Below are 41,292 nucleotides of genomic sequence, written 5' to 3'. Positions count from 1 at the left end.
ACCGGGATGGACGCACCGCTGGTGCACCAGTTGTTCCGCCAGGAGCACAGCTGGGTAGCTAAGTGCGGACGGGATAAGCGCTGAAAGCATCTAAGCGTGAAGCCCCCCTCAAGATGAGATTTCCCAACTAGTAAGACCCCTTGAAGACGACGAGGTTGATAGGCCTGAGGTGGAAGTGCAGCAATGTATGGAGCTGACAGGTACTAATCGGTCGAGGGCTTATCCAAAATAACTAATTCGCAAATTTGTTTCGTATCCAGTTTTCAAGGATTAACGCCTTGAATTATGGCTTTGGAGAGATACCCAAGTGGCTATAAGGGGACCCTCTGCTAAGGGGTTAGACTGCGTAAGCGGTGCGAGGGTTCGAATCCCTCTCTCTCCGCCATTTGAATAAATTTAATATGGCGGCGTAGCTCAGCTGGCTAGAGCGTACGGTTCATACCCGTGAGGTCGGGGGTTCGATCCCCTCCGCCGCTACCATATTTCCGGAGGCTTAGCTCAGCTGGGAGAGCATCTGCCTTACAAGCAGAGGGTCGGGGGTTCGATCCCCTCAGCCTCCACCATGATTGATTCACAACTTGATATGCCGGTGTAGCTCAATTGGTAGAGCAACTGACTTGTAATCAGTAGGTTGGGGGTTCAAGTCCTCTCGCCGGCACCATTTTCACCAGCGCGGAGCCGTGGTGTAGAGGCCTAACATGCCTGCCTGTCACGCAGGAGACCGCGGGTTCGAATCCCGTCGGCTCCGCCATTTATTACAACTTCTATATTTCCACAGCAAAGTGGGAAAGTTACCAACTTAACCGCTTTATTTTTTTGCCAATTTCATATGGCTCGGTAGCTCAGTCGGTAGAGCAGAGGACTGAAAATCCTCGTGTCGGCGGTTCGATTCCGTCCCGAGCCACCTTTTTAACCTGGAGGCTTAGCGAAGTGGCCAAACGCAGCAGACTGTAAATCTGTTCTCTTACGAGTTCGGTGGTTCGAATCCATCAGCCTCCACCAGTTTTTGAGCCATTAGCTCAGTTGGTAGAGCACCTGACTTTTAATCAGGGTGTCGAAGGTTCGAGTCCTTCATGGCTCATGCCGAAAGATCGTCAATCGAAAGATTGGCGGTCTTTTTTTATGTTTTGAGGTCATTTATTTTGTTGTGATACAATGATATAAAATCTTTAAATTGGACAGGAAAGGCACTCCATGACAAATACCAACTGGCTGAAGCAACAAATAGAGCAGATTCTTGAGGCTCCCCTCTTAATAACGGAAATGGAGCTCGGTGCGTGGAATGAAATGACGAAGACGTCGGTTCAACCCGATTCGGCTGTAGTACGGGAGGATGGGAAGCTGCTGGGCTTATGGAAAAGCGGCACATCCACCGTGCAACTGCTTGAAGTGGAGACTGCGGCGCTTTCGGAGCGGGAACTGCGGCTGATCGAACTATTGTTGTCATACGCACGGGATGGACGTGAGCCAAAATCTTCAGGGCCATCCAGACGAGAGGATGAAGCTCGTAGTGTGGAAATGGGAGATTGGCTCCAAAATCAAATCGATCGCGGGGACTTGGATTGTCCGGTTCCGGATAACATGGGCTTAAAATCGCGCCTGCAAGGGACGATGCTCCCTTTTTTGCTAAGCGCGGAGAGCAGTTCGGGAGGCGGTATCCAGTTCGCTAAACTGAATAAGCTGCTTCGCAGTTATTTTGGCGGGGAGATCGTGCTTCTTCCGCTTAAAGAGGATTGGCTGATCCTGGTTGATGAAGGTATTCTACAGGACTTTCGCGAGGAAAGCGAACCAGGACAGGAAGCGGAACGGGACATGCTGGATGCGTTGTGCCAAGGGCTGTATGAACTGATTACGAATGAATGGGTTGGCGGAGGCCTTCAATTGGCTGCGGGCGAGCCGTTTACCGGAGACCGGCATATGGCTGCAGTGGCGGTGTCTTTGCGCGAAACCCTTCAGCTTGGCCGGGTGTTTTACGTCACGGAGCATATCTATTTTCCCTGGAAGCTTCGCTTGGAGCGGCTGATTTACAGCATTCCCGACAACCAGCGTTCGAAATTTGTAGAGGAGATCGGACGTCACTCGGAACTTTTAAAAGATGAAGAGACGAGAACGACGCTGCAGACCTTTTTTCAAATGGATTGCAATGTCAGTGAAACGGCGAAACGGTTATATATCCACCGTAATACGCTTTTGTATCGGATCGATAAGTTCAAACAAGAGACCGGGCTTGACGTACGGAGCTTTCAGGACGCGGTTTTGGTCAAGCTGGGTTTGTTATTGTACAAATTGACAAAAAGGGCGTAGGATTTTTGTGCAGTTTGTGTATAGCGCTTTCTTGCCCAGGGAGGTAAGATAGAAACATGAATTGAATCCGATTTCATTTTTGCATATCTCTTTAATATTCATTTTATTAGGAGGCTAACAATATGGCAGGCGTACGCTTAGAACACATTTACAAGAAATACCCGGGTGCTGATAAAGCAACTGTAATCGACGTTAACTTGGATATCGCGGATAAGGAGTTCCTCGTACTGGTAGGTCCATCCGGTTGCGGTAAGTCGACAACGCTTCGGATGATTGCAGGTCTGGAAGAAATCTCCGAAGGTAAATTGTACATCGGGGACCGCGTCGTGAACGACGTAGCTCCGAAAGACCGCGATATCGCGATGGTATTCCAATCCTACGCTTTGTATCCGCATATGAACGTATACCAAAACATGGCGTTCGGTCTGAAATTGCGCAAAGTGAAGAAGGAAGAAATCGATCAACGCGTTCGTGAAGCCGCTAAGATTCTCGATATCGAGCACTTGCTTGATCGTAAACCAAAGGCGCTTTCCGGTGGTCAGCGTCAACGGGTTGCCTTGGGCCGCGCGATCGTCCGCGATCCTCAAGTCTTCCTCATGGACGAACCGCTCTCGAACTTGGATGCCAAGCTGCGCGGTCAAATGCGCGCCGAAATCACGAAGCTGGTTAAACGTCTTGAAACGACTTGTATCTACGTAACGCATGATCAAACCGAGGCCATGACGATGGGTGACCGGATCGTCGTTATGCAAGACGGTATCATTCAACAAGCGGCTTCTCCGGAAGAACTGTACAACCAACCGCAAAATATTTTCGTTGCCGGATTCATCGGATCCCCGACGATGAACTTTATCAACGGTAAGATCGTTGAGCAAAACGGTGCCGTATACTTCCAAGCCGACAACATGAAGGTGGAAGTACCGCAAGGGAAAGCCGTAACTCTGAAAGAAAAAGGCTATGTGAACGGGAAGGAAGTCATCATGGGCGTGCGTCCGGAAGACATTCATGAAGAGCCGATTTTCCTGGAAGGTTCCCCGAACACGGTATTTAACGCTACGGTAGACGTAACCGAGAACCTCGGTCACGAAATGCTGTTGTACTTGAACAGCTCCTCTCCGTTGATCGCTCGCGTAGACGGACGTTCCAATACGCGTGAAGGCGACAACGTGAAATTGGCAATCGATATGAACAAAATTCATATCTTTGATAAGGAATCCGAATTGAACGTATTCTTCTCTTAATTGATAAGAGTTACGAACGGTACAGAGCCGCCCCGAATTGGGGCGGTTTTTTTATGCGGGTGCGGAGCCGCGATTGATTTACGGAGGAATTTCCTTTACGATGAATACAATGACAGCGAGAAGTAAAAGGTTGCGGTTTTTCTTTACATATTATTGCAGGCCGACTTCGGAAAAGAGCTGACTTCTCGGAAGTTAGCTATGGACTACCGTAGGCCGTTTGGGAAAGGAAGAGCAGCATGGCTAAAAAAGTAAAAGTATCCGAATTGGTAAATCAATTCGGCCTGGAGGTTGTGTCCGGCGAACAGGGGCTGAAACGGTCCATTACGGTTGACGACCTCTATCGTCCGGGATTGGAGATGGCCGGTTATTTCGAATATCATCCGCCGGAGCGGGTACAGATTCTGGGGAAAACCGAGCTGGCGTTCTATGAGATGCTTCCGCTGGCGGAACGAAAGGACCGGATGGAGCGCCTTTGCAGCAGTGAGGAGACGCCCTGCATTATCGTGACGAGATCCTGGGAGGTTCCGCAAGAGTTGGTCGATATCAGCTCGGAGAAGAATATCCCGGTATTGCGCAGCAGCATGGCGACCACGATCCTGTCCAGCCGGATTACCAGCTTCCTGGAGCGGAAGCTGGCGCCGACCGCAACGATCCATGGGGTACTCGTGGACGTGTACGGCGTCGGCATGCTGATTACCGGCAGCAGCGGGATCGGAAAGAGCGAGACGGCGCTGGAGCTGGTAAAACGCGGCCATCGCCTCATTGCCGACGATGCGGTGGAAATCCGCCAGACGTCCGATAACCAGCTCCATGGGACAGCGCCGGAATTAATCCGGCATCTGCTGGAAATCCGCGGCGTCGGCATCATCAACGTCATGACGTTGTTCGGGGCGGGCGCCATACGAAACAATAAGCGAATCACGCTCGTGGTACGCCTGGAAGCCTGGCAGCAAGAGAAGCAATACGACCGGCTGGGCCTTGATGAGGAGACTACGCGGATTATCGATACCGACGTACCGCTGGTAACGATCCCTGTCCGCCCGGGACGTAACTTGGCCGTCATTATTGAAGTTGCCGCCATGAACTTCCGCTTGAAGCGGATGGGTTATAACGCCGCGCTGCAGTTTACGACAAAGCTGACGGAGACGATTGCGGAAGATATGGACGATTTGGATTAGGAGCGTGAATGATGGGCACCTTGCTATTAAACCCGATTGCTTTTTCGATCGGTGGATTGGACGTACATTGGTATGGTTTGATTTTGGGAGCCGGCGCCCTGATGGGGCTGCTGCTCGCGATCCGGGAAGGGAAGCGGTTCAACATTCCGCAGGAGTTCTTTATGGACTTGCTGCTGCTGGGCGTTCCTTCGGCCATTATCGGTGCAAGAATTTATTTCGTCGCGTTTAAGTGGGAAGACTATAAAAATAATCTGCTGGATATTTTCAAGATCTGGAACGGAGGTATCGCCATTTATGGCGCTTTAATCGGGGCCATCATTTGCGCGGTGATCTTCGTACGGAGGCGTGGCTACAACTTCTGGCGGATTGCCGACATCTGTGCGCCTGGGCTCATCATCGGCCAAATGATCGGACGTTGGGGCAACTTTGTCAATCAGGAGGCCTATGGCGGGCCGACGACGGAAGCCTTTTTAAGGGATCATCTTCATCTCCCTTCGTTTATCGTGAATCAGATGAACGTGGCGGGCACGTTCCATCATCCGACGTTTTTGTACGAATCGCTATGGAATCTGGTCGGCTTGCTCCTTCTCTTCGTGCTGCGGAGACAGAAGTTTTTGCGAGCTGGGGAATTGTTCTTTTCCTACTTCATCTGGTATTCCATCGGCCGTTTCTTTATCGAAGCGCTCAGAACGGACAGCCTGGCGTTCCAGGGGGCGTCCTGGCTCGCTTCTTTCATCAACGGGCTGTGGGCACCGATGACCTGGCTTGGATTTGAACAAGGGTATCTTGCTCCGACCTACGGAAACGTAAGAATTTCGCAGTTGCTGGCCCTTTTGATTATCGCAGCCGCCATCGTGCTGATTATTGTACGTCGCAGAACGGTGAAAGACCTCCCGCGATACGGTGATCCCATCGTATCGACGCGCAGCCGCGAGGTAGAGAGTCTGGCGTCGGCTGCGCCTTCGGAGCAATCCGCGGAGGGATTAAACGCGAAAGAAGAGCACACCCCGAACGAACCGGAGAAGTCTCAGGCACCCAAGGAGTAGATAAAGGAGAAACCACCGCATGATAAACACCATACTATTCGATCTTGACGGGACGATCATCGATACTAATGATCTAATCATAAACACGTTTTTGCACGTACTGGAACAGCACTTCCCTCAGCAGAAATATACGAGAGAACAGATCATTCCCCACATGGGATTGACACTGGAGCAGCAGATGCAGACCTTCTCCGGCAGGGAGGAGGTCACGGACCTGGTGGCGGACTACCGTACGTATAACAACCTGCATCACGATACGCTGATCCGGGAATTTCCCCGGGTCAAGGAAGTGATTGCCGAGCTGCACGAGCGCGGCATCACCATGGGGATCGTGACGACGAAAATCAAGCCGACCACGATTCGGGCACTGGACTACTTCGATCTCAAAGAATATATGTCCACCATCGTCACCGTGCAGGACGTAACACATCCCAAGCCACATCCGGAGCCGGTCTTAACCGCGCTTCGCAACCTGGGCGCCGATCCGGACAAGACGCTGATGGTGGGCGACAGTGCCGCCGATATTCAGTCCGCGAAAGCGGCGGGCGTGAAAGCCGCCGGGGTGGCCTGGTCACTGAAGGGCGTGGACGTGCTTAAGCAATACAATCCCGATTATATCCTCGAGGATATGATGGACCTGTACGGCGTATTGGGATGGGAGCCTGTGAACAAGTGAGGAAGGTCACGCGGTATCCGGTGGAAGGGCCGAATGCATTGTGGCAGTTGTACCGGACAGTAAGCCCGTGGAAGGGCGTTAAAAACTTTATTTTTATCCAGATTAGCCGATATTGTCCGGTCCTCTCCTGGAAAAACTGGATCTACCGCCGCATGCTTGGCATGAAGGTAGGGGAGCATACCGCCTTCGGCCTGATGGTGATGGTGGATGTGTTTTTTCCGGAGCTGATCACGATTGGGCGGAATTCGGTCATCGGGTACAACACGACCATTCTCGCGCATGAGTACTTGATCAAGGAGTACCGGCTGGGCGAGGTGCGGATCGGCGATGAGGTGCTCATCGGAGCGAATACAACGATCCTGCCCGGAGTTACGATTGGGGACGGAGCGGTGGTCGCCGCCGGTTCGGTGGTCCACAAAGATGTGGCCCCCGGTACGTTTGTGGGGGGAAATCCATTGCGGGTGATTGAACGCAAGAGCCCGGAAGGCGGAAGCCAAGGGAATGGCGAGGAAACCTAGCATGTCAAAAAGAAGGGGCTGTCTCCCCGGTAGATGATCTACCGGTTGGAGGCAGCCCTTTTTGCGTATTATTTGAGCTTGATGCGGAATTCTATGGGTTGTTGAGTGATATGGTCAGTATAGATAGTATAGGGAAAAGTTAAAGGCTGGGAATACTCTTGCGAACTTATTGTAATCGAGCTGTCTTCTTTCGAAAAAGAGCCTTCTTGTATGCTATATTCTTTGCCGCTTTGGTCCGTGAAATTGCCCTTGAAGGAAATTGAAGACTCCGGATTCTGCTTGGTGATCGGGTGTTGTATATGCAATTCGGTTTTATCTTTGGTGCGTTTGATTTCTTTTAGCCGCATCGGGGAGTCGGGACCGAGTGTTTGTTTTTCGGTATCGATGATCAGTTTCCCTTTTTCCGCGGTATTGCCAGTAATCCCCGTAGCCCGCAGCGTTACCTCGGAGTAATCTTTATAGTAAAGAGTATCAAAACGTATAGCCGACAGCGAGCGGGCTTCACTACTTAACAGTTCTGATTTGCTATCGCGGGGGACTAGAAAGTATTGAAACTGATCTTTCCTAGTCTCGCCCAGGTATAACTTGGCATTTTTCAGGTTAGCTACACCCTCTTTTTTAAGCTTCGAAGTTGCTTTAAACTCCAGGGTGGTGCTAAGCGGATTTAGAACCGCTCGGGTTAGCTTGAGTTGATGCTCCCCGATTTGTACGACTTGATTGACAGGTACGGATTTCTCTAAATTTGTGAACTTTTCTTTGTCCAATTGGAGAGGTATGCTCAGATCCAGTTTTTTTGAGGAAGAACCGAAATCCAACTCCACCTCCTCCGAAAACATCATTTGACCCGGCGTATCCTGAAACTGCAAGGTGTAATAGTAGGATTTGCTCGGTTTATTTCGATTCTCATAACTCAAGTTAGAGTCAAATGAGGAAAGGCCGTATTTTTTCGCTTCGGCCAATGTATCTTCGTTTGCATTGAAAAAATTCCCCTGAATTTCCTTTACTGCGGTGTTATTCAGATTCTCGGCGTTCACGAAAATAATCATCGTTCGGTTATCCGCCAACACCCCGTCCACCGTCAGACGATACCCGTCCTTTTCGGTGGCTTTATTAATGGGCTGATACAGGCCGTTTTCCGCAGCCTTTTTCATAGCCTCGGACATCATCGACAGCACGCGCTCCGGAATGGAGGACGATGGCGAATTCCCCATGACCGTCATTGTGCCCGAATCAGCCGGCGGCCAAAGCTGCCATCCGAACAAAACGGCCAGACCGCAGGCCAGCACACCGGCTGCGAAGGTGACACGCCGTCGCAGGCCGACATTACGTCTTCTCGCCTTGCCCAGCTCCAGTCCCTGACGGATCGCCGTCTCCAGTCTCTGATCGCTGATCCGCTCTTCCGCCTGGCGGACATTTTCCAACATTTGCGGCAAATCCCACTCCTCTTTTTGATGCTCAGCCATAATACACCTCACCTCCCCAAGTCATTTGCCCCCGGAGCTGCTTCAGTCCTTTGTGCAGCCAGGTTTTCACGGTTCCTTCCGGTCGGTCGAGAATCCGCGCAATCTCCGTAAGGGTCATGTCTTGATAATATTTTAAAGTCAGCACATGCCTGTATTTCGGCTTTAGCCGCTCCAGAGCGATCTCCAGGTCCAGCTTATGAACGCTGACCATTTCTCCCGAGGACGGCAGCGTCAATGCCGTTAACGGCAGCGTGCGCTTTCTCCGCTTCTGTTCGTCGATGCACACGTGGATCAAAATGCGGATCAACCAGGGGATAAAGGCGTCCGGTTCCTTAAGCTGCCGGTATTTTAGCCAGGCTTTGCAGACCGTCTCCTGGACGGCGTCCAAAGCATCGGACTCGTTCCTCAAGTAGCTGAACGCGATGCCGTAAAGTTTTCTTTTTTGCGAGGATACCAGATAGTAAAAGGCGGTTTCATCGCCCTGGCATGCGGCAGCGGCCCATTCTCGTTCTTCCATGCCTGCGGGCTCCTTCCCGTAAGTAAATAATAATACAGCTCAAGCTCAGGGAATTTACCGGCCGGTAATTGTCATCCCTAACTATAAAGACGCCTGGTACTCCAGAACGGTTTTACTTAAATAGATTTCCTTATTTGGGGATCAAAGGTATGATGGAAGAGAGCAATCTGGCAAAATTGTGGAAGCGTGGCTGTTTTCAGGTTCAATTCAGCTTGAAAGGGTAACTTAATGATATTCACTTATGTCTTTTTGTGCGTTCGGCGCGAAGTGGAGAAGGTCATATCAGGAAACCTATGCAGACTGGAGTTGATCACGTGCAACTGCAAGCGAAAGAAAGGCTGCCTCAGCTCGATCTCTTTCGGGCCTTTGCGATTTTCAGTGTCATTCAGGTCCACGCCACTTCCTATGCCGCGGGGTGGCAGGCGCTGGAGGCGCCGGGTTTTTACTTCTATAACTGGATGAACATATTTTTTAGAATCGGTACCAGCTCGTTTATCTTCTTGAGCAGCTTCGTCCTCTTCTACAACTATTATGATAAACCGGTGAACCAAAGCTTGATCGGGCGTTTTTACAAAAAGCGGTTGACCTATATTATCCTACCTTATATTCTTGTATCCTTCTGTTATTTTCTCGTGGTTGTCTGGATTCAAAGGGACTTCCTGAACCAGTCCGTTGCGCAGCTACTGCAATCTTTAGTTGTGAAACTGCTGACGGGGACGGCTTATACGCACTTGTATTTTATTTTTATCAGCATTCAGTTTTATATCTTATTTCCGTTATTGCTGGGATTGGTGCAGTGGATGAGGAACAGGAATTGGCCGGCATTCTGGATCTTTCCGGCGGGTCTGGCGGTTCAGTGGGCCTTTTTCTTCTGGAACAAATATCACCTCGAACTGCCGAACAAAGGAAGCTATGCGCCGTCCTATATGTCGTTCTACATGCTAGGGGCTGTAGTGGCGATCTATTTCGAGCCGATCAAAGCCTGGCTGACAACGGCATGGAATCAGGCTACCTCCCGGCAAAAAATCGGAACCGTCCTGTTATGGGGCGGTTGGCTTGTCCTGTCCATTGTCGATGTTCAGCTGTACTACGCGTTCAGAACCGGAGCGTACGTGGCGGGAACGACCACGTTCGAACTGGTGTGGAACGCACACCTGCTGCTCTCGGCGCTGGTGCTGATGAAGGCCGCATTTCTGGTGCACCGCAAGGGCACGAAGTTCTGGGTCAGAGCTTTGACCCGGCTGGGCGAACTGTCTTTCGCCATCTACCTGTTTCATCCGGTGGTGCTGCTGGTCTATCGGATGTTCCGCAATCGGCTCGCGGGGGACCAAATCGCGGTCGCTTATTTCTTTTTTATCCTGGGCGGTTCGGCCTGCGCGTTGTTCCTCTCCTGGATTTTCGTTCAGGTCTGTTTTAAAAGACTGCCTTTCGCTTCGGTGTTTCTGGGCAGCGTCCCCGGTTCCTTGAAGCGGAGGAAGGAACAACCGCTTCAGGACACCGCTTCTTCCGCATCCGTAAATGTGAATATGTAGGCTCATTCCAATAACAAAGGGGTGCTGATTAAACCGTTACGCACGGTTCGATCGGCACCCCTGTTACTTGCGGTTACACTTTAAACTTGCTTACGGTTTCCTGCAGCTCTTCCGCCATTTTGCTTAATAAAGCGGAAGATGCGCTGATCTCCTGCATGGAAGCCAGCTGCTCTTCCGTGCTGGCGGCGACTTGTTCGATGCTGGCCGCGGTATCCTCGGAAATCATGGCTACCGCTTCCACGGATTTCAGCACTTTCACCGAATCGGCAACCATCGCTTCCGCCGCTTGGGAAACCTGCTCGATTTCGCGGGTGACTTCGGTGATGGAATCCAGGATGTGCCCGAAAGCCACTCCCGCGGAATCCGCCATGTTGACGCCCCGCAATACCTCTTGAATCACCTGTTCCATGCTGGCGGCCGTCACCTGGGTGTCCCGCTGAATCGCGGCCACCGATTCGGTAATATGGCTGGCGGAGCTGCCGGATTGGTCGGCGAGCTTTTTGATTTCGGAGGCGACCACGGCAAATCCTTTGCCCTGTTCGCCGGCGCGCGCCGCTTCAATGGACGCGTTCAGTGCCAGCAGATGAGTCTGGTTGGCAATTTCCGTAATCATTTGCGTGAAGCTGTCGATTTCTTTGGACCGTTCACCCAGACTGGATACTTCCTGAGCCAGCTTTCTCACGGTTTCGCCGATCGCTTTCATCTGATCGACAACGGATTGCACACTGCCGTTTCCTTCCTCGGCGGTCTGCTGCGTGTGCTCCACGGATTGGACGACCTCATGCGTACTATTGGAGATTTCCTGCATTTGAGCAGCCATACGATTAATGTCATCCCGGGTGCTGCCGATTTCCGTCACCTGCTGGCCGGTGCCGATCGCGACCATTTGCGCGGTCTCCGCCACCTGCTTGCCGGAGGCCGTGATTTGGTCGGAGCTGGCGGTCAGCTCTTCCGCGGAGGCCGCAAGCTGCATGGAATTATTGTTAACCTTGTAGAGCAGAGAGCGTAGTGAAGCGGCCATGGTATTAAAATTATGACCCAAAATCCCCAGCTCATCGTTCCGTTTGATCTGAATATCCTGCGTGAGATCCCCTTCGCTGATCGCCAGGGAAGCCCGGCTGATTTGACGGAGAGGCTTCAAGATGGAAAAGATGATTAAGAAGATAAACAAGGCACCCACAAGGATAGAAACGACAAGGACGAGAACCGTCGATTTAAGGATTGGGGACGCTTGCGCCGCAACCTCGGACTGATACAGGGTCCCGACGATTTTCCATCCGGTCGACGCGTTGGTGGAGAAAATCATCCTTTTCTCTTCTTTGTCTGCTTTATAATCGAGGCGTCCGCTTTCATTTTTGTAAATGTTCTCAATAATGGGGCTGTTGTCTGCGGAAGAACCGACCTCACTAGTGGGGTGATAGACGAATTTCTTATCCTGATCGAGCAGGAAGATGTAGCCTTCGGACCCGATCTTCACGCTTTTCGTCACTAATGACAGTTTCTCGATGGCGACGGACATGGCCACTACACCTTGCCCGTCCGGGATAGCTTTAGCCAAAGTAACGACCTGATTTCCCGTTGCCGCGGAAGGATAAGGGGAGGTGACGATAACCTTACCTTTCTCCGCTAAAGCCTGCTTATACCAGCCCCGTTCGGTGGGTTTATAGTCCGCCGCCATTTTGGTGGCGTCCGAAGAGTCCATATATAAACCCTGGCTCGTTCCGACAAACACCATCTCCGTGTCGGTGTCGGCGTTTTTGGTGATTTGCAGCTGTTTTTTTACACTGTCGCTAGCGCCCAGGTTTGATTGGGTTCCCTGCTCGATCGTGGACAAGTCCACATTATGCGACAGAACCTCGACTTCTTTCTTCTTCGAATCAAAATATTCATTCAGCAGCGCGTCCAGGAGCCGTACATTCTCCTCAGCGGTCTGGGCCATCTGCTCATCCACGTTCTGCTTGGCCGTATTGTAGGAAACCGTGGACAGCAGGATGGTAGGAACGATAAGGAGGACCGCGAAAGCTCCAATCAGCTTGTTTTTGATGGAGAAAAAAACGACTTTGGTAGCGGATGTTGTCTGACTTTCCGTGATGCGCTTGTTCCGTAGTGTTGTCATCGCTCGCGAGCACTCCTCTAAAAAGATATAATTACGGATATAATCGACAAAAGTCGACATTTTTTTTATAGTTTTTAAATTTTTTCAGATGAAAATTTTGTTTCATGAACCATAGCTCGCAGGAACTAATCCTTCACCAGAGTGCCTCGATCTTCTGAGTGCGTTGTCCATGTTGCTCAGTTCCGTCGTCCTCTCGCATTGTCCTCTCGCATTAACGGGAATTTCTCCCGTTAATTTCGACCCAGGGGTGGGGCCTCTCCCAATTAGCTGGATTTTCTCCCGCTAATTCAGCCCATTTTGGCCGATCCGGCCCGATCGCGGCAAATTAGCGGGACTATTTCCAGGTAATTTTCGCTCCTGGCCATTTGCGCGTCATTTAACGGGAGGTTTTCCCGTTAATCTGTCGCCTGGGCGCCTAACCATTGCTAATCATGGGCCCAAGTGGGGCCAACCATGCCAACTATGGCCCAATCATGGCCGTGTCCGACCGCAAGGTTAGGTCCAGGTCCTCGCCGAGACAAACACTGTCAAAGCTCAAACTTGCCGCTTTCTTCTACCGTAACTACACACCGCAGGCAGATCATATTACTCAACTAACTCCGATGCGGAACATGTAATTCCTACTAAAGGAAGGGTAAAATAAGAAGTAATGATGAACGAGATTCGGCCGGGGAGAGCGTTGACGGTTCGGGAACAAATATGTTACGATATGGCATAATCTTTAGTTTGGTAGTATGGTAGCACTTTAATATATTAAAGTAATCATCCGAGCCATTACATGAATTGAGCCATTATAGATGAGGTGAGCGTGTTGTCGAAACCGAAAGGCTTTGAAAAACCGGCAGGTGTCCGCGACTATTTGCCCTTTGCGGCCGAGAAGCTGCGAGCGATCGAGCGGAGCGTCCTGGATTGCATGGCCGGGTGGGGGTATCGTCAAATCATGACGCCGACCATGGAGTATTACGATACGGTGGGCGTGGCCAGTTCCACCTCCGACCGGAAGCTGTTCAAGCTGTTGAACAATAGAGGGACGACTATAGTCCTTCGCTCGGATATGACCGCCCCGATCGCCCGGGTGGTCTCCTCCATGCTGAAGGAAGAGCCGCTGCCCTTGCGCCTGTCTTACCACGCCAATGTGTTTCGGGCGATTGAGGAAGAGGCGGGCAGGGAAGCCGAGTTTTTTCAGACCGGCGTCGAGCTGGTGGGGGACGATTCCCCGGAAGCGGATGCCGAGGTCGTCGCTTTGGCCGTGGCTTCCCTCAAAGCGGCCGGCGTCAAGTCGTTTAAGATCGCGCTGGGCCATGTCGGCTTTCTGAACGGGCTGCTGGAAGAAGCGATTCCGGGACGGGAAGAAGACCGGGAAATCCTGAAAGAGGGGCTGCTGCACCGCGACTACGTCGGCTATCGGGAAACGCTGGCCGGCTTGGCTTTATCGGGGCGGCAGCGCGAGGAGCTCGAGGGCATTCTCCGCCTGCGCGGCGGCAAGGAGATCTGCAAGCAGGCGCTCGAGCTCAGCGGCAACGCGCTGGCCCGGGAAGCGGTGCAGCATCTCAGCGCGGTGTGGGACGCGCTGGAGGATTACGGTGTAGCGCGGCATGTCATGATCGATCTGACGATGATCGGCGACTTTTCCTACTACACCGGGATGACGTTTGAGGGGTATGCCGCCGAGCTCGGCTTCCCCGTCTGCAGCGGCGGACGCTACGATAATCTGCTGCAGCAGTTCGGGCGACCGGCTCCGGCGACCGGCTTCGCGCTCAAGACGAGCCGGATTCTCGACGGCGTTGAAGGGATCGACGTCGTTCGCGAGCTGCCGCTGCTGCTGCAGTACGACGCGGCCAACCGGAAGCGGGCTTTCGCCGAAGCGGAGCGGCTGCGTGACGAGGGACGCAGCGTGATCCTGCGCCGCGTGGAAGAGCCGGCCGAGAAGCTTGGCGAAACGGTCGCCAAGGAGATCAAGAGCGGACCGCTGGGCCCGGCATACGGGGAAATCCGAACGTATACGAGTTTTTAGGCAGCCGAACTCCATTCGTCAAATAACGGGAAAACCTCCTGTTATTTTGTCTTTGAGTAGGCGTGGCGTAACAATAACGGGAAAACTTCCAGCTAATTCTTCCGTTCAAAGCGATTATCCCGACGGAAGGGCAAATTAGCGGCAGGTGTTCCTGCTAAATATGGCGTGCGGGGGATTTTAGCCGGAATTAACGGGAGTTATTCCCGTTAAGAGAGAGGCTCGCTCACTCAGAAGCGGGTCCAAACGGGCGATCGGCCCCGTTGCAGCCGGAGGGAGGCTCATGTCAGGAGATGAGCGAAATTATCAAAGTGGCGATGCCCAAGGGGCGTATCTATAAAAAAGCGTCGGCCCTGTTTCGCGAGGCCGGGATTCAGATTCCGACCGATGTGGACGAGTCGCGCAAGCTGGTGGTTCCGCTGCCGGAAATCGGCATGGAGTTTATTTTGGCGAAGCCGGTGGATGTGCCGACTTACGTGGAGTACGGTGTGGCGGACATCGGCATCGTCGGCAAGGACGTGCTGATGGAGGAGAACCGGGACGTTTACGAACTGCTGGATCTTGGCATTGCCCGCTGCCGGATGTCGATCATCGCGCTGCCGGATTGGAAGCCGGGGATCCACCAGCGCGTGGCCACCAAGTACCCGAACGTGGCTTCGCAGTATTTTCGCGAGCGGGGACAGCAGGTGGAGGTCATCAAGCTGAATGGTTCCATTGAACTGGCGCCGTTGATCGGCTTGGCCGACCGGATCGTCGATATGGTGGAGACCGGGCAGACGCTTCGCGAGAACGGACTGGTGGAGTTGGAGAGCATGTTCGAGATCACGAGCCGACTGGTCGCCAACCGGGTCAGTTACCGGATGAAAAACGCGGAGATTCAAGCGGTTTGCGATGCGCTGGCCAAAGCGATCACCGCTAAGAACGTTTAAGGTTCAGGGACGGATTGAAAGCCGGGGAGGACTTTAGAATGAAAATAGTGAAAGCACAGGATTTTGATCTTCGTCGTGAGGTGGAGTATGGAACGGCGGAGCAGAACGAGGCGGTCCGGGCCATCGTACGGGATGTGAAAAAAGAAGGCGACGCCGCGCTGCTCCGTTACACGGAGAAGTTCGACGGGGTGCGTCTGGAGGCCTCCGGGCTTCGGGTGACGCAGGAGGAGCTTCAAGCCGCTTACGAACAGGTGGGGGCTGCTTTTGTCGAGGCGATCCGGGCCGCGGCGGTGAATATCCGGGCGTTTCATAACAGGCAGAAGCGCAACTCGTGGATGGATTTACAGCCGGACGGCAGCCTGCTCGGCCAAATACTCCGCCCGCTTAAACGGGTCGGCGTGTACGTGCCCGGCGGCAAGGCGGCGTATCCTTCCTCGGTGCTCATGAACGTGATCCCGGCGCAGGTGGCCGGCGTGCCGGAGATCGTGATGGTCACGCCGCCGGCGACCGGCGGACGGGAAGGGATCGACCCGTACATTCTCGTCGCCGCGGCGGAAGCCGGCGTCCACGAAATCTACCGGGTCGGCGGGGCCCAGGCCATCGCGGCTCTGGCCTATGGCACGGCCACGATCGCCCCGGTCGATAAAATCTGCGGACCGGGGAACATCTTCGTCGCGCTGGCGAAACGCGAGGTGTACGGCGCCGTCGACATCGACAGCATCGCCGGGCCGAGCGAAATCGCCGTGCTGGCGGACGACAGCGCCGATCCCGCCTACGTCGCGGCGGACCTGCTCTCGCAGGCCGAGCACGACGAGATGGCGTCGGCGATTCTCGTAACGCCGTCCGAGGCGTTTGCGCAGGCCTGCCGCGCGGAGGTGGAGCGCCAGTTGGCGGAGCTGCCGCGGCGGGACATCGCGGCCGCGTCCGTGCGCGACTATGGCGCGGTTATTCTCGTCGATTCCATCAGGGAGGGAATCGACGTTATTAACCGGCTGGCGCCGGAGCATTTTGAGCTGATCGTGGAGGACCCGATGGCTTATCTCGGCTTGATCGAGAACGCCGGGGCGATTTTCCTCGGACCGTACAGCTCGGAGCCGGTGGGGGATTATTTTGCCGGTCCGAATCACATTATTCCGACGAACGGCACGGCGCGGTTCTCCTCGCCGGTCGATGTGGACGATTTTATCAAAAAATCGAGCCTGATCTACTACAGCAAGGAAGCGCTGCTGCAAAACGGCGCCACGATCATGGAACTCGCCCGGCGCGAAGGGCTGGAAGGGCACGCCCGGGCGATAGAAATCCGGCTGCTTAAAGAAGGAAAGGCGGGGGTAAACGATGACAACCAATAACGGGAACAGCATCAACCAGGCGGGAGCCGGGGAGCGCCGCGCGGAAATTAGCCGCAAAACGAACGAGACGGATATCCAGCTGCAATTCGCCGTAGACGGCACGGGGAAATCCGAGCTGGAAACGGATGTGCCGTTCTTGAATCATATGCTGGACTTGTTCACGAAGCATGGCCATTTTGATCTGGCCGTGCAGGCGCGAGGCGACATTGAGATCGACGATCATCACACGGTCGAGGATATCGGCATCTGCCTCGGGCAGTGCCTGCGGGAAGCGCTCGGCGACAAGCGGGGCATCAAGCGCTATGCGAGCGTGTTTATCCCGATGGACGAAGCGCTCGCGCAGGTCGTCATCGATGTCAGCAACCGGCCGCATTTCGAATACCGCGCCGAGTATCCCTCGGACCGGGTCGGCAGCTTCGATGTGCAGCTCGTCCATGAGTTCCTCTGGAAGCTGGCGCTGGAAGCGCGGATCACGCTGCACGTCATCGTCCATTACGGACAGAACACGCATCATATGATCGAAGCCGTGTTCAAGGCGCTCGGACGGGCTATCGACGAGGCGACAAGCCTGGATTCCCGCGTGACGGGTGTGCCGTCGACGAAGGGAGTGCTGTAGGTGACGATCGCCATTGTCGACTACGGGATGGGCAATTTGCACAGCGTCAGCAAGGCGGTGGAGCGCCTCGGTTTTGAGGGGCTCGTTACGGGCGACGCGGACGCCATCCTCGGCGCGGACGGCGTAGTGCTGCCGGGCGTCGGCGCCTTCGGCGACGCCATGGAGCACCTGCGCGCCTCGGGCCTGGACGGCGTGGTGCGGCAGGCGGCCGACGGCGGTACGCCGCTGCTCGGCATCTGCCTCGGCATGCAGCTGCTCTTCGGCGAGAGCGAAGAGCATGGGCGCAACGCAGGCCTCGGCCTACTGCCGGGCCGGGCGGTGCGCTTTGCCGGCGGCAGTGCCGGCGCCGACGCCGAAGGCGGCGTTCGCGGCAGCCTGAAGGTGCCGCACATGGGCTGGAACCGGCTGGAGTTCCTGCAGCCGGACAATCCGCTCCTGGCGGGCCTGGAGGAGGGACACGTGTACTTCGTCCACTCCTACCACGTGCTCCCGGAGCGGAAGGAAGACCTGCTCGCCGTAACGGATTACGGTCACCCGGTCACGGCCATCGTGGGCCGGGGTAACGTGTACGGCATGCAGTTCCACCCCGAGAAGAGCGGTGAGCTCGGGATGGGACTGCTGCGCAACTTCCTGGCGCTGGCGGAACGTGCGGGGGTGGAAGGCGACCGGCGGTTAGGCTAATAGACATCAGGAGATGAAAATTAACGGGACTACTTCCCGTTAATTTGACGCTGCCAGAGTTGCAAAGGCGATTACCTGGAAAAGTTCCCGCTAATCGGCCTGAATTTAGGGTTTTCCAAGCTTGGGTCGCGAAATAGATGGAGTTTCTCCAGCTAATCGGTATGAAAGGGACTTAGGCGATCATTTTAACGGGAGGTTTTCCTGTTAAATCAGTTTTAGCTACATCAGCTACATCAGCTACATCAGTTGTATTAGTTTCGATTAGTTGCATCAATTTGCACTATAACTTATAGATGTATATTTACTAGATAGCGGGAGGAACCGACATGTCTTCATTCGTGATATATCCGGCCATCGACATCCGGGGCGGGAAATGCGTACGCTTAGTACAGGGGGATTATGCCCGCGAGACGGTATACAATGAAAATCCGGTTGAGGTGGCCCGTTCCTGGGAGGCGCAGGGCGGCTCCTTTATTCACCTGGTCGATCTGGACGGGGCCAAAGCGGGGCATCCGGTGAACGACGCGTTGATCGGCGAGATCGCCCGCCGTGTGCAGGTGCCGGTACAGGTCGGCGGCGGCCTGCGGACGCTGGCCGATGTCGAGCGGCTGTTGAGGCTCGGCGTCAGCCGGGTCATTATCGGCACCGCGGCGATCGAGGACCGCACGTTTACCGAAGCGGTGCTCGGCACATACGGCGACAAGGTCGCCATCGGAATCGACGCGCGGAACGGTTTTGTGGCGACGCGCGGCTGGCTGGAGACGTCCGAGGTTCAGGCCGAGGTGTTGGCCAAGGAGCTGGCGGCCAAAGGGGCGGAGACGTTTATTTTTACCGACATCTCCCGGGACGGCATGATGCAGGGACCGAACGTGGAAGCGATCCGTTCGTTGGCGCAGGCTTCCGGACGTACCGTGATCGCCTCCGGCGGCGTGACCGTCCAGGATGATTTGTTGAAGCTGGCGGCTTATGCGGATCAGGGGATCGGCGGCGCGATTGTCGGCAAGGCGCTCTACACGGGCAGCATCGATCTGGCTGAGGCCATCGCCGCGATTTCGGGCGGCGCGAACTAGAAAAAGGAGTGGAAAGCTATGCTGGCAAAGCGAATTATCCCGTGCCTGGACGTCAAGGACGGGCGGGTCGTCAAAGGCGTGAACTTCGTCAATCTCCGCGATGCCGGCGATCCGGTCGAACTGGCCGCGCTGTATGACCGGGAGGGAGCCGACGAAATCGTGTTCCTCGATATCTCGGCTTCCAATGAAGGCCGGGCTACGATGATCGAGGTCGTCCGGCAGACCGCCGGTGAAATCGCCATTCCGTTTACGGTCGGCGGCGGGATCTCCCAGGTGGACGACATGAAGCGCATCCTGCGGGCCGGAGCCGACAAAATCGGCATTAACACAGCGGCGGTGCTGAATCCGCAGCTGATCTCGGACGGGGCCCGGCGCTTCGGTTCCCAGTGCATCGTCGTGGCGGTGGACGCCAAGTTCAACCCGGAGTGGGGAGAATGGGAAGTCTACACGCACGGCGGGCGGAAGGCGTCCGGCATCAAAGCGCTGGAATGGGTCAAGGAAGCCGAGTCGCGGGGCGCGGGCGAGATCCTGCTGACCAGCATGGATGCCGACGGGACGAAGGACGGCTTCGATCTGCCGCTGACGCGGGAGGTCAGCCGGTCCGTGACGATTCCGGTGATCGCCTCGGGCGGGGCCGGGAAGCCGGACGATTTTTACGAGGTATTTACGGAAGGACTGGCGGATGCGGCGCTGGCGGCGACGATTTTTCACTATAAGGAGATCGCGGTGCCGGATTTGAAGCGGGATTTGAAGTCCAGAGGGGTGGAAATACGATGACGGAACAACAAGGATTGCGGCTGATGGTGCCGTTGGAGGAGCTGGAGCAAGCGATCAAGTGGGACGCGGACGGACTCGTGCCGGCGATCGTACAGGATGCGGAGAGCCGGGACGTGCTGATGATGGCCTATATGAACCGGGAGTCGCTGCGAAAGTCGGTGGAAACGGGGCAAACCTGGTTCTGGAGCCGCTCCCGCTCCGAGCTGTGGAACAAAGGAGCTACGTCGGGAAACACCCAGCACATCCGCGCGTTGCGGTTTGACTGCGACGGGGATACGCTGCTTGTTGAAGTGGACCGGAGAGGCCCGGCGTGCCATACCGGGGAGGACAACTGCTTCTACCGCACGGCGGCGGTTGGAGAGGCATACCGGGGGACGACGGGCTACACGATATTCGAACCGGCGGCTCCACAAACGGAGCGCGGCGGGGATGATAGTGCCCGGTTCACGGTGTTGGCCGAACTGGAACGCCTGATCGCCGAGCGGTACGAGGAGCGGCCGGAAGGTGCGTACACGACGTATTTGTTCGAGAAGGGCCTGGATAAAATTTTGAAAAAAGTCGGCGAAGAGACCGCCGAATCGATCATCGCCGCGAAGAACGGAGACAATGACGAGCTGCGGTACGAGGTCAGCGACTTGATCTATCACCTGCTCGTGCTGCTGCGCCAGCGCCAATTGCCGTTGGACGACATCATGCGGGAACTGGAGCGCCGCCATGAACGGCCGCGCCGGGATTAGGCGGGTGATGGGCGCATGCTGATCGACTACCATACGCACCACGCCCGCTGCGGGCATGCCGTCGGCTCGCTTGAGGAGTACGTGCGGCGGGGGATCGAGATCGGACTTTCGCAGATCGGGTTGTCCGACCACATGCCGCTGCTGCATGTCGATCCGGCGGCTTACTACCCGGAAATGGCCATGCCGATGGAAGAACTTCCCCGCTATGTGGAGGAGGCTTTCGCTCTGAAAGAGAAGTACCAGGGTCAAATCGACGTCCGGGTCGGCCTGGAAGGCGACTACATTGAAGGCTGGGAAAAACAGATCGAGTCCATCGTCCGTGCGTATCCTTGGGATTACGTGATCGGATCGGTGCACTTTCTCGGCGAGTGGGACGTATCCGACTTCCGTCAGGTTCACCACTGGGAAGGGCAGGATGTGTTCGCCGTTTACGAGCGGTACTATGACGCGGTGGCGAAGGCCGCCGCGACAGGGTTCTATGACATCATGGGCCACCTGGATGTCATCAAGCGCTTCGGCCACCGGCCGGACGCCGCCCGTCAGGCGGAGACGGAGGCGCTGGAGCGCCGGGCTCTGGAAGCGGTACGGGCGGCCGGTGTGGCGATGGAGCTGAACGCCTCCGGGCTGTCGAAGCCGGTGGCGGAGATGTTCCCGAGCCGCCGGGTGCTGGCGGCCGCGATCGAGATGGGCATCCCGCTCACGGTAGGGTCGGACGCGCACGATCCGATGAAGCTGAGCGAGCATCTGGACAAGGCCAGAGCGCTTCTTCACGAACTCGGCGTACGAGAGCTGGCCACGTTTGAGAAGCGCAGCCGCAAAATGATTCCATTGACGCTGTAGACCTACCGGCGGTACGCTCAAATAACTCGGCGCCTCATGTTAGATGAAGGGCGGTTCACCCGTCCCTAACGTGGGGCGTTTCTTTTTAGGGTTTGGGCCTGCTCGAACAGGGCCCGGTGCCGAGAATAGCCTGCCTGGTCTCCGACTTAGCGGTCTTTAGGGGCGCTATTATGTCGAATTTGGCTCTTCGGTGTGAAATAGAGGTCATTTGGGTCCTTATTTTTAGAGAAAGTCCGGCAAAAACCGGATTTTTGAGCTCGCACCAGGGAAATAGGGCCCTTTTTAGCCGCTATTCTTCCCGAAAAAGCGAATCTGGGCGAAATAGCAGCCCAAAACGCCGCTATTATAGCGGACGGCCAAAGAAAGTTGCGGACCGTCGCACTATGTCAGGTTTAAGTGCAACGCCAGTGCTGATTTGGGGTCCGCCCAAGGGAAATAAGGACCTTTTTGACCCCTATTATGCCCGTGGTTTCCGGTCCGGTTCACCTACCCTCTTTTACCTCCGTCTAAAGATACGTTTAATCACCCAAATGGCGAAGGCGGCCAAGGCTACCAGGAACCCTAGGGAGATCAGCGTATTTTCCCAAACAAACGACATGGTTAAAAAAAACCCTCTTCTTTAGTGCAATACCCATATTATACCACCTCTTCCTTCCGGTATCTTCTCCCACATTCCCGAACTGGCTGCTTATCCTGCAAAAACCGTTATTTTCTCCCCGTTTTTTCCGTGGGAGGACAGCTTTCACTATGGTATACTGTGAGTTGAAAAGAAGAATTGAAGTAAGAATAGGGAGGTGCCTTGTTTGAAAGAAAATAGAGAGCTGAAGGGGAAGCGGGATAATGTACTGCCGATCTCGATGGATGCGGGCTTTTTCTTCGAGCGGGCTGTCTCTTCATTGGACCGTTACCACTACGACAAGGCATTAAAGTATTTTCGCAAAGCTGTAGAGTATGAACCGAACAATCCGGTAAACCATTGCAATATGGCGGGGATTTTGTCGGAAATGGGGGACTATGAGGCATCCAACGCCGCACTGTCCGTCGTTCTGGAGGAAATCGACCCGAGTATGACGGAATGTTATTTTTATATGGCAAATAACTATGCGAATATGGAAATGTTTGAAGCGGCGGAAGAAGCGCTGGTTACGTATTTGGAGAAAGACGCCAGCGGGCAGTTTTTGACGGAGGCGGAAGAGATGATGGAGCTGCTCCAGTATGAGCTGGAGCGTCCGACGAAGCTGAAGAGCATCAAGGCGATGGAGGGCGTCGTCGAGCATGACCGGGCCCGCGAGCTGCTGGAGGAGGGCAAATTCGCCCAGGCGGTGAAGCTGCTGGAGGAGATCGTCCGGAAGCATCCGGATTTCCATGCGGCCCATAACAATCTCGCTCTGGGCTACTACTATCTCGGCCGGTTTCAAAAGGCGATGGATACCATTGAAGAGGTGCTGGACAAAGAGCCAGGGAATCTGCACGGACTTTGCAATCTGGCGATTTTTTATCAGCACGCCGGGGAAATGGGCGCGATGCTGGAGCTGGGAGAGCGCCTGCGCAAAATCGTCCCGTTTCACCAGGAACATGTGTTTAAACTGGCGACAACGATGGGGATTTTGGGCCAGCACGAGGCGGCTTATACGCACTTCAAACGGCTGCTGCGGGATGAAACGATGGAGCGTGATCCTTCGTTGTACCATTACGCGGCGGTCGCGGCGTACCAAATCGGACGCATTGACGAAGCCAAGCGGCTGTGGCGGCAGGTCCATAAGCTGGATCCGGCCAGCGGCGTTGCCGATTATTATTTAAAAGCGATGGAATTCCAAGACGAAGCGGGTCAAGGCCCCGAGTCCGATCCCTCGGAGAATCGGCAATCCGGGCCCCTTACGGTTAGCTATCATTATCATCTTCCTTTTGAAGAGCAGTTTAAGCAATGGGACACTTCACCGGAGAGCTTGGCGGCCGAAATTACGGAAAATCCGCTGGTGCGGTCCTCCTTTTTCTGGGCGCTGCGGCACGGCGACTACAAAACGAAGCTGCAGGTCATTCAGGCGTTCAGCCTGATTGCGGACCGGGAAGTGGAGGAGGCGTTAAAGGCCTTCTTACTCGAGCCGGAGGAGGACTCCTATTTGAAGGAGATCGCCTTGTTCGTCCTTCGCAATCTGGGCGTCGATAACCCGCTGCCGGTCATCTCCGGGGAGCAGACGAAACTGGTCGATCCCAGTCGGGTAGCTTCAAATCTGCCCGTATGGAAGAGCGAATGGCAGGCCGTCGTCGATCTGGCGATGGGGCACATGAAACGCCGCTTCGATCTCCAGCAGCAGCATGATCTGGAGACGTTGTGGGCGGAGTTTCTAACTCTAGTCTACCCGGAAACCCCGGCGATTACGCATATCGAGGGATGGGCCGCGGCGCTGGAATATTTGACGGCCAAAATCCATCGCCGACCGGTAACTTATGAAGCGGTGGCGGAACGCTACGGTATTTCGGCCTCGACGGCGCGCCGTTATACCCGGCGGATCGATGAGGTTTGCGGGGTCAAGAAGAAGATGGAGTCGATTTTCCCCTCCGTTCAATAGATACGGGCCCGGCAAGCGGGTAAAGGGGGGCCAACTTGGGTAAAACTTAGTATAAGTGTGGGTTCTTGCAGCAGAGTTTAGACTTAAGCGGAACAGCTAATATGCTAGTTACATATTCAAGGAGGAGGCAATCATGTACAAATCGATTGTGATCGGAACCGGCCCCGCGGGGCTTACGGCGGCCATCTATCTGGCCCGCGCGAATCTGAAGCCGCTGGTCATCGAAGGAATTCAGCCGGGCGGTCAATTGACGACAACGACGGAAGTGGAGAATTTTCCGGGATTCACCGATGGTATTCAAGGCCCGGTTCTGATGGATAACATGCGCAAGCAAGCCGAGCGTTTCGGTGCGGAGTTTCGGAGCGGCTGGGTGGAGCAGGTGGACTTTTCGAACCGCCCGTTTAAAATCCGGATGGAGGGCGGCGATACGCTGGAGGCCGAAACTATTATTATCTCGACCGGGGCGTCGGCCAAGTATCTGGGTATCCCGGGCGAGCAAGAGAATGTGGGCCGCGGAGTAAGTACTTGCGCCACATGCGACGGCTTTTTCTTCCGCGGGAAAAAAATCGTCGTGGTCGGGGGCGGCGATTCGGCGATGGAGGAAGCGAGCTTCCTGACGCGCTTTGCTTCCAGCGTTACGCTGGTGCATCGGCGCGAGGAGCTGCGGGCCTCCAAGATCATGCAGGACCGCGCCCGCGGCAACGAGAAGGTCCAGTGGGCGCTCAACCGCACGCCGATCGCCGTCGTCACGGACGAGAACGGGACGGTCAAAGGCCTGCAGGTCCGCAACAACGTTACGAACCAGGAGGAACTGGTGGAAGGGGACGGGGTGTTCGTGGCCATCGGGCATACGCCGAACACGAAGTTCCTGGGGGATGCGATCCGGACCGACGAACAGGGCTACATCGTCGTAAAGCCGGGGACGACGGAAACGAACATCCCCGGGGTGTTTGCCTGCGGCGACGTTCAGGACACCCGCTATCGCCAAGCGATCACGGCCGCAGGTTCGGGCTGTATGGCGGCGATGGATTGCGAGAAGTACCTGGAAGGCAGCATGGTTCATGACTGGAGCGAAACGCTGAACAAGTAAGACCCTATAGAACGAATAAAGCCTCCTTCCGGTTGCCCGGAACGGAGGCTTTATTCGTTATGCTCAAATCCACCCTTTCTCCTCCGCCAGCCGGACGGCTTCGATCCGGCTTTTGACATCCAGTTTGTTCAATGTTTCGGAGATATAGTTGCGGACGGTCCCGTAGGACAGGTGGAGCTGGAGGGCGATTTCCCCGGCGCTGCGCCCTTCGGCGGCGAGCCGGAGGATGTCCTGCTCCCGCGGAGTGAGCGGATTCTCCTCTCGCAGGCTGCCGAACACGAGCTCGGGCGACACTTCCAGATGCCCCGCCATCACCCGGCGAATCGCTTCGGCCAGCTTGTCGCTGGACTCGTCCTTGAGCAGATAGCCGTTTACTCCCGCTTTGGCCGCACGCTCAAAATACCCCGGCCGGGCAAACGTGGTCAGTATAATGATGCGGCATGGCGAGCCCGCGGCCTTCAGCCGCTCGGCGACATCCAGCCCGCTCATTCGCGGCATTTCGATGTCCATCAGGCAGACATCGGGCCGCAGCCGCTCGATCAGCTCCCAGGCTTCGGCCCCGTCGGCCGCCTGTCCGATGACCTCCAGGTCGTCCTCGAGATCGAGCAGGGACGCGAGCGCCCCCCGCAGCAGGCGCTGATCTTCCGCGATGACGATACGGATCATACGGTTTCACCTTCCTTCCGGTCTTTCACAATAAGCGGCACGCTAATACGCAGCAGGGTCCCTCGGGAAGGCCCCGACTCCACCGTCAGCGAGCCTTCGATCAGGGAAAGTCGCTCCGCCATGCCCTTCAAGCCATTCCCCGGGCGCAGAGCTCCGGTCAGGGCACTCTCCCGTTCGGATGGCAGCCCGATCCCGTCATCCTCGACGGAGAGCAGCACCACCGCGTCGGTGATGTCGATCGTCACGAGGCAGCGGCTGGCTTTGCTATGCTTCACGATATTGGTCACCGCTTCCTTAAGACACATGGCGAGGATGTTCTGCGTCAAATCGGACAGGCCCTCAAGCCCGGCGTCCCCTTCCACCCGTAGGGAGATATCGGCCGAACGCAGCATTTCCTGCGCCTCCGCTATCCCTTCCGCCACCGAGATGGCGCGCATATCGGAGACCAGCTCCCTGACCTGGCGCAGCGCCGCGCGGGAGGTCCGTTGAATTTCAAGGGCTTCCGTCTGGGCTCGTTCCGGGTCCTTGACCACAAGCTTCTCAACAAGTTGGCTCTTCAACGTAATGAGCGACAGCGTATGGCCGAGCGTATCGTGCAGGTCCCGGGCGATACGCATCCGTTCCTCGCGTTTGACCAGCTCTTTGATTTGCAGGTTGGCCTCTGCCAGCTCGCGTTCCAGACTCTGCTTGCGGGCCATGGAACGGATGCCGAACGGCGAGGCCAGCATTAGAGTGAAGAACGGCACCGTCATTATGAAATCGTCCGCCGTCATCCCACGAGCCGAAATCAGCATCGGTACGATCTCAACGACCGCAAACGCCCCCATAGCGACATTGAACTGCCGGTGATCGGTGTACCATCCGATAAAATTGGCCGTAAAGAAACCCATGTACAAATTATAGGGCGTATAGAACAAGGACAGCGCGGCGATTAAAGCCAGCTGCAGAGCGAGCCAGAGGGAGAAGGCTTTTCCGGTGACCGTATAAAGCTGGCGGTAAGTCACGATAAACAGGGCGATCATGGCGTAGCCGAGGACCAATTTCAAGCCGGTCTCATGCCGGATGTTGAAAAGGGGCAGCGCAATATAAATCAGCCACATGTAAGGAAACAGGCCGTATTTTCTCGGAAACAGCTGAAACTTCCCGACAGGGTTATTTTGCAAAACTATACCACTTCCTGTTTTTTTCGAATATACGTGGATAGTACCATAAACAGGAGAAAATAGCCCAGCAAAATCAGCACATTCCTCCACTCCGGCGCCTGTCCGCGAATGATTTCCCAGGCTCCGTTGCCGTAGTGGTACGAAGGAAGCCATTTGCCGATCAGCTGCATAAACTTGGGGAGGATCTCGATCGGCATCCACATGCCGCCCAGCACGGCCAATGCCAGATAGACCCCATTGCTGACGCCGCTGGCCGTATCGGCCCGCTTCATCGTTCCGATCAGCGTCCCGATCGCCAGGAACGGCAGCGAACCGGCGAGAATCCACAGTCCGCAGGAAATCCAGGTCAGCGCGGGCAGCGAGACGCCGTTAATCAGGCAGCCGGCCGCAAAAATAAAAAGAATGGACATCAAATGCATACAAGTTTGGCCGATCATTTTGCCGAGAAAATAAATCCATCCCGGGAGCGGAGTCACCCGCATGAACGTCGTCCATCCTTGGGACCGCTCCTGCACCAGCCGGATGCCCAGCGTCATGATCGCCGAACCCATTACGCTGAAGGTCGTCATCGACATGAGATAGTGCGCCGCCCATTCCGCGGGCTCCCCGTTTCCGGCATTCACCACCCGGGTGAAAATGAAATAAAACATCACGGGCATCAGCAGGGACCAGAAAATATAGTAGGGGTTGCGAAATACGCGCAGCAACTCGGCTTTGCATTGGCTTAAAAGCAGCTTCATCGTTATTTGGCCTCCTTCAGGTTTAATGTCAATTGTTCAAAAGCCTCGTCCAGACGCCCCTGCTCGGTTCGAATATCCCGTACTCCGAGGTTCTGAGCGAATAGAGCCGCCAGCGTCACATCCGTATCCTCTGTGGCCAGATAAATCCGCCCGTCCTTGTCGTAGCACTCCGATACCATCGGCAGCCGGCGAAGTTTCTCCCGGAGATCGGGCCCTTCGTCCCGCGGCAAAACCGATACGGCCCGCTTGACGATCCGGGACTTGATTTCTTCCGGCGTGCCGTCCGCCACGATACTTCCCTGGTGGAACAGCAGGATCCGATCGGCATTATCGTCGGCTTCCTGAAGGTAATGCGTCGTAAAAATCACCGTTTTTCCCAGAGCGGCGAGTTCCCGTACCCGGTCCCAGAAACGGCGGCGGGCCGAGATGTCCAGCCCCACGGTGGGCTCATCGAAAAAGAGCAAATCCGGGTTGCCGGCCATGGCGAGGGCGAAGCCGAGATTGCGTTTCTGGCCGCCGGAGAGCTTCTCCGCAAACCGCTTCAAATCGCCTTCCGCAAGCCCGGTGAGCCGCACCAAAGTTTCCATATCAAGCGGGTTCGGGTAATAGCTGCGCACGAGTTCCAATACTTCCTTCACCCGGAGCCGGTCCATGACGCTGACCTCCTGCAGCATGGCCCCGGTTCTTTCGCGGACCGTCCGGTCTTTCGGCGGTTTGCCGAACAGCCGGATAGTGCCCTCCGTGGGCTCCAGCAGGCCGAGCATCATGGAGATGGCCGTGGTTTTTCCGGCGCCGTTTGGCCCCAATATGGCGATGATGTCGCCTTTATCGATGCGGAAGGAGATGCGGTTGACCGCTTTTTTGTCTTTAAACGTCTTGCTGACCTGGTTTACTTCTAGTATCGATTCCATGGGTACGCCTCCGTTGATTGTTCTTGATTCCCTTGATTTCAATGTACAGGACGGAGGAGGTAAGCGTTAGTTAGGAGTGTCAGGTTAGGAGGGTGACAATTGTCACGAAAAAAACCGTTCGTCTCCGCAGCCTTTTCGGGGCTTATCGGTACGAACGGTTTTGATCTTTCCGGCGGTCCTAGATCGCTAAATCTCTTTGCGGCGGAAATAAATCAGGCCGGCGGCAAAGAAGAGGATGAAACTGCCGAGCACGGTGATCATCAGATTTTCCAGCGGCAGGTTGAATGCCCCGTAGCTCTCCATGCCTTTCGGCATCATGGCGAGAACGGGCTGGGCCCAGGGATAGTACGGGCCGTAGGTGCTGGAGTTGACGATCAGCATGTTCGGAATCGTCAGGGACACGTTGATGGCCAGCGGAGCCGCGAAGCTTGCCCAGGTCAACGAGACGCCAAGCTGCAGCGCGACCAGCGGCAGGCAGGCGATCCAGCCGCCGAGCTGACTGCCGATCAGCATGCTCCAAGGAATCGGGGCGTCAAAGCCCTGAATCTTGCCCGCCACCAGGATCGCGGCCAGGAAGATCAATTGGCAGACGGCCAGCAGGCCGGCCACGACGGAGAACTTGGCCAGATAGACAGAAGTGCGGGAAACCGGAAGAACGAGAAGCTGTTTCCAGCCGCCTCCGGTATGCTCGTAACGGCACAAGAAAGCCGGGAGCAGACCGGAGATTATAGGCAGGAACAACATACCGTGGAGGATGGACATCGTTCCGGCGATCACCGTCCACGGATCGGTTCCCTCCGGCGGATTGGAGAGCACGCCGATCAGGATCGAGAGGACGGGACTCGCCAGCAGAACCAGCCAAATCCGCGATTTCGACATTTTTAGGCGTTCCGACGACAGGACGCGAAAAAAGGTGACCATCTAATCCACATCCTTTCGGTTAAAATGCATCAGACCCATGAACATGATCAGGAAGCCGGTGACGACTCCCGCTCCGATAAACCATTCCGCATGGGGTCCTTCGTAACTAAAGCGCGGCCAATTGAGCGGAAAGAATTCCGACAGCTGGGAGGCGAAGGGCGAGATCAGCGCCAGGGCGACGCCGAGCGAGACCGGCAGCGATTGATTGCGGAACGTCAAGGACAGCCACAGCTGGAGCGCCAATAATGGCAGGGCGCCCAGAAAGGGAAGAAAGCCGACTTTCACCAAAGTTTCGACGGGGATGTCCGTGCCGAAGCCGAGCGCTAAACCGAGGAGCGCGGTACCGATCGGCAGTAGCAGGCACGAAACCGTCAGCAGCAAAAAGCAAAGCGTAAACTTGGCGCTGAACACCGCTGTCCGCGAGATCGGCAGCGCGAGCAGCTGCTTCCAGGAGCTAGTCTGATGCTCGACGTTGGCGACGAGCGAACTGATCAGCGTGACGCCCAGGTAGAGGGCGATGGGGACGAAGTCAGCCACATTATCGATCAGCCCTTCCCAAAGGTGACCCGCATACTGTCCTTTCAGATAATCCAGCCGCAGCCCGAAGTTCAGCGCCTGCATCGCCACCAGCCCGATCGGGGCCAGGAAAATCAAAAACCAGATCCCCTTGCGCCGGATTTTCAGAAAGTCGGAGGACAACGAGCGCAACATCATGGCCGGCTCCCCTCCCCGATCACCTGCATAAAGATGTCTTCCAGCGATTTCTTGTTCTGCTCGACCCGGTAAATGTCATGCCCGTTTTCGACAAGCCTTTTCACGAGCAGGGCGACCTGCGGATCCTTCATCCCCGGGAAGACGAGCGTGCCCTCCTTCAGGGTCCCGGAGGCTCCCATATCGCGGGCCAGCCACAGCGCCGAATCCGGCTCCGAAACCACAAGTTCCATATCGTGCGAGGCCTGAAGCTTGAGGTTGTGGATTGTGTCCTGGAACACCATGCGCCCTTCGCGGATGATGCCGACCCGGTTGGCCATTTGCTCGACTTCGCCGAGCAGGTGGCTCGAGACGAGGACGGTAATGCCGTATTGACTCGGCATACTTTTGATCAGCTCGCGGATCTCATGAATTCCGGCGGGATCCAGTCCGTTGGTCGGCTCGTCAAGAATGAGCAGATCCGGGCTGCCGAGCAGGGAGGCCGCGATGCCGAGCCGCTGCTTCATACCGAGCGAGTAGCCTTTCACCGGGCGGCGGGCTTCGCTGGTCAGCGAGACGATCTCCAGCACCTCGTCGATGCGGGACTTCGGCGTCCCCAGGATCCGGCGGATCGCTTCCAGATTGTCGATGGCGTTCAGATGGCCGTAGTAGGACGGATATTCTACCAGGGAGCCGATGCGGCGCAGGATCTCCAGCTTCTCCTTGCGGAGGTCGCGGCCGAATATCCGAATCGAGCCCTCACTGGGCTGGATCAAGCCGAGCAGCATGCGGATGGTCGTGGTTTTCCCCGCGCCGTTCGGGCCGAGAAACCCGTAGATGTCGCCCTTGGCGATCTCCAGGTTCAGATGATCGACGGCATAACGCCCTTTGTATTTTTTCGATAAGTCTTCCGTTTGAATAATCATTTCACTCACGTGGTATCACCTCGGTAACTATCATAGCTGCCGAAGGTTAAGAGTGAAGGGGGGCCGAGTTTAAGTTTTGGTTAAGATTCGAGGGACAGGCGCTCCATCAGCCAATCTTGATAATAGCGATCAAATTCCTGCAAATCTGCATGCTTTTTTCTAGTTCGGGGCCGAAAATTCAAAATCCCTGCGATTCTGCAGGAATTTTCGACGAAACCGACTCGCTTCTCTAAAATCGCTAGAAATAGCTGCAGATTTGCATCTTTTTTCGCATTCGCGCGGAGATCGGCCTAAATACCTGCAGATTTGCATCTTTTTGAGTTGGAAGGTGGGTGGAAGTGCGGCACGGGAAAAAAGCCTGCGAATTCTCGCAGGCTTTTACTCGCCAGGCATTTACTTTACGAGCGGGCTTGGGGCCGCCGTAAAGATATAGGTTCGCGTGCCGCGCTCCGCCGTTGACTCCGTTTCCCGGCACAGATTCATCTCCCGCAGCAGCAGATCGACGATCTGCAGGCCGAGGCCGGCTCCCTTGGAGGGGGAGACGGCGCCAAGGCCGGGGCCGCGGTCGGCGATGACCAGCGCGGGCTTGCCGTGCCGCTCCGCCAGCGAGATGCCGACGTACCCGCCGGAGCGGGCGTGCCGGACCAGGTTCTGGAACAGGTTGTCGAGCACGCGGCGAAAGCCCTGCTCGTCAACGTTCCAGATCAGCGGTTCGTCCGGCAGGTCGATGTCGGCTTCGATGCCCGCCTTTTCCCACAGCGGGTACCAGGCGGCGGCGCTGACGCGGACGATGCGGAGGACGTCCCGATCCTCCGGGTTCAGAGCATACCTGCCGCTGGAGAGCAGGTTGTAGGAGAGAAGATGGTCGATCAGCGTGCCGAGATCCTTGATTTTGACTTCCATCAGCGCCAGGACTTCGCGGCCCTGCTCGGACAGCGGTTCCTTGCGGAACGAGTAAAGCTGTCCGCCAAGCACCGTCAGCGGAGTACGCAAATCATGCGACAGGTTGCCGATCAGGTTCTTGCGGAGCTCCTCCTCCTCCCGCTCCCGCTGCCGGCTCTGGCCAAGCTCGTCGACCATCCGGTTAAACGCCTGTTCCAGGCGGCCGATCTCATCCGGGCGGCCCTCGGCGATCCGTACCGGCAGCCCGTTAGGTCCCGTCCGGGCCATCCCCGTTTCAAGGCGAAGCAGACGGGTCCGGATATCCCGGAAGAACAAGTAGGAAATCAGGATGAAAAACGCAAACATCATGAACATAAACAACCCGTAAAAGCGGGAGTCCCCGTTTCGCTCGGTCGACGATTTGTACATATGGGCCCGAGGGAGCTCAAAGACCATAAAGCCTTGGTTCCCCGGACTTTTCTTGGAACCGATAAAAGCCACGATTGTAAAAGGATCGCCGTTGACGGCCCTTTTCATATAAGCTATCGCGTCCTCCGCCGACCACTTGGCCGGCAGACCGCTCCGTTCAGGCAGCTGGAGGCGGGTCTGACCCGCGCTGTCGACCCAGAACAGGGAGGCGTCGGGGTATTCCCGCTTCAGCTGCCGGAGCCTTTCATCAATCGCTTGCGGGGCTTTTCCCCCTAGAGCCTGGGCTTCTCCGTGCCACATGGTTTCCAGATCCAGCCCCGACCCGTAATCGCGCACCGTTTCCGCGGTCCCGGGAGCCGGAGGGAAAAGCAGCCGATTAACGCCCCAGGAAGCCGCAAAGCTGACGGGAATCAGGATCGGGACGAGAACGAGGGCAAACCCGATGATGATCAGATAACGGGACAGCAGGGAGTTCCGGAACTTGGTTTTGACGTAAGGCTTCATGCCCGCACCCGGTACCCGATCCCCCGGATCGTCTCAATGATTTCCGGCGACGCCGGGTCCCGTTCCAGCTTCTCCCGCAGATGGCGGATGTGGACCATCAGGGTTTTGTCGCCGTCCAGATAAGGTTCTCCCCAGACCGACTCGAAGATTTGCTCCTTGGTCATGATCTGGCCGAGATGGCGCAGCAAGTATTGAAAAATGTGAAACTGCTTGCCGGTCAGCACGATTTCCTCGCCGCTCTCCCGGTTCTTGATGATGTTCTCCTTCTCGTAGATCAGCAGATGGCCGAGCTGGAGCGGTTCGGCGGAAGGGGCCCCGCTGCGCCGCAGCAGTACCTCGACCCGGGCGGCCAGCTCGTCCGGATGAAACGGCTTCGTGAGGTAGTCATCGGCGAACTGCAGTCCCTGCAGCTTGTCGTCGATGGAGGTCCGGGCGGAGAGCATCAGGATCGGGAGGCCGGGATATTGTTTCTTCAGCCGCTGACCGACCGTGAACCCGTCCAGACCGGGCAGCATGACATCCAAGATGGCCAACTGGCATGAGGCGGCCTCGTCGACTGCCCGATCCCCGTTGGTCAGCCAGATGACGCCGTACCCGCGTTCCCGCAGGTCTTGATGCACCCAGTCCCCGATTTCTTTTTCATCTTCAATATATAGAATCGTCTTCTCATGGATCATCCGAGATCATTCCTTTCCGACTCTATTGTGGCAAATTCATAGAAAAAAAGAAACTCCGACGACTATATAAATTGAACGAGGAGTCCGCGTAGGCAGCGGCTGAATTAAATGAATATCTCCCGTTAATTCGGTGTCTATCCGGAAGTAGAGGTCATTTAGCTGGAATATTTCCCGCTAATTTCTTCTGAAAAGCGTGTCTCAGCGGTTGGACCGCAAAATAAATGGAGTTTTTCCATCTAAATCGGACTCAAGGACCAAGTTTGAAAAATTAGCGGGAGGTTTTCCCGTTAATGCATACATAGCAACCCGGCAAAAACCAAGTGATTCTAATCACAAGCCGAGCGGTTCGGCTGTGCTATTTTCGTAGTGAGAATTGTTATCAGTTAATTGAATCAGGCCCGTAACTGTCGGGTGGATCTGGCCATATGGATTTTAAATCACGAGGAGGATGAACGATGAGCGAGCTGATCAACAACCGGGAGCACGCTGTGCCGGAGCAGACCCGGCGCCAGGCTTTGTTGAAGGAAATAATCAAGGAGCTGCACGGGGGCAAGAGCGTGGACGAAGTGAAGGCCCGTTTCGAAGAAGCGGTGGGCGATGTCACGGTGGCGGAAATATCCGCCATGGAGCATGCGCTGATGGAGGAGGAGGGCATTCCGGTGGAGGAGGTTCAGCGGCTGTGCTCCGTGCATACGGCCATTTTTAAAGGCTCGATTGAAGAGATCCACCGTTCGTCCAGACCGGAGGAGCAGCCGGGACACCCGGTGCACACCTTCAAGCTGGAAAACCGCGAAATTGAGAAACTGGTGAATTTCAAACTGAGTTTGCATCTGGACAAATTCCGCAAAGAGGACGGCGAGGAGATCGTCTTCAAGTTGATCGAGGACCTGAACCTCCTGTTGGACTTGGATAAGCATTACAGCCGGAAGGAGAATCTTCTTTTTCCCTATCTCGAAAAGTATGGAATCTACGGGCCGACCAAGGTCATGTGGGGCGTGGATGACGCGATCCGGGCCATGATCAAGGAAGTTAAGGCCAACCTGATGTCCTACAACGGAGACAAGGAGATGATGTGTACCGATGTGGAGCGGATCATTCAGGAAGTCAACGCGATGATCTTCAAGGAAGAGAACATTCTGCTGCCGATGGCCCTGGAAAAGCTGACGGAGGACGAGTGGTTGAAAATCGCCCGGGAGAGCGACCAAATCGGCTTCTGCCTGACCGCCCCCGAGCGGGAATGGGTGCCGGAACGGGTTCCGTTGCCGGGGGCGGACGCGCCGGATGGGACCGGGCTGGCCGAAGGCGAAGCCGAAGCTGCGGCTGAGGCTCCCCGGGGCTTCGTCAAGTTCGAGACCGGCGTTCTTTCGGTAGAGCAGCTGGAAGCCGTGATGAACCACCTGCCGGTTGACCTGACGTTCATCGACGAGAACGATGTGGTGCGGTATTTCTCGCACGGCAAGGAGCGGATTTTCGCCCGCACGAAAGCAGTGATCGGCCGGACGGTGCAGAACTGCCACCCGCCGCAGAGCGTCCATGTCGTCAATGAGCTGCTGGCCGACTTCAAATCCGGCAAAAAGGATGCCGAAGATTTCTGGATTCCGTTTAAGGACAAATTTGTCTACATCCGTTACTTCGCGGTCCGCGCCGCGGACGGCCGCTACCTCGGCACGCTGGAGTTTACCCAGAACATCGCGCCGATCCGGGCGCTGGAAGGACAGAAGCGGATCTTGTCCTGAAGTTCCGAAATGACCGCCTTGGTCCCGCTGGATGCGGGTGCCGGGGCGGTTTCTTTTTCCTCTGGATGTGATAGTTGTCATATTGCTCGAAAGCCTTGTCCCTGCTGGATTCTTGGAGTCCCTCCCTTCTCTTGACCGAATGGGAGGGTTCGCTTATAGTGGGTACGTAGGTATATTACAATTCGTTATTATTTATAGAAAAAGGTGGCTTGTACAATGTCTGAAAAAATCTACATTGGTGTTGACCTGGGCGGAACCGCGATCAAAGTCGGCATCTGCAATGAGGAGGGCCAGCTTCTTCATACCTATGAAGGGCCTACCGAATCGGATAAAGGTGGGGAAGCGATCGTCAGCAACATCGAGCGTTACGTCCGTCTGATTGTGGAGGAATCCCCTTTCGAGTGGGAGCAAGTGGCTGGCGTCGGCGCCGGAGTGGCCGGCTTTACGAACGTGCGCGACGGGATCATTATTTTGGCGCCGAATGTAGGTTTGAAGGATTTCCCGATCCGTGAACTCCTGGAGAAACGGTTGGGCAAGCCGATTAAAATAGACAATGACGCCAATGTGGCGGCTTTGGGCGAAGCCTGGGGCGGCGCGGGGAAAGGCATCGACAACTGCGTATGCTATACGCTCGGAACGGGTGTCGGCGGCGGCATTATTATCGAAGGCAAAATCTATCAAGGTTTCTCGGGACTCGCGGGAGAACTCGGACATATGCATGTGGTGCCCGATCTGGAAGCGATTCAATGCGGCTGCGGCCAAATGGGCTGCCTTGAGACCGTTTCCTCCGCAACCGGGATTATCCGCATGGCCAAAGACGCTGTAGCGCGCGGCGAGCGAACATCCCTCTCGCTGGTCGAGAACATTATGGCGAAGGACGTCTTCGACGCGGCGAAGGCCGGCGACGAGCTCGCGGTTCGCATCGTAAGCCGGGCCGCTTTCTATCTCGGGAAATCGCTGGCCTCGGTGGCCGTGGTGTTGAATCCCGAGCTGTTCATTATCGGCGGCGGCGTTTCGAAAGCCGGGGACATTCTCTTCAACGAAATCCGCAGCGTCTTCGCGAAGCATGCGCCCGAACCGGTTCAAAAGGGCGTACAGATCGTTCCGGCCACGCTGGGCAACGACGCCGGAATGGTCGGCGCGGCGGGTCTGTTCCTTCGTTCCTGATAGCGATTCGAATCTTTAGTATAATATAATATATATAGAGGATTAGGAGAAATTGCGAGGAGGGAAAAGGATGCCGGAAAAAGAAGGTTCCCCGGTCGCCAATCTGTTGATTATCACGGGCATGTCCGGTGCCGGTAAGTCGCTGGCCGTACGCAGCCTGGAAGATCTCGGTTTTTTCTGCGTTGACAATTTACCCCCGGTGCTTATCCCGAAGTTTGCCGAACTGATCGAACAGTCCAAAGGGAAGATCGCCAAGGTGGCGCTGGTCATCGATCTGCGCGGCCGGGAATTCTTCACGGCCTTGTCGGAATCGCTGGCTTATATCCGCGACCATTTTACGATCAAGAGCGAAATTCTGTTCCTGGATGCCACCGACGCCATTTTGGTGCAGCGTTACAAAGAAAGCCGCCGACGCCACCCGCTCGCTCCGGAGGGCATGCCGCTCGACGGCATCCGCCTGGAGCGCAAAATGTTGGAAGAACTCAAAATGTCGGCCACGCAGGTGATCGACACGAGCAACATGAAGCCTGCGCAGTTGAAGGAGAAAATTATTTCCCGGTTCTCCCACCTGGAGAGCAGCAACTTATCCGTTAATATTACCTCGTTCGGATTTAAATACGGCATACCGATCGACGCGGACCTAGTGTTCGACGTCCGGTTTTTACCGAACCCGCATTATATCGAGCAGCTTCGTCCGCACACCGGACAAGACAGCGATGTATATGATTATGTTATGAAGTGGCCGGAAACCCAGGCTTTCCTGACCAAGCTGTTGGATATGCTGCACTTTCTGCTGCCTCAATATCATAAAGAGGGAAAAAGCCAGGTCATCATCGGCATCGGCTGTACCGGCGGCAAACACCGCTCGGTCGCCATCGCCGAATATTTGGGCCGGATGCTCGGAACCAGCGAAACGGAGACGGTTCGCGTCAGCCACCGGGACGAAGGCCGGGACCGGCATTAAGGGCCGCTTAGAAAATCAAGAGGTGAGTCAGAAGTGATCAATCGGGCCAAGGAAGAAAGAGTGCCGCGGATCGTCGTGATGGGCGGGGGAACCGGCTTATCCGTGATGCTTCGCGGATTGAAAGAAAGACCGCTCGATATCACGGCCATTGTTACCGTAGCGGACGATGGGGGCAGTTCCGGCATTCTGCGCAGCGAGCTGCAAATGCCGCCTCCGGGAGATATCCGCAATGTGTTGACCGCGTTGGCGGATGTGGAGCCGCTCCTGTCGGATATGCTAAGCTACAGGTTTGCTTCGGGGTCGGGCCTCGCGGGGCACAGCCTCGGCAACCTGATTCTCGCCGCGATTACCGATATATCCGGCGATTTCGTCACCGCCGTGCGGGAGCTGAGCCGCGTGTTCGCCGTCCGGGGACGGGTACTCCCCGCCGCGGGGCAGGCGGTCGTGCTTCACGCGGAGATGGACGACGGGACGATCATCACCGGGGAGTCCAAGATCCCCGAGGCCGGCGGCAAGATCAAGCGGATCTTTCTGGAGCCGGAGGAAGTGGAACCGCTCCCCGAAGCGGTCGATGCGATCCGTGAGGCCGATGCGATTCTGATCGGGCCCGGGAGTTTGTACACGAGCATCATTCCGAATCTGCTCGTGCCGAAACTGGCCGAAGCGGTGTTGGAGAACGAGAAGGCGATTAAAATTTTCGTCTGCAACGTCATGACGCAGCCGGGAGAGACCGACGATTATACGGTCAGCGACCATTTGCAGGCCGTATATGAGCATGTGGGGCATCATTTATTTGATTATGTCATTGTGAACGATGGAGAAATTCCGACCCAGGTTCAGGATTTCTATGCCGAAAAAGGCGCCAAGCCCGTTCAGGTCGACTGGGATGTGGTTACGGGCCGCGGCTATAAGGTGATTGCCGATACGCTGGTTTTATTCCGGCGATATTTGAGGCATGATGCGGACAAATTAAGCCATCATATTTATCAGTTGGTGCAGAACTGGATTTTACGAAAGAGGTGAGTCCCTTGTCGTTTGCGGCGCAAACCAAAAAAGAATTGACCATGGTCGAAGCCGATTCCTGCTGCGAGCAGGCGGAGTTGTCCGCCCTGATCCGAATGAACGGATCGGTACAGGTTTCGAACAAAAAGGTCATTTTGGATATATCGACGGAAAACGCCGCGATAGCAAGGCGGATCTATTCATTGCTGAAGAAGCATTTTCAAATTCATACGGAACTGTTGGTCCGTAAGAAGATGCGGCTCAAGAAGAACAACGTCTATATTGTTCGGATTCCGGGCCGGGTGCAGGAGATTTTGAAGGATCTGCGGATTGTCTCGGAGGGATTTATTTTCACGCCCGGGATTAATCCGGAGCTAACCCGGAAAAACTGTTGTAAGCGGGCTTATCTTCGGGGTGCCTTCCTGGCGGGGGGCTCGGTCAATAATCCGGAGGGATCGTCTTACCACCTTGAGATTTCGTCGATGTATGAGGAGCACTGCAAATCGCTGGTCGATCTGGCGAACGAGTTCCATTTGAACGCCCGCTGCATCGAACGGAAGAAAGGTTTTATTTTTTATATCAAAGAAGGCGAGAAAATCATCGAGCTGCTTAACATTATCGGAGCCCACCAGGCGTTGTTCAAATTTGAGGACGTACGGATTATGCGCGACATGCGCAATTCCGTGAACCGGATCGTGAACTGCGAAACGGCCAATTTGAACAAGACGATCGGGGCGGCGGTCCGGCAAATCGATAACATCAAGCTGCTGCAGAAGGAAGTGGGCCTCGAAAACCTGCCTGACAAGCTGCGCGAGGTGGCCGAGGTCCGGCTCGCCCATCCGGATATGAACCTGAAGGAAGTCGGGGAGCTGCTGAAGGGAACGGTCAGTAAGTCCGGCGTGAACCATCGGCTGCGCAAAATCGACGAGCTGGCGGAAAAAATTCGCGGGAGCTAAAGTTGTTTTGCTAGTGTGCCGCGGGCTGTGTATGCTATAATGATATAAATTATAATTGTTCACAATTGTGGGCACGTGATCGAAATTGTATTAGGGGGTAAGGTTTGATGATCAAAAACCCGGTAACCGTTCGTCTGAAAACGGGTCTTCACGCCCGGCCGGCGGCGCTTTTCGTTCAGGAAGCGAATAAATACTCGTCCGAAATTTTCGTCGAGAAAGACGATAAAAAAGTGAATGCCAAAAGTATTATGGGGATTATGAGCCTTGCCATCAGCACAGGCACCGAAATTTACATCAGCGCGGAAGGTGCGGATGCCGAGCAGGCTGCAAACGCTTTAATCAATCTGGTCAGCAAAGAGGAATTGGAGAACCAATAAACCTGGTGGACCGGGTTCAGAGAAAGACAAGAGATGATTCCGTTCGGATGAACGGGATCATTTTTTTTGGGCTTTAGCCAGTTGAGCTCTCGAAGCGTGCGAAACAAAAACCGCCTGCTATGCGGGTGGTGTAGTGATGCTTCCAACTCCAAAAAGATGCAAATCTGCAGGTATTTGTAGCGATTTTAGAGAAACGAGCCGATTTCGTCGAAAATTCCTGCAGATTTGCACTGGCCTTGCATTAAGCCTGACATGGTGTTGCCACCCCCGCAATCTCACTTTCCGCCCGTTATAATAGCGGCGTATTGGGCTGCTATTTCGCCCAAATTCGCTTTTTCGGGGAAAATAGCGGCTAAAAAGGGCCTTATTTCGCTGGTGCGAGTCCAAAAATCAGTTTTCGGCCCGCTTTTCCCTAAAATAAGGTCCCAAATGACCTCTATTTCTCATCGAAGGGACAAATTCGACAAAATAACGCCTCAAAAAGCTCTTATCCACCCGCCCGGCTTCTAAGGGAGGCGATTACGGCCATTAGACCCTTCGGGTTAATCGAATGGAGTGAGCCACATTAGTTGGTTATGGGGAAGATTAGCTGGAGAAAATCCCGCTAATAAGCGGGAAGAGGGGGATCGGCCAAAATATCAGGATTCATTCCTGTGCATGCGGGTAACGCAGGTGGATGGGGCAGACTGATAAAGAAAAAGGCTATAAACTTTTTTACACACCTGCAACATTTGATCTTGCCCTGCGTTTAGAAGTTAAAATACCACTCAAATGGAGGGTCTATGATGAAAACCTGGATGAAACCTGTTGGCGCGGTGCTGGTGGCCGGAACGATGCTTGTCGGAGGAACGTTTTTAAGCGGTTCGCTAAATTCCGCGGCTTCGGTATATGCGGCGGAGAACGATCTGCTGCGAAATGTGATTAATGTGGTGGGCAGCGGGGAAATTTCCGTGAAGCCGGATATCGCGTATTTGTCGTTCGGCGTTGAAACCCAGGCGGACACGGCGAAGGAAGCGCAGAGCACCAATGCGGCGAAGATCGCCAAACTGACCACCCTGCTGAAGGATACCTGGAAGATTGACGCGAAAGACATCCAAACCGGACAGTTTTATGTACAGCCGAATTATAGCTATAACGAAAAAGAAGGGCAAAAGGTCAAAGGTTACATCGCCCAGCATACGTTAAATGTGACTTACCGGGATTTGAGCAAAGTCGGACAGCTGCTCGACGCGGCTTCCCAGGCGGGAGCGAACCGGATCGACAACATCCGTTTCAGCGCGGAGAATCCCGATCAATATCAAGCCCAAGTGATCGAGAAGG

General features: G+C 55.4%; 37 protein-coding genes, 8 tRNA genes and 1 rRNA gene (1 of these 46 cut by a window edge). 34 read left to right on the top strand and 12 right to left on the bottom strand.

Annotated elements, in window-relative coordinates:
* The 15 genes from LBW89_RS05025 to LBW89_RS04955 all read left to right on the top strand — a co-directional run.
* Window positions 1-227, top strand: a 23S ribosomal RNA gene (locus LBW89_RS05025); the annotation flags it as partial.
* Between the two features lie 66 nt (window positions 228-293).
* A tRNA-Ser gene (locus LBW89_RS05020) sits at window positions 294-385 on the top strand.
* 18 nt (window positions 386-403) lie between these two features.
* Window positions 404-480: transfer RNA gene (locus LBW89_RS05015), tRNA-Met, on the top strand.
* 7 nt (window positions 481-487) lie between these two features.
* A tRNA-Val gene (locus tag LBW89_RS05010) sits at window positions 488-563 on the top strand.
* A 22-nt stretch (window positions 564-585) separates the two neighbouring features.
* Window positions 586-661 (top strand) — tRNA-Thr (locus LBW89_RS05005).
* A gap of 13 nt (window positions 662-674) precedes the next feature.
* A tRNA-Asp gene (locus tag LBW89_RS05000) sits at window positions 675-751 on the top strand.
* Window positions 752-831: 80 nt separating this feature from the next.
* Window positions 832-904, top strand: a tRNA-Phe gene (locus LBW89_RS04995).
* 12 nt (window positions 905-916) lie between these two features.
* A tRNA-Tyr gene (locus LBW89_RS04990) sits at window positions 917-1,002 on the top strand.
* Between the two features lie 6 nt (window positions 1,003-1,008).
* Window positions 1,009-1,081, top strand: a tRNA-Lys gene (locus LBW89_RS04985).
* 113 nt (window positions 1,082-1,194) lie between these two features.
* On the top strand, window positions 1,195-2,304 hold the full coding sequence (locus LBW89_RS04980; RefSeq protein WP_225038671.1) for a PucR family transcriptional regulator: 1,110 nt from the start codon (window positions 1,195-1,197) through the stop codon (window positions 2,302-2,304).
* Between the two features lie 122 nt (window positions 2,305-2,426).
* Window positions 2,427-3,545, top strand: coding sequence for an ABC transporter ATP-binding protein (locus LBW89_RS04975; protein ID WP_148454605.1), 1,119 nt, complete (start codon window positions 2,427-2,429; stop codon window positions 3,543-3,545).
* A gap of 236 nt (window positions 3,546-3,781) precedes the next feature.
* The gene (gene hprK, locus LBW89_RS04970) at window positions 3,782-4,723 is read left to right on the top strand and encodes an HPr(Ser) kinase/phosphatase (protein WP_148454607.1); all 942 of its coding nucleotides are present in this window, start codon (window positions 3,782-3,784) and stop codon (window positions 4,721-4,723) included.
* Between the two features lie 11 nt (window positions 4,724-4,734).
* A complete protein-coding gene (lgt, locus tag LBW89_RS04965; RefSeq protein ID WP_225038682.1) occupies window positions 4,735-5,769 on the top strand; it encodes a prolipoprotein diacylglyceryl transferase in 1,035 nt (344 codons plus the stop codon).
* A 19-nt stretch (window positions 5,770-5,788) separates the two neighbouring features.
* Window positions 5,789-6,445, top strand: a complete 657-nt coding sequence (ppaX, locus tag LBW89_RS04960; protein WP_225038670.1) for a pyrophosphatase PpaX — start codon at window positions 5,789-5,791, stop codon at window positions 6,443-6,445.
* Window positions 6,442-6,963, top strand: a complete 522-nt coding sequence (locus tag LBW89_RS04955) for an acyltransferase (RefSeq protein WP_211373328.1) — start codon at window positions 6,442-6,444, stop codon at window positions 6,961-6,963. The genes ppaX and LBW89_RS04955 overlap by 4 nt, the downstream gene beginning before the upstream one ends.
* A 68-nt stretch (window positions 6,964-7,031) precedes the next feature.
* On the opposite strand, the gene LBW89_RS04950 is transcribed toward LBW89_RS04955, so the two are convergent.
* Both LBW89_RS04950 and LBW89_RS04945 read right to left on the bottom strand, forming a co-directional pair.
* Window positions 7,032-8,426, bottom strand: coding sequence for a DUF4179 domain-containing protein (locus LBW89_RS04950; RefSeq protein WP_225038669.1), 1,395 nt, complete (start codon window positions 8,424-8,426; stop codon window positions 7,032-7,034).
* Window positions 8,419-8,943 carry a sigma-70 family RNA polymerase sigma factor gene (locus LBW89_RS04945; RefSeq protein ID WP_225038668.1) on the bottom strand — a complete coding sequence of 175 codons (525 nt, stop codon included), beginning with the start codon at window positions 8,941-8,943 and terminating at the stop codon, window positions 8,419-8,421. The genes LBW89_RS04950 and LBW89_RS04945 overlap by 8 nt, the downstream gene beginning before the upstream one ends.
* Before the next feature lie 314 nt (window positions 8,944-9,257).
* On the opposite strand from LBW89_RS04945, the gene LBW89_RS04940 reads away from it, so the two are divergent.
* Window positions 9,258-10,475: an acyltransferase gene (locus tag LBW89_RS04940; protein WP_225038667.1), complete on the top strand. Its 1,218-nt coding sequence runs from the start codon at window positions 9,258-9,260 to the stop codon at window positions 10,473-10,475.
* 73 nt (window positions 10,476-10,548) lie between these two features.
* Here LBW89_RS04940 and LBW89_RS04935 read toward each other — a convergent pair whose 3' ends face one another.
* On the bottom strand, window positions 10,549-12,591 hold the full coding sequence (locus LBW89_RS04935) for a methyl-accepting chemotaxis protein (RefSeq protein WP_225038666.1): 2,043 nt from the start codon (window positions 12,589-12,591) through the stop codon (window positions 10,549-10,551).
* An 811-nt stretch (window positions 12,592-13,402) separates the two neighbouring features.
* Here LBW89_RS04935 and LBW89_RS04930 point away from each other — a divergent pair.
* The 11 genes from LBW89_RS04930 to trxB all read left to right on the top strand — a co-directional run bounded on the left by LBW89_RS04930 (window position 13,403) and on the right by trxB (window position 25,261).
* Window positions 13,403-14,605, top strand: coding sequence for an ATP phosphoribosyltransferase regulatory subunit (locus LBW89_RS04930; RefSeq protein ID WP_225038665.1), 1,203 nt, complete (start codon window positions 13,403-13,405; stop codon window positions 14,603-14,605).
* Window positions 14,606-14,895: 290 nt separating this feature from the next.
* Window positions 14,896-15,531 carry an ATP phosphoribosyltransferase gene (gene hisG / locus LBW89_RS04925; protein WP_225038664.1) on the top strand — a complete coding sequence of 212 codons (636 nt, stop codon included), beginning with the start codon at window positions 14,896-14,898 and terminating at the stop codon, window positions 15,529-15,531.
* A gap of 38 nt (window positions 15,532-15,569) precedes the next feature.
* On the top strand, window positions 15,570-16,880 hold the full coding sequence (hisD, locus tag LBW89_RS04920) for a histidinol dehydrogenase (protein ID WP_225038663.1): 1,311 nt from the start codon (window positions 15,570-15,572) through the stop codon (window positions 16,878-16,880).
* Window positions 16,867-17,496 carry an imidazoleglycerol-phosphate dehydratase HisB gene (gene hisB, locus LBW89_RS04915; protein ID WP_225038662.1) on the top strand — a complete coding sequence of 210 codons (630 nt, stop codon included), beginning with the start codon at window positions 16,867-16,869 and terminating at the stop codon, window positions 17,494-17,496. The genes hisD and hisB overlap by 14 nt, the downstream gene beginning before the upstream one ends.
* Window positions 17,497-18,177, top strand: a complete 681-nt coding sequence (gene hisH / locus LBW89_RS04910; RefSeq protein WP_225038661.1) for an imidazole glycerol phosphate synthase subunit HisH — start codon at window positions 17,497-17,499, stop codon at window positions 18,175-18,177. It begins immediately after the preceding gene.
* Window positions 18,178-18,503: 326 nt separating this feature from the next.
* Window positions 18,504-19,247 (top strand): 1-(5-phosphoribosyl)-5-[(5-phosphoribosylamino)methylideneamino]imidazole-4-carboxamide isomerase, encoded by a 744-nt coding sequence (gene hisA, locus LBW89_RS04905; RefSeq protein ID WP_225038660.1) that lies wholly within the window; start codon window positions 18,504-18,506, stop codon window positions 19,245-19,247.
* A gap of 18 nt (window positions 19,248-19,265) precedes the next feature.
* Window positions 19,266-20,024 (top strand): imidazole glycerol phosphate synthase subunit HisF, encoded by a 759-nt coding sequence (gene hisF / locus LBW89_RS04900; protein WP_148454636.1) that lies wholly within the window; start codon window positions 19,266-19,268, stop codon window positions 20,022-20,024.
* The gene (gene hisIE / locus LBW89_RS04895) at window positions 20,021-20,761 is read left to right on the top strand and encodes a bifunctional phosphoribosyl-AMP cyclohydrolase/phosphoribosyl-ATP diphosphatase HisIE (RefSeq protein ID WP_225038659.1); all 741 of its coding nucleotides are present in this window, start codon (window positions 20,021-20,023) and stop codon (window positions 20,759-20,761) included. Before hisF ends, hisIE begins: the two co-directional genes overlap by 4 nt.
* 15 nt (window positions 20,762-20,776) lie before the next feature.
* Window positions 20,777-21,601, top strand: coding sequence for a histidinol-phosphatase HisJ (hisJ, locus tag LBW89_RS04890; protein ID WP_225038658.1), 825 nt, complete (start codon window positions 20,777-20,779; stop codon window positions 21,599-21,601).
* Between the two features lie 857 nt (window positions 21,602-22,458).
* Window positions 22,459-24,171 (top strand): tetratricopeptide repeat protein, encoded by a 1,713-nt coding sequence (locus LBW89_RS04885; protein ID WP_225038681.1) that lies wholly within the window; start codon window positions 22,459-22,461, stop codon window positions 24,169-24,171.
* A 133-nt stretch (window positions 24,172-24,304) separates the two neighbouring features.
* Entirely contained in the window at window positions 24,305-25,261 is a 957-nt protein-coding gene (gene trxB / locus LBW89_RS04880; protein WP_225038657.1) for a thioredoxin-disulfide reductase, read from the top strand.
* A gap of 63 nt (window positions 25,262-25,324) precedes the next feature.
* Here trxB and LBW89_RS04875 read toward each other — a convergent pair whose 3' ends face one another.
* From LBW89_RS04875 to LBW89_RS04835, 9 genes are all read right to left on the bottom strand, one after another.
* Window positions 25,325-25,927, bottom strand: coding sequence for a response regulator transcription factor (locus LBW89_RS04875; RefSeq protein ID WP_148454644.1), 603 nt, complete (start codon window positions 25,925-25,927; stop codon window positions 25,325-25,327).
* Window positions 25,924-27,090, bottom strand: coding sequence for a sensor histidine kinase (locus LBW89_RS04870; RefSeq protein ID WP_225038656.1), 1,167 nt, complete (start codon window positions 27,088-27,090; stop codon window positions 25,924-25,926). The genes LBW89_RS04875 and LBW89_RS04870 overlap by 4 nt, the downstream gene beginning before the upstream one ends.
* 2 nt (window positions 27,091-27,092) lie before the next feature.
* A complete protein-coding gene (locus tag LBW89_RS04865) occupies window positions 27,093-27,830 on the bottom strand; it encodes an ABC transporter permease (protein WP_225038655.1) in 738 nt (245 codons plus the stop codon).
* 2 nt (window positions 27,831-27,832) lie between these two features.
* On the bottom strand, window positions 27,833-28,741 hold the full coding sequence (locus LBW89_RS04860; protein WP_148454648.1) for an ABC transporter ATP-binding protein: 909 nt from the start codon (window positions 28,739-28,741) through the stop codon (window positions 27,833-27,835).
* Between the two features lie 186 nt (window positions 28,742-28,927).
* Window positions 28,928-29,662, bottom strand: coding sequence for an ABC transporter permease (locus LBW89_RS04855; protein ID WP_225038654.1), 735 nt, complete (start codon window positions 29,660-29,662; stop codon window positions 28,928-28,930).
* Entirely contained in the window at window positions 29,663-30,376 is a 714-nt protein-coding gene (locus LBW89_RS04850) for an ABC transporter permease (protein ID WP_225038653.1), read from the bottom strand.
* The gene (locus tag LBW89_RS04845; protein ID WP_225038652.1) at window positions 30,373-31,287 is read right to left on the bottom strand and encodes an ABC transporter ATP-binding protein; all 915 of its coding nucleotides are present in this window, start codon (window positions 31,285-31,287) and stop codon (window positions 30,373-30,375) included. The genes LBW89_RS04850 and LBW89_RS04845 overlap by 4 nt, the downstream gene beginning before the upstream one ends.
* 384 nt (window positions 31,288-31,671) lie before the next feature.
* Entirely contained in the window at window positions 31,672-33,093 is a 1,422-nt protein-coding gene (locus LBW89_RS04840; RefSeq protein ID WP_148454656.1) for a sensor histidine kinase, read from the bottom strand.
* Window positions 33,090-33,770, bottom strand: a complete 681-nt coding sequence (locus LBW89_RS04835; RefSeq protein WP_148454659.1) for a response regulator transcription factor — start codon at window positions 33,768-33,770, stop codon at window positions 33,090-33,092. Before LBW89_RS04835 ends, LBW89_RS04840 begins: the two co-directional genes overlap by 4 nt.
* Window positions 33,771-34,225: 455 nt before the next feature.
* Between LBW89_RS04835 and LBW89_RS04830 the strand changes: the two genes are divergently transcribed.
* From LBW89_RS04830 to LBW89_RS04800, 7 genes are all read left to right on the top strand, one after another.
* Window positions 34,226-35,506, top strand: a complete 1,281-nt coding sequence (locus tag LBW89_RS04830) for a DUF438 domain-containing protein (protein WP_148454661.1) — start codon at window positions 34,226-34,228, stop codon at window positions 35,504-35,506.
* A 216-nt stretch (window positions 35,507-35,722) separates the two neighbouring features.
* Window positions 35,723-36,673, top strand: a complete 951-nt coding sequence (locus tag LBW89_RS04825; protein WP_148454663.1) for an ROK family glucokinase — start codon at window positions 35,723-35,725, stop codon at window positions 36,671-36,673.
* A gap of 70 nt (window positions 36,674-36,743) precedes the next feature.
* The gene (gene rapZ / locus LBW89_RS04820) at window positions 36,744-37,637 is read left to right on the top strand and encodes an RNase adapter RapZ (protein ID WP_148454665.1); all 894 of its coding nucleotides are present in this window, start codon (window positions 36,744-36,746) and stop codon (window positions 37,635-37,637) included.
* 78 nt (window positions 37,638-37,715) lie between these two features.
* Complete coding sequence (locus LBW89_RS04815; RefSeq protein WP_148455840.1) at window positions 37,716-38,660, top strand: gluconeogenesis factor YvcK family protein; 945 nt, start codon at window positions 37,716-37,718, stop codon at window positions 38,658-38,660.
* 5 nt (window positions 38,661-38,665) lie between these two features.
* Window positions 38,666-39,595, top strand: a complete 930-nt coding sequence (gene whiA / locus LBW89_RS04810; protein WP_148454667.1) for a DNA-binding protein WhiA — start codon at window positions 38,666-38,668, stop codon at window positions 39,593-39,595.
* A gap of 107 nt (window positions 39,596-39,702) precedes the next feature.
* On the top strand, window positions 39,703-39,972 hold the full coding sequence (locus LBW89_RS04805) for an HPr family phosphocarrier protein (RefSeq protein ID WP_114497387.1): 270 nt from the start codon (window positions 39,703-39,705) through the stop codon (window positions 39,970-39,972).
* A gap of 785 nt (window positions 39,973-40,757) precedes the next feature.
* A protein-coding gene (locus LBW89_RS04800) for an SIMPL domain-containing protein (protein WP_148454669.1) crosses the window boundary here: on the top strand, window positions 40,758-41,292 show its 5' portion. 221 nt of this gene lie beyond the right edge of the window; the window shows 535 of its 756 coding nt (coding positions 1-535); its start codon is at window positions 40,758-40,760; the stop codon falls past the right edge of the window.

The organism is Paenibacillus sp. alder61 (assembly GCF_020179875.1).
Taxonomy (GTDB): Bacteria; Bacillota; Bacilli; order Paenibacillales; family Paenibacillaceae; genus Fontibacillus; species Fontibacillus faecis.
Note: the sequence above shows the minus strand (reverse complement) of the source record. Positions and strands in the feature narration are given on the sequence as shown.

Excerpts from the sequence above, each read along its gene's own strand:
- LBW89_RS04980 (WP_225038671.1), top strand. The coding sequence starts at position 1,195 with ATGACAAATACCAACTGGCTGAAGCAACAAATAGAGCAGATTCTTGAG.
- LBW89_RS04975 (WP_148454605.1), top strand. The coding sequence starts at position 2,427 with ATGGCAGGCGTACGCTTAGAACACATTTACAAGAAATACCCGGGTGCT.
- hprK (WP_148454607.1), top strand. The coding sequence starts at position 3,782 with ATGGCTAAAAAAGTAAAAGTATCCGAATTGGTAAATCAATTCGGCCTG.
- lgt (WP_225038682.1), top strand. The coding sequence starts at position 4,735 with ATGGGCACCTTGCTATTAAACCCGATTGCTTTTTCGATCGGTGGATTG.
- ppaX (WP_225038670.1), top strand. The coding sequence starts at position 5,789 with ATGATAAACACCATACTATTCGATCTTGACGGGACGATCATCGATACT.
- LBW89_RS04950 (WP_225038669.1), bottom strand. The coding sequence starts at position 8,426 with ATGGCTGAGCATCAAAAAGAGGAGTGGGATTTGCCGCAAATGTTGGAA.
- LBW89_RS04945 (WP_225038668.1), bottom strand. The coding sequence starts at position 8,943 with ATGGAAGAACGAGAATGGGCCGCTGCCGCATGCCAGGGCGATGAAACC.
- LBW89_RS04935 (WP_225038666.1), bottom strand. The coding sequence starts at position 12,591 with ATGACAACACTACGGAACAAGCGCATCACGGAAAGTCAGACAACATCC.
- hisG (WP_225038664.1), top strand. The coding sequence starts at position 14,896 with ATGAGCGAAATTATCAAAGTGGCGATGCCCAAGGGGCGTATCTATAAA.
- hisD (WP_225038663.1), top strand. The coding sequence starts at position 15,570 with ATGAAAATAGTGAAAGCACAGGATTTTGATCTTCGTCGTGAGGTGGAG.
- hisB (WP_225038662.1), top strand. The coding sequence starts at position 16,867 with ATGACAACCAATAACGGGAACAGCATCAACCAGGCGGGAGCCGGGGAG.
- hisA (WP_225038660.1), top strand. The coding sequence starts at position 18,504 with ATGTCTTCATTCGTGATATATCCGGCCATCGACATCCGGGGCGGGAAA.
- hisF (WP_148454636.1), top strand. The coding sequence starts at position 19,266 with ATGCTGGCAAAGCGAATTATCCCGTGCCTGGACGTCAAGGACGGGCGG.
- hisIE (WP_225038659.1), top strand. The coding sequence starts at position 20,021 with ATGACGGAACAACAAGGATTGCGGCTGATGGTGCCGTTGGAGGAGCTG.
- hisJ (WP_225038658.1), top strand. The coding sequence starts at position 20,777 with ATGCTGATCGACTACCATACGCACCACGCCCGCTGCGGGCATGCCGTC.
- LBW89_RS04885 (WP_225038681.1), top strand. The coding sequence starts at position 22,459 with ATGGATGCGGGCTTTTTCTTCGAGCGGGCTGTCTCTTCATTGGACCGT.
- trxB (WP_225038657.1), top strand. The coding sequence starts at position 24,305 with ATGTACAAATCGATTGTGATCGGAACCGGCCCCGCGGGGCTTACGGCG.
- LBW89_RS04875 (WP_148454644.1), bottom strand. The coding sequence starts at position 25,927 with ATGATCCGTATCGTCATCGCGGAAGATCAGCGCCTGCTGCGGGGGGCG.
- LBW89_RS04865 (WP_225038655.1), bottom strand. The coding sequence starts at position 27,830 with ATGAAGCTGCTTTTAAGCCAATGCAAAGCCGAGTTGCTGCGCGTATTT.
- LBW89_RS04860 (WP_148454648.1), bottom strand. The coding sequence starts at position 28,741 with ATGGAATCGATACTAGAAGTAAACCAGGTCAGCAAGACGTTTAAAGAC.
- LBW89_RS04855 (WP_225038654.1), bottom strand. The coding sequence starts at position 29,662 with ATGGTCACCTTTTTTCGCGTCCTGTCGTCGGAACGCCTAAAAATGTCG.
- LBW89_RS04850 (WP_225038653.1), bottom strand. The coding sequence starts at position 30,376 with ATGATGTTGCGCTCGTTGTCCTCCGACTTTCTGAAAATCCGGCGCAAG.
- LBW89_RS04840 (WP_148454656.1), bottom strand. The coding sequence starts at position 33,093 with ATGAAGCCTTACGTCAAAACCAAGTTCCGGAACTCCCTGCTGTCCCGT.
- LBW89_RS04835 (WP_148454659.1), bottom strand. The coding sequence starts at position 33,770 with ATGATCCATGAGAAGACGATTCTATATATTGAAGATGAAAAAGAAATC.
- LBW89_RS04830 (WP_148454661.1), top strand. The coding sequence starts at position 34,226 with ATGAGCGAGCTGATCAACAACCGGGAGCACGCTGTGCCGGAGCAGACC.
- LBW89_RS04825 (WP_148454663.1), top strand. The coding sequence starts at position 35,723 with ATGTCTGAAAAAATCTACATTGGTGTTGACCTGGGCGGAACCGCGATC.
- rapZ (WP_148454665.1), top strand. The coding sequence starts at position 36,744 with ATGCCGGAAAAAGAAGGTTCCCCGGTCGCCAATCTGTTGATTATCACG.
- LBW89_RS04815 (WP_148455840.1), top strand. The coding sequence starts at position 37,716 with ATGGGCGGGGGAACCGGCTTATCCGTGATGCTTCGCGGATTGAAAGAA.
- LBW89_RS04805 (WP_114497387.1), top strand. The coding sequence starts at position 39,703 with ATGATCAAAAACCCGGTAACCGTTCGTCTGAAAACGGGTCTTCACGCC.